This is a genomic window from Paenibacillus sp. J22R98 (assembly GCF_059383835.1).
Map to the genome: position 1 here is coordinate 1 of NZ_JBXENW010000013.1, position 57,671 is coordinate 57,671.

Here is a 57,671-nt window from a genome sequence, read left to right on the forward strand (position 1 = left end):
CTTAGCCGCGTTTACTGCGCCTTCAGCGAGCTTCTCGGTTGTTACCGATCCGTCCTCCAGCTTGCTGGATTGTACCGCGCCATCTGCAAGCTTAGCTGTGTTTACTGCGCCTTCAGCGAGCTTCTCGGTTGTTACCGATCCGTCCTCCAGCTTGCTGGATTGTACCGCGCCATCTGCAAGCTTAGCTGTGTTTACTGCGCCATTGGCGATGTGCCCTTCCTCGATGCAGTCATTTGACAAGGTTTGCTGAGTAGGTGCAAGCACTCCAGGTGCAAGCTTCTCGGCCGTAATTGACCCATCAGCGAGTGCTTCTGTGCCAACTGCGCCTACTGCCAGCTTTTCCGTGGTCACCGAACCGTTGCATAAAGCTGCACTTTCGATAGAGCCCGGGATAAGATGCGACGTGGTAATGGAACGTGCTGCAATCTTGCTTAGCGTAACCGAACCGGCTTGCAGCTGGTTCTCGCCTACTGCGCCGTTAGCCAGCTTGTTGCCGCTGACAGCTCCATCACTAAGCGCCTCGCTGCCAACGGAACCAACTGCATAATGCGCTGAGCCTATGGCTTTGTGCGCAATAATGTTCGAGGTTACGGCCCCGTGCTGCAGATGGCTTTCGCCCACTACGCCGAGTGCGAGCTTCGTGCTCGTTACGGAGCTGTCGCTAAGCGCGTCAGTGCCAACCGACCCGAGTGCCAGCTTCTCACTCGTTACCGCATGATCGCCGAGCGTTTCCGTAATGACTGCTCCGCCAGCCAGTTTCTCGCTTGTTACGGCTGCGTCGACGATGGTATTCGTGCCGACTGCTCCGGTTGCCAGCTTCTCACTCGTTACCGCGCTGTCGCTGAGTGCTTCCGTGCCGACCGCGCTGCTCGCCAGTTTCACACTTGTTACCGCGTGGTCGCTGAGTGCTTCCGAGCCAACGGCTCCGCTTGAGAGCTTCTCACTCGTTACCGCTCCGTCACACAGCACTTTCGTACTTACCGCTCCGCCTGCCAGCTTCGTGCTTGTTACTGCGTTATCGCTGAGTGCCGCTGTGCCGACCGAACCAAGCGCTAGCTTCGCACTTGTTACCGCGCTATCGATGAGCGCTTCCGTACCGACCGAGTCGATCGACAGCTTCGCGCTTGTCACCGCGTTATCGCTCAGCGCTTCTGTGCCGACTGCTCCGCTTACGAGCTTCTCGCTTGTTACCACGCTGTCGCCGAGTGCTGCCGTGCCGACTGCTCCGTTTGCCAGTTTCGCGCTCGTTACCGCGCTATCACCGAGTGCTGCCGTGCCGACCGATCCGCCGGACAGTTTCGCGCTTGTTACCGCGTTATCGCCGAGCGCATCTGTGCCAACTGCTCCGCTTGAGAGCTTCGCTTTTGTCACCGAACTATCGCTGAGTGATTCCGTGCCGACTGCTCCGCTTGCCAGTTTCGCACTGGTCACTGAGCTATCAATAAGCGCTGCCGTACCGACCGATTCGCTTGCCAGCTTTGCACTTGTTACCGCATTATCGCCAAGCGCTTCTGTGCCGACTGACCCACTTGACAGCTTCGCGCTGGTTACCGAACTGTTGCCCAGCGCTTCAGCACTTACGGCTCCTTTGGCCAGCTTCGCGCTGGTTACTGCGTTATCGGCGAGTACATCCGTGCCGACCGAACCGAGTGCCAACTTCGTGCTCGTTACCGCGTTGTCGCCCAGCGCATCTGCGCTTACAGCTCCGCTAGCCAGCTTCTCGCCGGTCACTGAGCCATCAATCAGTGCTTCCGTGCTAACCGATCCGAGCGCAAGCTTCGCACTTGTTACCGCTCCATCGCTGATCGCTTGCGTACTTACCGCACTTATTCCGAGCTTCTCGCTTGTCACTGCGCTATCGCTGAGCGCTTCCGTGCTCACTGCCCCCAGTGCCAATTTCGCGGTTGTAACCGCTCCGTCGCTTAGCACCTTCGTGCCAACTGCACCGTTCGCCAGCTTCACGCCTGTCACTGAGCTATCGCTAAGTGCTTCTGTGCTAACCGCTCCGCTCGACAGCTTCGCGCTTGTTACCACACCATCGCCGATCGCATCCGTGCCGACTGCTCCGCTCGAAAGCTTCGCGCTTGTTACCACGCCGTCACCGAGCGCTTTCGATCCTACAGCTCCGAGCGCCAGCTTCGCGCTTGTAATGACGCTGTTGCCAAGCGCATCCGTGTTCACTGCTCCATGCGCAAGCTTCACGCTTGTTATCGCTCCGTCGCTGATCGCTTTCGCGCCAACTGCTCCTTTAGCCAGCTTCTCGCTCGTAACCGAGTTGTCGCTCAGCGCTTCCGTACCAACCGCACCGTTAGCTAGGTGCGAGCTTTCGACCGCGCCTTCGCTTAACGCATCCGAGCCGACTGCGCCGTTTGCCAGCTTCGAGCTGATCACCGCGCCTTCGCCCAGCGCTTCGCTTCCGACAGCGCCTGCCGTCAGATGCGCACTGGCAATCGATTTCGGCGCAATTTTGCTAAGCGTTACCGCTCCCGGCTGCAAATGGCCTTCGCCGACTGCCGATGTGCCGATCGCTTCAGACCCAACCGCTCCGCTTGCGATCTTCGCGCTGCTGACAGCTCCATCGCTCAGCGTATCGTTGCTGATGGTACCGCGTTTGATTTTGATACCATGGATGATGCCATCCGGGGCTTTATCAAACGTGTAAAACTCCGATGCCAGATGCGCTTGGGAGATCGACCCTTTACGGATGTGATACCCTTGAATGACTTCTGCCTTCAAGTGTTTGCCCGCAATAGTCTCCAGCTGAATGTGATCGCCATGCACAGACAATGATGAAAGCTTCGAGCTTGTTACCGCTTCATCGCAAAGCTGATCCGTACCGACAGACTCCTCAGACATATGAAGCTGCAGGACGCTGTCGATTTTGAGATGCATGCTGCCAACCGAGGATTCTGCGATATGATTGGAATCAATCGCCGATGCCGCCACGTGCTGGCCATGAATCGCGGAAGGCTCAATTGCTCTGGAGCTTACCGCTTCATTTTGCAAATGATAGCCCGCAACACTGCCTTCGCTCAGCTTTGCTGCGGTTACCGAATCGTTGCTCAAATGAACATCACGAACGCTCTCCGGTGCAAGATGCGCGCCGTAAACGGATTGCTCTGCCAAATGCTTGCTGCTGACTGACTCGCTGCCAAGATGGCCGCCGTTAATGGATCCGAGCGAAAGCTTATCGCCCGTAACCGCACCTTGTGCAAGCGCATCGCTGCCTATAACACCAGCGGACAAATGACGTTCGCCGATAATGCCCTTCGCAAGATGCTCGGCATCGATTGCCCCTTTTGCCAGATGCTTACGCGTAACGGAGCCAAAAGCCAACTGATCTCCCGTAACCGAACCGTTTACCAGCTTTGCAGTCGTTACGCTGCTGTCCGCCAGCTTGCTCGATGTCACCGCGCAATCCGTCAGTTTATCCGTAGAAACACTTTCCGGCGAAAGCTTAAGGGAATTCACGATATGATCTGCCAAATGGTGAGAGTGAATCGAGCCCGCCGCCAAATGCCGCTCCGATACGGAGCCGGTCGCCAGCTTAATGGATTTCACTGCACCATCTTGAAGCGCGTTCGTTTCAATCGCGCCTTCGCTGATGTGATACGCTTCGATAAGCCCCGGCTGCAAATGCTGGGAGGAGACCGATTCCGGCGAGATCGCTTCTTCCGTTACCGTTCCCGGCGAGAGATGGAAGGCGCGAACCGCTTCCGGAGCGATTTTGTCAAACGTAATGGACTCATCCGCCAGATGTTTAGTCTGAATAGACAGCTCAGCCAGCTTAGCACTGCTTACGCTGCCATCGATAAGTTTCTGCTCGCTGACCGATGCATCTTGCAGCTGTACTTGACCGACAGCAGCAGCGCTGATATGAACCTGCTTCACCGACAGGGCCGCAAGCTTCTTATCTGTGACGGAACCGTTGGTCAGATGACCGGTAGCTACACTGTCATCAATCAACTGCTTCGAACCGACCGAGTTCTCCGCCAGGTGGCGTTCTTCGATCGTGTCGGATAACATTTTGTCGCCGCTGATGCTGAGTCTGCTGAGGTGTTTGCCGTGTACCGCATCGTCAGTCAGCTTACTTGCCGTAATGCTATGATCCGCGATCTTGGATGCTGTAACCGCATGATCGACGAGTTTAATCGTGGAAATCGACAGGTCCGCAATTTTGGGAGATGAGATTGCATAATCCTGCACATGCTCGGTGCCGATTTCAGCGGGAGCGATATGCTGCGACTTCACAGCGCCATCTTGCAGCTCCTTCGAGCTGACTGCTCCGTGGGCGATGGATTCAGACGTTACGGAACCAGCCTTCAGCTCTCTGGTGCCGACTGCGCCTTCGACCAAATGGGTAGCTGTAATTTCGCCCAGCGCCAAATGTTTCCCTAACAGCACGCGCGGGGCTACATGCTCCGCAAGCAACAGTCCGGGTTGAAGATGCGAGGAGTCGATCGCTCCAATGCTGATCTTCTCACCTGTGATCGAGCCATCGCGCAGCTTCGAGCGGGTTATGGAGCCTTCCGCGAGCTTGGAGGTCGAGACGGCTTCATTTGCAATATTTTCGGTGCGGATCGCAGCACTTTTGATTTTGCTGGATGTAATCGTTTGATCTTCTAGCAGCTCCGATGTAACGATGAGCGGCTTCAAATGTTTCGCTTCAATGGACCCTTCCGCAAGCTTATCGGCGCTAATTGTCCGGTCAGCCAGCTTCTCCGACGTAATGCTGTTGTCGCGCAGCTTATCGCCAGTTATGGAACGGTCGCGAATTTTAGTGCCTGAGATGGCATTCTTCGTCAAATGGTCGCCCGTGATGGATTCCGATGCGATTTTGGACGAAATGATGGCACCATTGGCAATTTTGATACTTTCCACCGCAAAATCGGCAATCGTGTTCGTAATGACCGCACTCTGTTTAATCCGATCGGAGTCAACAGAACCAAATGCCAATTTATTCGATGTAATGGCATTGTCTGCGATGTCATCGGTGTGTATGAAAGGAAGCGGTGAATCCGGCATACGCTTCTCAGCCACCAGCGCCTCTTTGCGCAAGAGCTCCTGTTTCAACAGCTCTTCCATTTGCTCCATATGAAGCCGCTCTGCTTCTTCGTTCTCGCGGGCCAGCCGCTCAATTTCTTCCGTCAAAGCCTGTAGTTCTTCTTCTGTTTGTGTATGTGGAATCTGTGCGACCGGCTCTTCCGAGGCAGCCACAATTAGCTCCGGTTGCGGCACTTGAAGTTCCACGACCTCCGAAGCTTCCTGCACGGCGGTAACTTCAACCTCTTGCTGAGGAGGCTGCTGCTCCGACTCCACCTGCTGTGTAACCTCTTCCGGAGATTCCAGCACAGGTGCTGCTGCATTCACTTGAACCATTTTCTCTTCCGTTTTCGCCGATGTCGGCTTTTTCTTCTTCAATTCCTCGAGCCATTTCAACTCCGACGCGTTCGGATTATCCACATAAAATAACGGCTTCCGCCCTTTGGGGCTTTTTCCTTTGCTGCTCTTCGCCATAGCCCTCTCCTTCTTCCACCTCAAATGTCATAGGTATCATATGCATTCACCCATGGGCTGGTCACATGGTCAAAGGTCAAATTATTTGTAAACGGTGGCCAATGCCTTGAAAACGTTCGGAATAATATGTTGTGTGAAAACGACAGGACCTGGTCGACAGCGAGGTGAAACATGTTCTCTTGCATAGATTGCAGGCGCGAAAAAGCTGCTCCCAAGAAGGAGCAGCCTTGTCCTAATCCTTTGCACTTTTTACATAACAACACCTATTGCTCGATTGCACTTATTCTGACTGCAAGATTACACCTACTGCACGCGATGAACACCGACCGTATGTTGCACATCGCCGGCAATCGTGATCGTCACATTCGATGTCTTGACTGTACCATTATTGTAGAAGGCTTTGAACGTGAATGTCAGCGGTCCATCATCTAGTTCCTCAAAGCTCTCCTCCCACATCTCTCCTGTCCAAGAGGTTTTCGCTGCATAGGCCGGATTAAGATTAACCGTTATCCCATTCATCGTAACCATCACTTGATTAGCATTCGTCGCGGTTCCGGTAGCAGTCGTTGCCCCAGACAACATAAATTTCTCCCCCGCCCAATACACCGAGTAGGCTCGTGGACTATTCGCGTTGCCGCTAACCGCCAGATTACTTTCCTGACGGCGTTCATCCCATAGTTCCGTATGCTTCACTTGCCCGCAAACCGACAGCGGCAGCACAGTGATAGTTTTACGAACGATGACCGGTGGGGCTTTCCCATCAGAAACGGTAAGCTGAGCAGTATAAACTCCTGGCAGTACACCTCTGAAGCTCGGACCTGAAGTGGAGTAAGGATGGTCTCCGTTGTAATTGTACGTCTGACTGCCTCCGGCCGGGTCCGTTATGGAGTACTGCACATCCAAATAATCCTTATCCGGATCTGCAATTACATGTGTCAGCGTAATAGCATCACCTTCATAGACGGGTTTAGGCAGCCAGTCAAAATCCGCGGTAGGCGGCTGGTTCGTTTCAATGTAGAAGTATTTAGGCGAGCTATAAGCACTCCAGTCATACCCGTCGAACACGCGGACGATCACGTACATATTTACCTTATCCGGTAAATCCGTATCAGTTGTCCAGTTTAGGAGCGCGCCGCTCTGAACCCCGGAATCTTTCTCTAAGATGCCACCATAACGATATATCTTGAGTTGGTACTTGGTCTGTGGATCGTCGTCCGGATCTCCATAATTCCATTTAAAGGTTGGGCGAACAACAGTAATCTTAGTCGGATTGTTTTGATCCGTACTGCTTGGAATATAAATATCCGCAACCGGCTTCCGATTGATAATCTGAACATCTTTACTTATTTGCGCTTCCTGTCCAAGAAAATCGGAGACGACTTGTCTGATACTGAATGTACCCAAGGTGTTGAATGTTTTGGTCCATGTCGTCCTTACCGTGCTCTGGAAGCTTTCGACTCCCGTGCTTTGACTCAAGATGTAATACTGATGAGGAAGATTTTCACGCCCTCCATCCTCTTTATCACTTGCTGTTGAGTCAACTGTGATCGCAACCCCGCGATAGGTAGTTACTGGTGTAGTGGTAAAGCCAGGTATCGGCGGGTCATTTGCTCCTGCGAGTTTAGTTATAGTGATGGTGACCACATAATAGGTACTCCACGCTTGATACTCGTCCCTCACACTCATACCCACTTCATATTTCCCTAGCTCCTGAGGTGCAACGAGTTTCTGATTGACCATAGTTCCACTTGGCGTAATGTAGTAAAAAGACTTTTCCATAACACCTTTGGTCACTTTATAGTCAATGCCTGTAGCCTCTGTAGAGTAGTTAGTTGCACTTAAATATCGGTCTGGATCGTAACTGGAGTCTGTCCACTTTATTGTTCCATCCGCATTGGTGGAAAGTGCAAAGTTTGAAATCGGTCTGCGATGAACAATGATTTGAGTGCTGTACGTGTTTGATTCCTTTCGATAATCATTGAATGTCATATCAGGGAATAAATGAGCAGCGTTAGGATCATCAAGCGTTGTATAGCTCACATCATAAAGGCCAATTTTATCAAACGGAGATTTAGGTGTAGTAAACGTTTTTCCTGATAAGTTCGAAGGACCGGACTTACCGTCACCTGCATCTAAGAACTTCTCAGCTACTTTGTTATACGTCCACTTCGTCTTAGCATCGATTAAAGGGTCATTCTCCGTATCGAAATTGGTTAGGGAGTAGAATACGTTATCTCCAACCAAAGCCGTATTGAGCATCAAGGACTTGTTAATGGTGATTTCCGTAAGCTCCATATCCTTAAATTCCGTTAATTCAGTATTACCATAGGGGCAATACATGCCTTCAGTAAATGTACGATCTTCTACATCGATTAATGGAGTACCGTTGACATAAATTTTAATGTTGTCGGCCAATGCTTTAACCGTAAATGCAGTGTACGTCCCCGATCGCATGATGAACGCAGCTTGCGATAAAACCGTTCTCGTTCCATCTTCGATTTTCACCAAACGCACGGTATCATTAGAAGCTTCAACCCGATACATATTATCTTTATCTACCATGCGGAATGAAAATCCAGATGATATATCGGTGTCTTGAAATTTGAAATTGTATTTCATCTTAAACCCTAATGAGAAATCATCCTCTTTTGGCAGCATATCGCTATAGAACTGCCCGTATGAATCATAATGTCTACCAAGTATTGTTGAAGATGCCAGAAGGTAATGACTTTTATACCCTGATTCAACGTCTAGTTGTCCATCCTTTAAAGTTGATAAAGAATAGATATACGCTCCCATAGTAGCAAGTGTCGTTAACTGACCGGATTCTAAATCTAATTGAAGAACCTGTGTATCATAGGTGCCATACATATATCCATTTGGCGTGACTTTAACATCGTTTATCCTTCCCGTTGTCGTCCATGCAAGTGACAGATCGCTAAATTTATATGCGCGAATCTCATTAGCAGCTTGAACAATAATGTAGTCTTTGTATGATCCAATAATGAAGTCAGTTGCAGTTAAAGCTTTGGAAAGAAGCAGGCTGCCATCGCTTGCCTTTCTAGTGATTAAGTTATGCGTACCGCTATAACGGACGATATAGCCAATCTTACTGCCATCGAAACTACTGGCTAGCTTTCCTCCAAAACTATAACCATTACTACGACTGTACCCCCCAAATTGAGAATCATACATTGTACCATCCTTAATGGTATAGATGGGTTTTCCTGTCTTGCCATCGAGTTTAGTCAATGCCAGCTCATAGAAAGTCATACTCGATGAAGATCCTTGCGATGGCGTTCTAGACCACTTATCGAAAGACTCATAGTAAACATTTCCGTTTGCATCATAACCTAATGGAGATATAGACACTCCCTCATGTGCTTTTCCCGTAGGAACATAAAACACCCCAGCCGGTAAATCTTCTGTGAAATTTGTTGTGGAGTTTAATGTATACGATGATGAGAATGGAAAATTTTCAGATGCATCTTGCCCACTAAAGGACATTTGCGGGAAGTTTCTGGTCGTGTATACCTTTTTGTAATCCAGGTTAAATTTAATGGGCTTGTTAGCCAACAAAGAATGGGTGCCAATAATGAAATGGTCACTTCCCGCAACACCCCAGCCAGAAGTAGGATTACTAATCTTTAGTTCTGGAGTCTGTCCTAGTGCCAACTGTGTAAAGGTATAAAGGTAATCGTAGCTCGCGTCTAAAACATAGACCAACTCTGAACTTCGATCGATTTCGGCTACACTTATTTGCGGATAGGTGCGCAGCAGAGTCGAACCTTTATAAATCTGTATATCGTGATCATATTTAGCGCTGTTTGGAACCACAACCATCTTGTAATCATCAAACAAGACTGTACTCTCACTTTGATCCACCATGGGACTAACCGTTATTCCTGTTTTTGAAGGCCCTCTCCAAAGGTTAAATCCGTATGAGACCACACTAGACAGCGAGTTTTCTTCACTATCCCAGATCCATCGCTTCACTGGACTTATATTCTTCCACGTTGAAGATACTAGATCACTTGGCCTTAATTTGTACGTCATCCCATACATAGGCGGAGAAGAATTTTCGCCTTTCATCTCAAACGAAACAAATGGAGCATCATTAAGAACGTCTATGATGATGGATTCACAGGCGCTTTTCCCCCAGTCTTCTGTTCCGCAGGCTTCAATTTGACGCTTCCCAACGGTTAAGTATTTAAGATCTATTTTCCCAGTCCCGTAGTTTATGGTGACAGGGGTTTCTTCAACAAAGTTACCATCATTGTCTTTATCGTAACGCTCTTTAATTTGCTTGGACACGATCGTGTCACCGTCGATACTGAATATATCGATTGAATAGTTGCCTGTGACGTTTCTAAGCAGCTTCAAAGGGCCGGTGATCGTCACATCTGGGGGCAAGTCAGGCTTTACTGTCAACGTGTGCTGGGCAGGAGCTAATGATTTCAATCCAATCGAATCATAAACGTGCAGTGAAATAATTTCAGTACCAGGCGTTGTGTAGATTGTCTTTTTGTTCGTCCACTCGTCTCTTGCATGGTCGATGGATCGGCCAGCAATGGGACTGTAACTATGAGTGGAACCAAATGGACTCGACAGCGGCCTTCCCTCTACAACCTCTAAAGGTCCATCGATGATCGGGACTGGATTTGGCGGCACGACTTGAATGGTTGTACAAGCTGTTGTCGTAGCCCCATGCTCGTCTCGCATCTGTGCGCACACACGGTGTGATCCGAGCTTGTCCATAGTCAATGTATGCTGGCCGTCATTAAATTCAACGCTCTTCGATGGAATCGACTGCACAAATGCATTTCCTGCAGCAAAATCGAAGCCCAAGAAAGTCAAAAGGTCACCATCTGGATCAAAGGGCGTTGGGATTGATGGATCATCAATATAGATGAGATCGAGCACCGTTCCCTCTAAGACTTGGGTCAGCGGTTTGGTTGGAGCATATGGATAAACAAATCCAATTTGAAATGTTGGTGGATTATTAGGGCCGGTATCCTTTGGTTTCTCATAAAAGAATGTTACATACGCTTCCGGCAGAGCAGAGGTTAAATTTACACTGATGCTCGAACCAGCTGTTACGGTGTTCGAATACGCAACATAAGAAAGATTCTTACCTTGAAGAATTCCGTATGTAGCTGAATTGTCGGAAACCACTTGAGAATGCGGCAAAGTCGTAACTGGAATCAGTTCATCGGTCTGCTGCACATAAGTTTCGGACGAACTGTTACGAACCATGTGCCGAACGTGGATCTTACCAGCACTGACTACATCATAGACATAGTACAAATATAGCGTTTTAAAGGATGAGCTATTGTAGGTTGGAATGCTGTATTCCCCTGCTGTCAGGCTGCTAAAATTCGTCGGCGGCGTGCCTGTTGTAGTTTTTACATAACCCTCATAGTCATACCCCGCTGCTGAAGGATGCGTTGGAGTAAAAGAATTGCCATTCGTTAAATCAATGGTTTTGTCAGGAAACACAGAACTGAGACTCTGGCCGGTAGTCGTGACATGGCGCACATGAGCTTTGCCATCTGACGTTTCTTGATCATAGTAAAGATTGAGATAGTATCGATCATATTTCCCATCGTATACAAAGGAAGGTGGGCTTCCAGTAATGATCGATCCCCCGCTTGGGGGGCTTAAGGTACTTTTCTTATAGCCGTTATACGTGTAGCCAGCTGCCGTTCCAGGATTGATAGACTGGCTTTGGCCTTGTGTCATGTTTTTCGTCTGATCGGTAAAGGCCGCATCGATATTCGTGCCAGACGTTGTGTAGTGATGAACTTCCAGTACGCCGTCGAGCTGGAATTCGAATAGAATCGGAAGATAATAGCGGTTGATTTTTGTGAGTAGTGTACAAGTTGGACAATAGGTATCATGAAATAAAAAATTCATGTCGTAAACATCTGCAGAGTTTAATGCCGCTGGAGCAGAAGCCGTAAAAGAAATGCTCGAAGTGCCTTTTCCCGTTTCATTGCTTTTGATGGGAGTTCCAATATTGGAACTTACGAATTTTGAGAATTCTGGGTAGTCCTCTGATCCTGCCCGAGACCGCTGATATAAATCCATATCCGTTGCAGATTTAAAGTTGTACACTTTTACATCGCGAACCTTTCTTCCAGTAAAGGAGAAGGTATATGGATGTGTAAACGTGACTGTTTTTCCAGGCGCATCGGGATCTGCCGAATCCCACGTTCCGTCGTTTTTACTCCATGTTTCATAATACATGAATCCAACAGCATAATACCGCGCTTCACCTGCAGTATTGCAATCAAGGACAGGCATAACACTCGCATTATCTCCAAGGGCGGCATTAGCTTTCTCTGGGGCTAGGTTAATAAACATGCTGAATATTAAAGTAACAATAAGGATGATACTCGTTATACGCTTCATGGTGTCTCCTTAGTTGAATGGATTTTTGACAACGATAGGAGCTGAATTCAATCCAACGGAGCTGCTAATTCCAATATATTGAGCATCTTTGAGCGTGAAATTCGCCCAATTTTTATCTCCTAGTGAATCAAGATCCGTTCTGGATTCAATAAAGTAATAGTGAATTCGAAACGCTCCAATAGACTCGCGGAAATTGAAAAGTTCTGGTCGGTTGCGGAATTTATTAACATCCGAGAGATAAAAGAGCCCTGTCCCCATCGAGCCACTTTGAGTGGTTGTTGATTTGATATAAGGGACACCGCTAGTGTCCTTCGTCAAATCCCACCGATAATAAATAGATTCATTCAAAATAAACGGAAAATCACTATATTCTAAAACATAGGCTTGCGTAGCCCGTTGTCCTGTCTGATAGACATCGAGATAAAGTTCTCTCCCCTTGTAATAGGGTAAAAACGGTTTAATATCCACTAGATCCGCTACATCCTCGACGTTCGGAATATCCTCATTCCCCACCCATACAAACTGTGCCACTGCATCCCATCGAACAGGAACATCTAGTCCCTCACTAATCACGCGAATCGGGACAAGCGTACGCCCATTCTCAACGATGGCCGGCTGTGCTAATGTTACGCTATTCCCATTAATAACCGCTTCGTTTGATCCGACCGTAAGCTTAATCGTCTTGCTTCCTTTCAAGACCTGAATCGTGCTGCCTTCTTGGGTAACAGTCGCTTGCAACTTCTCCGACACGTACCGAACAGGAATCAACACGGTACCATCAACCATCTTAGGTTTCACGTCGAATGCAATTTTACGGGCATTATATAGAACCTCAATGGATACATCCGGCTTCACGATCTTAACTTTCGAACGCGCATCTGCACTCACTGCACCCATAGGTACTAGCAACGATAAAGCTATTGCCGAACTAATTAGATTGTTTTTCATGTCACAACATCTCCCTTAATATTTTCATCAGATCACTAAATCCTATTAATCTTCCACCACATTATCTCCCGGTCTATCCACTCGCGGCGTGCCCGCTTTTTCATTACTAGCCTGCACAATCCCCATCACACCTAAAGAAATAACCATCAACATAATTACAACCACAAGCGAATAAAACATCTTCATTCCAAACACTCCTCTAAGTTGAATTTGACTACGCAGCTTTTATTGGAACTAACATATTCTACCACTTTTCGCTACAATTCGACGAGAGAAATCTATCATTTTCTACCATTTCATCCAACCAATCGCACAAAAAAAGCACCTACTCGCAAGCTGAATAATCAGCCGCAAGCAGGTGCTTCCTGCATGTCGTCTTAATAAAATTCGTACGCAACGTTATTCTTTGCTGCCTACTACATCTCTCTTTGGTTACTTCCTATCTTACTTTGGAGTTCGACATTTTTCAACCTTTATTTTACAGTTTTTATCTCTCATTCTAATCTTCTTCGCTCTTATCTTTTGCTCTTATCTTCTGCTCTTATCTTCTGCTCTTATCTTCCGCCCTTATCTTCCGCTCTTAACTATCTCGTCAATCAGTCCCCCGCACTCCCATCATCGGCTTCCACCTGTGCGTCTCGGAACAACTCCAGCCATCGCTCAGCCGAATGCTGCCATGTAAAGTGCTGCTCCACTCGCTCCCGGCTTTGTCGCCCCATCCGCATACGCAGCTGATCATCGCGCAGAAGCTCCAGCAAACGCTCCCGCATCTCATTCACCACATCGTCCGGGTTGACCAAATAACCGGTGACGCCGTCCTCGATAATTTCCTTCATACCGCCGGCACGCGTCGCGACGACAGGCAACCCACAGGACATCGCTTCCACATTCACTAGGCCGAACGCCTCCCGCTTCCCAGACGGCACCACAGCGACATCCGCTGCGAGGAACCAGCTCGGCACTTCGGAATATGGTACATAAGGCACGAACTGCACATGTCCCTTCAGCTTCCGACCAAGCTGCCGCAGCTGCCTCACATAAGCAGTTGTACGCTTGGAACCGTAGAACGCGCCGCCTACAATAACCAGAAGCGCCGAAGGATGCTGCTGCACAAGCTTAGGCATGAGCTTCAGCAAATGGTGGACCCCTTTGATTGCAAGAAGTCTGCCCATAAACAAGATCACGCTTCTGCCCGACCAACCGCGTTCAGTTCGCAGCTGAGCCCTGCGATAAGCCCCCGTCAAAGAGTACTGCGACTGAAAACGTTCCGTATCGACTCCGGGATACACGACATGCAGCTTGTCGGCACATTCCGGCACCCTAGCGGCTACGTCCTCTTTCAAATACTCGCTATTCACGATAATGCGATCAGCCGCTCGGAAACTCCGGGTAAGGAGCGCGCTGCTTATGGCTTGTTTGCGGATAAAAGTCGAGGAATGCAGATTCAGCCATATTTTACTCTGCGGCCGCAGCCTTCTTAGTTTCAAGGCATAATGAGGCCTATTCTCGATCTGGAGTAAATCCGGTTGGTGAGTCATAATGGATTGGCCCACCCGCTTCAAATATAACCGTTTATTGTGAGCCGGGTATCGAACCACGGACGCGCCGCCAAGCATCGTCCTATTATCCAGCGACCGGCTTGATCTCCCATATATATAGGCTTCCACACGAGGAACAAGCAGTGGCACAAGCTTCTCTACAACGCGCTCCACGGAGCTGCTGCTTTGAGAAGGCAGCACATACGTACCCGGTGTCACAAATGCGATTTTGGCTCTAGCTCTAGCCATGAACGAAGCCCGCCTCTCTTTCAACAGCTTGCTTCTCCTATCATACGTACAAGGTTCGCTCGCTGACTCCGACAGAGGCCCCATTCCAACGATTCCGCTGCATCCAACTTACCGGTGTCTGCTCCACAATTGCTGCAGTAGCATACATAATCCATACGGTCCCAGATAAGCGCCGCTCCCCAGAAAAATCGGACTCAGCAGCACCTCATGCACCTGTGTCATAAAAACGGTATCGTCGAGCAATGTCCTCGCCACACTGTTCGCTGCAATACTGAAGAACCCCAGATAGGCCAGAACCGCCAGCCCATCAATGATTTTTCGAAGACTATCGTACTTGACCCGAAGCACCGCCAAAATAAAGCCCCCAACAATCGCTCCAATGAGCATTAAGCCTGTCATTCGATCACCTCATATGACAGTATTTGCATACATATTCCGCCCTTAAACGTGCTTCCAGGGAACTCTATTGATAAATGAGTCGCGATATGTCAAACTAGTCGGAGACCACCACGATAAACCCCCGTTTAATCCAGAGAGGACGTGAACTACCGGCATGACCAAATGGCTGCTCCGATCCATGACTGAGCTTAGCTCGCGCAAATGGATTTCGCGAATAACCGGTCGATTTGCCCAGTCGCCCGCTAGCCGGCGCTTTATTCCAAGATTCGCTCGTATGTACGGGATCGCTATAGAGGAAGCCGAGAAACAGCTGCATGACTATTCTACATTGAATGAGTTTTTCACAAGGCGCTTGAAGCCCGGCGCACGTTTGGTTGATGCAGACCCCGCTGCGCTTGTCAGCCCGGTTGATGCACTCATTACAGGCTGCGGTCCGATAGAGCAAGGCACGATTCTTAATGTCAAAGGCCAGGATTACACCATCGAAGAGCTGCTCAATCGCTCTCCCCGCATGGAGAATTACAAGAATGGCTACTATATGGTGCTGTACCTTAGCCCGACCGACTATCACCGCATACATACGCCGATTGCAGGCACGATTGTGGAACGCGAGCATGTACTTGGCAAAGTTTATCCTGTCAACGATTTCGGCCTCCGGCATATGCGCCGCGTGCTGAGCCGCAATGAAAGGCTCATCACCTACATGCGACATGCAAACGCAGAGACCGCCATCGTTAAGGTTGGCGCAATGAATGTCAGCAGTATCAAATATGTACTGCCCCTTCAGGAACGCATGGACAAAGGTGCAGATCTTGCATACTTCGAGTTTGGTTCAACCGTTGTACTGCTAACCGAGGATGACAGCTTCTCCCCGCGTCCGGATTTGAAGACAGGACTTAAAGTACGCATGGGCGAGAAACTCGGCACCCTTTCCAACACATAGCGAATAAAGCTGTCCAAAAGTCTCACTTCCGACTTTTGAGACAGCTTTTTTGTTTGTGTACTTGAAACAAGGTACCGCTCACTCCGCCCCGTCCCCAAACAACGACACTGCTATCGCTTCAATCCGCTCTGCTCCAGCCTTGATCAGTTCCTCTGTCAGATGAGAGAAGCCAAACAATACCGAATTGTATGGCTCTTCCCCTTCCCAGGACGAATCACCGACAGACCAAAGTATGCCAGCCGCCTCACACGCATCCTTAAGACGGGCATAGCTTGCCCTATCGCCTCGCCACTCGGCATACACATGAAGTCCCGCATCCGCAGGAACAAACCTGAACCACCTCATTAGACGCGGCTCGAAGTGTTCGCGAAACGCAAGCAGCCGCCGACCGATGACCCGCTTCATTCGCCGCAAATGACGGGAGTAACAGCCGCTCATGATGAAATGTGCCAGCGTACGCTGTTCAACAAGCGCGGAAGGATGCGGCTCCAGCAGCGCTTTCGCAAGGCGAAACGGCTGTGCCAAGGACGCAGGCAGCACCACATAACCAATGCGCAATTCAACGAACATCGTCTTCGAGAAGGTTCCCATGTAGACGACTCGATCCTCCCGATCGAGCGCCTTCAGCGGCTCTACCGGCCTGCCTCCCCAGCGCAGCTCGCTGTCGTAATCATCCTCAATAATGACGGCTCCTTGTCTCCCCGCCCACTTGAGCAGCTCCACTCTCCGTTTTGCCGATAACACTGCACCTGTAGGAAATTGACGCGTAGGCGTCACTACAAGCAGCTTAGACGGCCAGTCCTGCGGCACTATGCCGTCATTGTCCACAGGTGCTGAAAGAATCTCACCTCCAGTGGCAGCAACCGCTCTGCGAATTCCATTAAAGCTCGGATTTTCAACCACCACGGGCAATTCCGGACGTACGAGCAGCATGGACAACAGCGCGATCGCATGCATGGAGCCGTTTGTAATGTAAATATGCGATGCATCCGCGCGTATCCCCCGTTCACGTCGCAGATCCTTCGCAATGGCTTCCCGAAGTGGCAGGTAGCCTTCGACTTCACTGCTAATAGCGGGGAAAGCAGCCATCATCTCGCGAATCTCGGCATGCATCGCGGCTTTCCACTCCTCCACCGGAAATTGCGAGGAATCTACATGTCCAATCCTGAAGCTGACCACCGCCGAGCCGCCTGCTTCCATGACAGGATGACTCTCGATGGTCGTGAACAACTTCCTGGATGCGGTAAGCTGCTCCGCCCAAGCTGATAACGTGATATCCGCACTGGCACCGGTTGCTGCCCCAACCGCACCATTCCCAATCGCTTCCCCGGTTGAAGCTGCACTTACAAAAGTTCCACTCCCGCCCTCAGCCCACGCAAACCCTTCCGCAATCAACATATCGTACGCTTGATTCACGGAACCGCGCGACACACCATACAGCTCAGCCAGCTTCCGGCTGGAAGGCAGCCGCGTCCCTCCCGCTAACGTTCCGCTCATGATTCCTTCGCGCAGCGCATGAAAAAGCGCCTCTGTCTTGCGTCCGAGTTCCTCATAGTACCGCTCATAGGGAATGCGAAAATCCATATCCATAAAACCCACCTGCCCCATCTAAATGCTCATCCGATAATTGGTCTAGTGAAAATAGACTAAATTGGATCTTTTTAATTGTCAATAATCGCAGTATGCTCATACCTATTAAGTCCGGCGCGCGGGCACTATTTCACAAAGTAATGGGGGGATTCACGATGCGCAGGAAAGAATTCGCGATGAATGAAGAAGAGGATTACGAGGAAATCGAAAGCTTCCTGGGCGAGATGAGCTTCGGGTTTCTGGGGACCGTTTCAGAAAGCGGCGAGCCAAACATGACTCCGCTGAATTTCGTCTATGTGAACGGGAGCATTTATTTCCACGGAAGCAGAGCCGGGGAGAAAATGACGCAGCTCAAAGCGAACGAGCGCGTCAGCTTCATGGTCGCCAAAGAATATGCGATCATTCCTTCGTACTTCACCGATCCGCTTATGGCTTGTCCGGCTACGGCTTTCTTCAAATCGGTCCGCATAGATGGCTGCGCTGCCGTTGTCGATGATCCGAATGAGAAAGCGGAAGCGCTCGAAGCGCTCATGCGCAAGCTGCAGCCGGAAGGCGGCTACAAAACAATCGATGCAAGCGACCCCGACTATATTCCGCGTCTGAAGGGGGTAGCTGTAGTACGGATTGATGCCGACCGAATGACAGGGAAGTTTAAATTCGGACAGAACCTAAAGACAGCTGAGAAAGCAACGATCACAGATCAGCTCGCTAAGCGCGACCTTCCGATGGATGCAGAGACCATTGCCCTCATGCAGCGCTACTGTCCTCATGCGAAAGCCATAGGAGACTAATGCCAATGTGTTAGCACAGCAGAACAAGGCAGCCCTCAGACTGCCTTGCTGCGATGCCTGCATCCTACTTCTTCTGAGCTGTTGAGCATTGAATCGTCGCGCCTTGAATCGTTTTTCTGAGGACGCTTCGGAAGACTGCTGCGGCCACGTTATTATAGTTGCTATAGAAGTCCGATAGATCATCATTATAGAATTGGACGACAAAAACTTTAAACACCGGATATACGGATACTAGGCCGAAATTATTCCTTACTGCAACAAATTTGAACAGCCGATTCGTGCAAAATGCCCGGCGGAAGAGGATTGCGATGGTCCGCGGAGTAAGGCTTCGTGTAATCGGCATTACCAGCTTGCCTTGGCTGTCTCGCACCTGCACCAGTATCCGATAACTTCCCAAATTGTTGTTCAGCACGAGAAGTGTAGCGAGTGCTTTCGCTTTCAATGTCCCTTTTACGCGCAGCGTAACCAAATAATTGCCGCTTGCCAATCTACGCAAAGGATCAACTTGCACAAGCGGGTCATTCCCTACAGAATACTTGATTTCATTAAAGTACGTGAATTCAGGCGCCGATAATGAAATACGGGCTTTCTTAGCTGACTCGGCCATATTTTCGCCTCTCTCCGCTCATTCAGACTATGCTGTATTCTATATTATTTAGCCTGAAGCTACTGAGGAACTGCCTGTACCTATAACGAACAAAAAAAGAGCCTATCGGATTTCCGACGGGCTCTTTCCTGTATACTGCTTAAACTGCCTGCTGAAGAAAAAAATATCGCGATACCCCAGCGCATCGGCGACTTCCGTCACATTCATGCCGGCATGCATGAGCAAATGCTGCGCCCGATCGATACGCGTGCGAATCATGTAGTTCTGCACCGATGAACCGATCAGTTCCTTGAACTTGATCGAGAAATATCTCGGCGACAGTTGGGCGCGCTGTGCCAAATCTTCCACTCGATGCGCGATCCCGGGGTTTTGCCGAATATAGTTGGCCACCTCATGAATGGCTTCCGTCAATTGGTTGCTGACCTTTCGCTCTACCGGACCTTCCAGATCCTCGCGCAGCAAGTAAATCATGAGCTGCTTTAAGATCAATTGCGCCTCTTCCTCCGCGGCGAAGGTCTTCACAAGAAACAATCGTACATAACGGGACAACAGATGCTCGAAATCTACCGTTTCCTTGAGCATCCGATAAGATTGCGGCACGATGCCTACCTTCTCCGAAACGTCAAAATGAATATAAGTCAGTACAAGCGGCTTCTGCGGGTTATGAGTCGCACTCGTATAATCCCCCGGCTTAAATAGAAAACAGCTCCCTTTACTGACAGAAAAAGGCACGCCGTTTAATTTAACTTCTCCGCTGCCGCTCCATACATAGAATAAGTCGTAATTCGCCAGCGGTTTTTCGCGCTTTTGCCACTTCCAGCCCGGCTCGCAGACGATTTTGGCTAGCGCGGGTTTTAATTGAAAAGATGTCGGCGCACAGTGCAGCATCTCAGCTTCCTCCGTTTGCAAAAACAATATCGTTGTCATCATACAATACTGCGATTCCTTTGCCAATATGGACACCCTGCTGGATGGACGGCCCCCATGAAATAATTGTTACAAAAATGTGATTGTAACATGGCCTTCCACTCCCAATAAGTGATATAATATCTCCTAAACGGTTTCCAATGGAAACCAAACGAGAATGAAACGCCGGAAGGATGAATGAAGTCGATGAACCCACTTGCCCAGCAATTGAACGCGACGATTGAGCGAGAGAATGGTCATGTATTCGCCATGTTGTCAACACTCGGTAAAGCTATTTATTTCCCGAAGGAAGGCATTTTGAGCCAATCAGCCGAAGCAAAAGCGAAGGCGAAGAAGTACAATGCAACAATTGGTATTGCCATTGAGAACGGCCAGCCTATGCATTTGAAGGTCATTCAAGACACGCTCTCCGCTTATAATCCGAAGGATCTCTATGAATATGCACCACCGGCAGGAAAGCCGGAGCTGCGTGCCGCATGGCGCAGCAAAATGCTGAAGGAGAACCCTTCGCTTGCAAATAAAAACTACGGCAATCCTGTCGTTACGAACGCTTTGACACATGGCCTCAGCATTGTAGCGGATCTCTTCGCGGATGCAGAGGACGCCGTTATTATTCCGAACAAGAACTGGGAAAATTACGAGCTGACCTTCGGCATTCGCCGCGGAGCTGAAATCGTGCAATACCCGCTCTATAACAACGAGAACCGCTTCAACAGCGACGGACTTCGCGAAGCCCTGCTTGCTCAGAAGAGCAAAGGCAAAGCGATCGTCGTACTCAACTTCCCGAATAACCCGACCGGTTACACACCGGGCGCGCAAGAAGGCGTTGAAATCGTTGGGGTAATCCGCGATGCGGCAGAAGCCGGCATCAACGTTGTAGTCGTGACCGACGATGCGTACTTCGGTCTGTTCTTCGAAGGCTCCATGCACGAATCGCTGTTTGGTCAATTGTCCGATCTTCACCCTCGCGTGCTGCCGATCAAAGTCGACGGCGCGACGAAGGAAGAATACGTATGGGGCTTCCGCGTAGGTTTCATTACGTATGCGAGTGCATCCGATGCCGTGCTTGCTGCACTTGAGCAGAAGACACTTGGCATCATCCGTGCGACGATTTCCAGCGGCCCGCATCCTTCCCAAACCTTCGTGCTTCATGCGCTGCAATCGAAGGACTTCGAACCGCAGAAGGAAGAGAAGTACGCGATTATGAAAGGCCGCGCCAACCGCGTGAAAGAGCTGCTCGACAGCGGCCGCTACGGCGATGTTTGGTCCTACTATCCGTTCAACTCCGGCTACTTCATGTGCCTCAAGCTGAACAACGTAGAAGCTGAAACCGTCCGTACCCGTTTGCTCGACGCTTACGAAATCGGTACAATCGCGCTTGGCGAAACCGACCTTCGTGTAGCCTTCTCTTGCATTGAAGAAGAGAACCTCGAGGAGCTGTTCGATACGATCTACAAAGCCGTTCAAGATGTCGCGGTTGCCAGCAAATAAATCGAAGCTTCTGCTAAGTTTCCACAAAGCAGAAAAGGGCAGTGAGCGAAGGTCATGATTACGACCTATCCTCACTGCCCTATTTATATTCCGCCGCACCAAGTCCCTTTAAGCATACCTCTCTGCTGACGTCATACGGACGTCTTTATCCAGGATCACATGGTCCACGAATCCATCCGCATCAATAATGCTGTTAGACATGACTACGCTATCGCGGACGACCGCTCCTTTGCGTACATGAACCCCTTCAAACAGGATGCTGTTCAACACGGTCCCTTCAATGATGCAGCCGTTGGCGATAATCGAATTGCTTGCCCTTGAGCCTTCGACATACCGTGCAGGCGGCTCGTCGTTCAGCTTCGTTAGGATGCTTCCCTGTTGAGCAAACAACCCTTTACGAATACCGGGACGCAGCAGCTGCATGCTGTTCTCGTAATAACTCGCTAACGTATTGACCACGCCTAAACAGCCCTCATGCAAATAGCTCTGAATATGAAGCTGATCAACCCCGCCCATGATGGCATGCTCCACGAGATGATCCTGCCCTTGCGCCAAAGAGGTATCGACCAAATCAAGCAGCAGCTCCATGCGCATGATATACATTTCCATAGAAATCAGATCATTGTCCGACTCGTCCGCCATCTTCTCGATGGAGGTGATGCGGCCGCTAGGATCCGTCTTGACCTTCCGTGCTTTGCCGCCCAGCAAGTTATTCATCTGCTTGCAGATGATCGTAATATCCGCCCCGCTAGCCTGATGAGACGCAATTACCGGTTTAAAATCCACGTTACAGATCATATAACCGCGTGTAATCACAACATACTCGCAAGAATGATGCATAAAGTAATCGCGATTCTGATAAAAGTGATACAGGTCGCCGCGTTTCGTTTCATGCGCATGTTCCGTAATGAACGGCGGAATAATGGATAACCCGCTATCCCGCTGCTGAAGATCCCAGTGTTTGCCCGAGTCAAGATGATCCATCAAAGCGCGATATTTCGTATGGGCGAATATGCCGACCTTCGTAATGCCGGAGTTTGCCATACTCGATAGTGCAAAATCGATCAGCCGATATTGGCCGCCGAAAGGAACAGAAGCTAAGCAACGACTCGCCGTAAGAGACCCCATTTCATCCGGTGCATGGATGAGATTGATTATGCCGAGAATATTTGCTTGCACAGCTGCTCTACCTCCGTTATGGAATGATGATTCACTACCGTAACCTCACTGAATTCCGGGCTGCCAATCGTAGCCCCGTCCGGGATAACGGTTCCCTCTGCGATAATTGCCTTGTAGATGCTGGCTCCCTTGCCAATTCGCACCCCCGGCATAATAACCGAATCCTGGATTCGACTGTCCGGCCCCACTTGAACATCGCAGAAGAGCACCGAACCTACAACAGTCCCCTCCACAATGCAGCCTTCCGTGACTAACGAATTCGATAGCTTTGCCCCAGCTCCCGCAAAATGCGCCGGACGATTCGGTTGAACCGAATAAATCGGCCAATGATTATCATTCAGATTAAGGGAAGGCGTCTTCGCGAGCAGATCCATGTTCGCTTCCCATAAGCTCTCCAGTGTGCCGACATCCTTCCAATACCCGTCAAACGTATAGGAATCCAGCTTCATCCCATCATCGAGCATAGCCGGAATAACGTCTTTACCAAAATCATTACCCGAAAGTTCATTGGCTTCATCACGAATCAAATATTTCTTAAGTGCCGACCACGAGAAGATATAAACACCCATTGAGGCCAGGTTGCTCGTTGGTACCTTCGGCTTCTCAACAAAGGACGTAATGGCGCCAGTATCGTCGACATGCATAATGCCAAACCGACTTGCTTCTTTCAAGTCTACTTGCAAACAAGCGATCGTTACATCGGCTCCGCGCGCCTCATGCTGCTCCAGCATCCGATTGTAATCCATTTTATAGATATGATCGCCGGAGATGACTAGCACATATTCGGGCTCGAACTGCTCGATAAAACCGATATTTTGATAGATCGCATTCGCCGTGCCTTTATACCATTTACCGCCTTTTTGTTTCATATACGGAGGTAGAATGGACATCCCGCCATCGCGTCTATCCAGCCCCCAAGGGCTGCCGTTGCCCAAATAACTGTTCAGTACAAGAGGCTGGTATTGCGTCAGCACACCGACCGTATCAATGCCCGAATGTACACAGTTGCTTAACGTGAAGTCAATGATTCTATACTTCCCTCCGAAATGCACTGCAGGCTTCGCCAACTCCTGTGTAAGTACGCCTAATCGCTTTCCTTCGCCTCCAGCAAGAAGCATAGCCACCATTCTTTTTTTGCTCATCAACAACATCTTCTCCTTCTCTGATCGAGCTTACGTACCACCAAAACTGCCGCCACATGGTTCAGATTCAACTACAATATATATCCTTATTTACATATACTATTTTCCATTTATTTGAAAATGAAAAACAGCATTAAAATCCAGCTTTAAATTATTAAACTAGGTCTAATTGGTTAGTTGATAGGTTTGAGAAATGCCCTCAATTCGTTATTCAGTATACCTTCCAGCCATAAAGTTTGAATCCTACTTCCAGCACATTCGTGCCCTACGTTTCGACAGTCCCGCTTCGTATGCATGTCGAAATGAACTAGTTACCATTCTTGCAATGGATAAAATAATCTATGTACGAACGCATTATTTATGCTTTTCTCTCCAATTTTTCACAGAACGTCCATAAAAATTGTTGTTTCTTTTTCTTCCTGCATAAAACTGTCATTTTCCATGAAAACCCTTCAGGCATGTACGTTGTCGAAAAGAATTTGCATTATTGCACCTCTATTTTGCTTGAACGCATGGATGAAGCGCTGCCACAAATACTAGTCTCCTTTTAACGACGATTTCTTGACGGATTGTCGTTAATTTTCATAGAAAAAGAAGCAACCTTAGTCCTATTGATAACGGACTGAGATTGCTTCCTAAATGGCAAGGTTGTCTAAAGCAAATATCTAATATAGATATACGCGCTGGATAGGGCGATGGATAGAAGCATAAGGGGAAACGCCATTTTGAAATAAGCGAGAAACCGAATGGGATGCCCTTCCTTGGCAGACAGGCCGGCTGCAATAAGATTGGCACTTGCACCGATTAAGGTTCCGTTTCCTCCCAGGCATGCACCGAGCGCGAGACTCCACCATAAGGGCTCCACGTTTCCCACTCCCATCGCTCCCATTTCTTGAATCATCGGAATCATCGTAGCCACGAAAGGAATATTGTCCAAGAATGCAGAGGCAATCGCGCTAAGCCATAGGATGAGCATAGAGCTGGCTGCGACATTGCCTTCCGTTAACGAAATCGCCTTTGCGGCAAGCTCTGCGATGACTCCCGTTTCGACCAGACCGGATACGAGGACGAAGAGACCGACAAAGAAGAAGATCGTGGTCCATTCCACTTTACGAATGGCTTCTTCCATCCGATGTTCGCCTGTAAGTGACAGCAGCACGAACGCTCCGGCAAGGGCAACAGTCGCTGATTCCACATGCAATGCCTGATGCAGGAAGAAGAACACAATCGTCGCAGCTAATACCGACATGCTTGTGATAAGCAGCTTACGGTCCGTAATAAACTTCGTTGCATCAAGCGCCATTAAGCGTTGCTTGCGTTCATCCGTCGTATGAAGCTTCTTTCGGTACAGAACGATAAACAGCGGGATATAGAGCGCCATGATCAGTGCAGCAATCGGAGCCATATTTTCGATAAAAGCAATAAAAGTCAGCTCCTTCACGGCGCTTCCGATCATAATATTCGGTGGATCTCCAATCAACGTCGCTGTCCCGCCTACATTTGAAGAAATAATCTGCGTCACAATAAACGGCATCGACGCAACGCGCAGCTGCTTTGTGATGCTAAACGTTACCGGGACGATCAATAGAATGGTCGTTACATTATCCAGGAAAGCGGAGCCGACCGCTGTGATGAGTGATAGGGCAATCAATATACGAATCGGTTCCCCTTTCGCAACCTTAGCCGCTCTTATCGCTACGAAAGTAAAAATACCCGTTTCAGCCGTTACCGACACGATGATCATCATGCCGACCAGCAATCCCAGTGTGTTGAAATCAATGTGATGCAGCGCCGTAGATTGATCTACGATACCAAACAGCACCACTGCGATGCCGCCTAACATGGCGATGATCGTCCGATGTATTTTCTCTGATAGAATGAGCGCGTATGCCACTAAGAAAATCATAATTGCCCAAATGGCTTGTTGTTCCATAATTTCTTCCTCCAATTCGATAATGATCTGACCTGTAAAATTTTACTAATTAAAGACAACAAAAAGAAGCCTGTCAGTGACAGGCTCCTCCGGTAAATCGACGTCTTCAATTAGTATCTATCATACACTTCAAACTGGTTTTATGCAAAAATTTAATCCTCATCCGGATCAGACACGAGCTTGCGTTTCACTCTTCCCGGCCTGAGCGCCAGGACGTAGAGCAGCGACAACACAAGCGCGGTCAATGCCTGTACCGAGTATCCGTGAGCCGGCATCAGCAGGATCTGCGGAAGCCAAATTAGTATGGCACATAGGAGAGCAGCTAGCCGATCGACGCGCACTACCGCATCATGGCGAGTCTGCTCCGGCAGCGGATAGACATGCCGCCAGACCGAATGGCGATGCGCTTGCGTGAGCACGCTCAACTGAATCCCGCTCAACCACACGAACAAAATGCAGACGCCGGCCGATCCCCAGCCTGACCACAGGCCGGAATAGGCAGATAAGCAGCCCGTAAACACGCCGAGTCCGGTTAAACGCAGCAATATGCCGCCGAGCTCGGTACGAATCAGTGTAAACGTATAAAGATAAACAAATGCATGTTCTCTCCGGTATCGAATTCGCCTTGCCATCCATGACGCATAAGGCCGTGATTTGACCGCTGCCGATTCAGTCGGTACATCGGTGAACGCCCCGAAGAAAACATCGTACCTGCGCCGAGTGCGCTTCTCTTCCTCAATGAGCAGCAGCCACGGAATCGGATAACGCGGCATCCGTAAGTATAGAAGTCCGAAGAGACAACCAACAACGGCGAGATAAATCGCTGTCTTCCATATCTCGGTATGCAGCAGCGCGCCGACGCCTACCGCCGTTGCGCACCAACGAAGCAGTCTTATGCTGCGCCTGCTTCCAGCATGGACAAGCTGACGCTCGCGCCAAGCCGCCCCCATGTGCAGCAGCTTTAGCAGCAGCGCTGCAACTATGATGAATATGGAGCTTGTCTGGCCATGCGCCGCGATGTAGAGCGGAATATAAATGCCGCACATCAGCAGAACTGCAGCCGTAATCCCCATCCCGTTATAACGAAACGACCGTCTCAGATAGGACGGCAGCTGCGCTTCACGCGGCACCAGAAACACTACATCTGCCTCGCGCAGCCATGTCCTCAGAGGGCTCCAGCAAATGAACGGCGTCAGCACGGCCACGCCAACAAGCGTGATCGGGAAGGAAGCCGGCATATTTCGCAGCAGCATCCCGTAACCGGCTAAACCGGCCAGCAGCAGCATGATCGTTACACCCGGCAACCCGCTCTGAACAATATAGCGAAAATAAGGCAGTGCTCCGCGCCAGAATGTGCTTGAGCGCGTGCGCCATAAGGAATCAACCGATCGCTCCATTGGACCCTCCACCTGCCACAAGCCGGTAGAAGGCTTCTTCAAGCGAACCGGCTCTGCTCTCGCGCGGCATTCCGGCTGCCTCGCACACATCCTGCAGCGTGCCTTGCGAAACAACTGCGCCTTGATGCAGCACGATAAACCGACTGCAATACGATTCTACCGTCGATAAGATATGGGAGCTCATAAACACGGAGGAGCCTTCCTTCGTTACCTCGACCAGTTTATCCAGCAGGGAACGAATACCGAGCGGATCAAGACCGAGGAACGGCTCATCAATGACATACAGCGCGGGTCTTGCGAGCAGCGCATTCATGATCATGACCTTTTGCCGCATGCCTTTGGACAAGTGAGCCGCGAAAGCGCTTCTCTTCGGCGTCATATAGAACTCTTCCAGCAAGCTCTCTGTTCGCTGCTTATATAAGGATTCATCTACATTGTAGGCCATGCCCGTCAATGCCAGATGCTCCTCAACCGTCAGCTCATCGAAGAGCAGCGGCGACTCCGGCACATAAGCCAGCGAGCTGCGATACGCCTCCGAATTCTCCGCCAGCGTATGACCGCTAATGCGGATCTCCCCGCTATGCGGCTGCATCAGCCCGAGAATATGCTTGATCGCCGTACTTTTGCCTGCACCGTTCAGCCCAATGAGTCCAACCATTTCGCCCGCACCGACTTCGAAGGACAAGTCATGGAGCACCGGCCTGCGGGGGCTGTAACCGCCTGTTAACCCTTTTACCTCTAAGACTGGCTTCATCCTGATCACCTCTACATTCTCACCCTGATACTACCAAATTTTCGGCTAAATGAAAAATCGCAAGCAAAAAGGCCCCATGCCTGCAGCAATGCAGGACATGGGGCCTTCTACGTGCTCGTATATTATACGACTTTGATGGAATAAACGAGGTTATTAAGGACAGTTAGTTCCACTGCACGACCGGCTACGAGCAAGGATGCGTCGCCAACAATCGCTACGTCAGGAGCCGTGTTAAACACATACGCTTGTGTAGTGCCGTTTTCTGTACGCGTGATCGAAATCGTCGCGATTTTACCTTGTGCATTCAAGGAATAGGAGTTGAACAAGCCAACTTGAGTTGTAACAGCAGGCTGCTCAGCAGCAAGCTTCGTTACTTCGATGAAAACAACTTTGTTTTGGTACGTGCGAACAAGAACCTCGTCGCCTGCTTTCAGTGCCGATACGGCAACCTTCACGTTATTGCGGAAGATGAAGACATTCGGGTCAAGCGCAAGTGCAACTTCGGTGTTGTTCGGTTTCACAACTACGATTGCGTTGCTTGCTGGATCAGCTTTCAGCTTACCTGTGATAGCTTGAGCGTCTTGATCCGGAAGCTGCTCATCCGTACGGTCAAGCAGAGCCGCAAGCTCGGCGCGTGTTACTTGTTGGTTCGGACGGAACGAGTTGTCCTCGTAGCCTGTGATCAAGCCTTTCTCGATCGCTACTTGAACATAACCGACAGATCCTGCAGGGATTTTATCCGCATCGCGGAATGTCAGATCCGAGTTCACTTTCGCTTTCGCTTCTGCTTCCAGGCCCAATGCTTTCACAAGCAGCGTTGCCGCGAAAAGGCGAGTTGCCGGCTTGTCCGGTTGAATGGCATCGTCCGTCTCGCTGAACAAGTCTTTCTCAAGCGCTACAGCCACGTATCCGACTGCCCATGGGTATTTTTTTGCAAGCACGTCTGCGTCTTTAAAGTGAAGCTTAGTGCTCATTTCAGCTTGCGATTCCGCTTGGTCTTTCAAACCCATCAAACGAACAGCTGCAACGATGGATTCGATGCGCGTAATCTTCTGTTGCGGTTTGAACGTACCGTCATCATAGCCGTTGAACACGCCTTTGGAAGCCAGACGGATAATGTACTCAAGCGCCCATTTCAGTTCTTTCTCATCCTTGAACTGAAGGTTGATGCTGTGTTTGTCATTATCTTTTTTGTTATCGTTCTTTCCGTTGTTGCTTTGGTGATTGCCTTTATCGTCATGTCCTTTGTCGTTACCGTGAGCAAACGCGCTGCCTGCGCCACCTGCCAGGGTTAGTAACGCCACTGATGTAATTGCCGCCTTTTTCAAAATGGCTTTTTTCATGGTGCTGCCACTCTCCTCGCGAATGCGGTCCGTGCCGCTTTTTTTACTTTCGCTCATATCGTTCGGGGAGTGGCACGACATTTAAGGGGGTCATGGTCAAAATAAAGTTCGTCCGTTCGTCAAAAACCGAGGTTTGACGCGGAAAAATCAGCCTTATTTTTCTTCGGAAGCCGAGTATGCCAATGGGAAATATTGATTGTCGTACAGGTCGCCTTCCTTCGGACGAGGACCTAGCAGACGAATGTTATCGACGTTCTGGATCTTCTTATAAGCCGTTCCTTGCGGGATATAATGCGCAACGATGCTAAGACGCGGATCGTTGGAATAATTTTGTCTGGATCCGTGGATCGTATACGAATGGTGGAAGCTGACTTGACCGGCTTTCAGAATAAGCGGCTCTTCGCGCCATGGCTTCTCATCGACTTCCATTTGTTTCTTCACGGCCTCCAGCTCCGTATTGAAGAAGCCGTCAGAGTTCAGCAATCCCCATTTGTGCGAGCCTGGGATCACTTGCATGCAGCCGTTGGAGAGATCTGTATCCTGCAGGGCAATCCAAGCCGTTACTAGGTTTGTTGTGTTGGTGCATTGCCAGTACACGTAATCCTGGTGCCAGCCTACATTGCCTACGGATGTTTCTTGGCCTTTGCCGGTACCCGGCTTGTAGATCGCTTGGTCATACCAGACGCGAACTTCGCTCGTATTCATCAAGTTTGCCGCCAATTTGCCGAGTTTGCGAGCGGTTACCGTTTTGTACACCTCGTCGTTGATCCACCAAGCATTGTCGATCTTGCGCAAACGCGTCGGGTTGTCACTTGGGAACCATTCCGTAAGCGGGTATGCGTCACCGTCGAAATCTTGATTCCAAATGCGATCATGCGCTTTGCGCAGCGCTTCTACCTCTTCAGCATCAAAGACAACCGGACTAATCCAGTAGCCGTTTTCCTCGTAAAATTGTTGATCTAGCTTCGCTTGTTCCGCAGTGATTGGTTTCATTGTTATCGCCGTCCCCTCTAATCGATCAATTTGTATATCCATACCTAGAATATACAGTCGGAAACACGTAATGTATTGTATGTCTACTTCTTCATTTGTATAATTGTAAGATGAAATGGAGGGGTTCGCATGCATGCTGACAACCAGCCTCGCATCGGTGTAGAGGCGCTGATCAAGTCGGTGGATCAGAACTGGAACCATATTCGTATCCATTCCTGCGGATTCTGGGAGAACTTAGGCTGGGATGGTCCGGGCAGATGGTTCGAGCTCAATTACTTGTCCGGCGGAAGCCAGCTGGTTATCCAAGACGGTCAGCCCGTCCAGTTGAAGCAAAGTGATCTCCTTGCTGTACAAGATACGCTTCGGAATAGCTCCTGCGCAGGCGGGCAGTTTCGGCTTTATTATATCGGCTTCTATTCGGACAAAGCGGAGATCAATAGGGCTTTCCGCGAGCTGTTCGCCAAACTCAAACTGGATACGCGGCCAATGGCCGTCCAAGGCTTGCAGCAGGACTACCAGGCGATTATGGCTGAGCTGAATTTAGGACGCCAGGATTCGGTCCTGGTGAAGCAGCACTTTCTGCATCTGCTCGTGCGTATCTATCATGGCGTGTCGCAAACCTCACAAAGTCCGCATCATAAGCTCATTCATGCGGTCATGAACGATTTGCACGAACGAGTTTATAACGCCGGCGAGCGGCTGCTGCTGCGCGAAATTGCAGCGCGATATTCGCTGAATGAGCGATATCTTAATCAGCTGTTCAAGCAAGAAACCGGCGTCACGATCGGCATTTATATGAACGCGATTCGCCTCGAGCAAGCCAAACGGCTGCTCGAAACGACATCGATGCCGATCACGGCCATCGCGCACGCCGCCGGATTCTACGACGGCGCGCATTTCAGCCGCACGTTCAAGGGCAAGGAAGGCGTCTCGCCCCAAGAATATCGGGCGATGCAGCGGGGGGCTTTAGATTAGTATGTAAAAAACTGTACCTCAGATTCTCGGGTACAGTTTTTTTGCGTATTCTCCACTCTTCGTACGTATGTGACGCGCTAACGAACCATGAGGACCTTATTTACACGAAAATAGCCTCCTCAAAAATCTAACGAACCCTAGGGGCGCTAGTATAGGAATACGGAGTGAAAAAGTCCCTTTTTATACCAAATAAAGCCAGTAGGGTTCGTTAGGGCATTGGCTCAAAAAAAGGCCGTCTCAGAAACAGCATCGCGCTGCTTTTGAGACGGCCCTGCTTTCATCTATTGCTGCTCGCCGTCACGCTTGGCTTTCAACCATTTCGGCGCGCCTTTGTTCTTGCGTTCGCGCTCTTGATCGCGCTTGGACTTCGTCGGCTTCACCGGCTGCATCGCTGCTGTCTTAGCAGCTGCTTGCGGTCGGCCCGCCGATGCGCCGACTCTCGCGCCGCCGGTGCCGCTTGCCTCCGCGCTTCCGCGTTCGCTCGCCGCTGCCGGACGCGAATCGCTCGGTGCAGCCGGGCGCACCGGCCGAGCTGCGCCGGCTCTACCCGCGCCTGCACCACCGCCGCGCGCCGCGCCGCCGAAGCCTGCTCCGCGCTCACCCGCTCCGCCTTGCCCACCGCGAGAAGCATCGCGACTATAAGAATCGCGACTGCCCTGTTCCTCACCGGGATTCCACAGCTTCCCGTGAGACATCGTTTTCTCTTGCAGCTCAATACCGAGCTGCTTGCGGAATTTATCCATAATGAACAGTTGTTGGCGCGTCACAATGGAGATAACCGTGCCCGGCTTGCCCATCCGCCCGGTTCGGCCGGAGCGATGGACATAATGATCCGCATCCAATGCCGGATCGAGATGTACAACCAAGGGCAAATCCACAATATCGAGTCCGCGAGCCGCAACATCCGTGGCTACCAGCAATTGAAGTCGCCCTTCACGGAAACGAGTCAGCGTCGATGCGCGCTTCTGTTTATCCGCATCGCCATACAACGTCTCCACGCTAAACCCTTCATAGCTCAGCTTCGCTTCATAATTGGCAATCTCATCGGTTTCGTTGATGAACAGCAGCGCTGCGGCTGGCTTCAGCATCCGAATGAGCTTCCTCGCCGTGTCTGCTTTATCCCGACGTTCACACACCACAAAATAATGCTTCACCTGTTTGCCGGCGTTCTGATCTGCCGTCACGTCCACGCGCTGCGGGTCCTGCATCCAGCGTGCTTCCACATCGACCATCGCCTGCGGCCTTGTCGCCGAGAAGAACGCAATCTGCCGATCGCGTACCATGCCCCGCAGCAGCGTTTCAACCTCGACCGTCGAGCCCAGATTAAACACTTGATCCGCTTCATCGATAATCACGAGCCTTATATGATGCAGCTTCAGCTTACCGGACTTCACTAGTTCATGGATCCGTCCCGGTGTACCAACGACAACATGCGGATGCTGCCTCAGCTTCTCGACTTGACGCTGCATCGAAGCGCCTCCGATGAGCTGCTGCGTCTTCACGCCGATCGCTTCACCGTAGATTTCCGCAACGCGAAAAATCTGCATCGCCAGCTCCTGCGTTGGCGCAAGCACCATAACCTGCACGTCCTGTTTAACCGTATCCACACGCTGAAGCGCGGGCAGCATGTACGCAAGCGTTTTACCTGTACCCGTCTGCGATTTGGCAGATACATCATGCCCCGCTAACAATACGGGAATCGTCGCCGATTGCACCGGGGTCGGTTTTTCAATTTGATTCAAAAGCAGTGTTTCTACTAGCTGCGGATGCAGCTGCAATGTTTCCCATGTCACGTTCATCAAACTCCTCATCTGCTTGCTTCCTATTTCCGATTCAGCCAGCGCCCTGCGAGCCTGTCTGCCAAACGCGGAAATAATCCATAAATCCGAATGCCGATGGATGCCGACCGCGGCAAATCCACTTCCGGCTTTCTCCGTTTCATCACTTGCACAATCACTTCCGCCACACGCGCCGGCTTCAGCATAAAGCCTTGTACTTTACTCGCATACTGGCCTTGCGGGTCTGCTATATGTAGAAAGGGGGTATCGATAGGCCCCGGATTAATCGCCGATACATAAATATTCATGGAAGCAAATTCCGATCGCATCGCATTGGTTAGCCCAAGAACGGCATGCTTGGTTGCCGCATAACCTGATGACTTCGATGTGCTAAGCTTCCCGGCCATGGAGGCAACATTAATAATATGGCCCCCGCCTTGCTTTTGCATAATAGGCAGCACCGCTTTGGTACACCGAATGATACCCATATAGTTCGTATCCATCATTTCTTGGAATCGCTCGATCGGAGCATCCGCGAACAGCTCAAATACCCCATAACCCGCATTGTTCAGCAATATATCGATCCGGCCAAAATCCTTCGCGATTTGCTGCACGACGCTCTCAACCTGTTCATTGTTGGTCACATCCATCCTATAGCAGCCATTCGTGCCTCCGATAGCAGCCGCAACCTCACGAAGCTTATCCAGCCTTCGTCCGGTAAGGATCGGAATCGCCCCGGCAGCCGCCAGCAATTTGGCCGTTTCCGCGCCAATCCCGCTCGCCGCACCGGTTATAAGTACAATTTTCCCACGCAACATCGTGATCACCTGACTTTCAGTTTACTGCAACAGGTACAAATAGGCAAAATAGGACGCTACTTATGGCCCTAAACACGAAAAAAAGCTCCACTGGGAGCTCGAATCGTGTTACGATGCAATTAGTACCTGGATGTCCAGCTCTCCGATTCCATCCATAATCAGCGGAATGGTTAACGCTTTCGTAGCTTTAAAATCAGTCGCCTGCGATGAAAGTACCAGCTTCGGAGGAGTAATGTCGACGCGCACGCCTTGATTAAAGAGCATCGTGCTGGCATTTCCGCTAATCATATTGCCAAGCTCCGATATCGCGCTTTTGCCCATCTCATCCATTTCCGAAATGATATATCCGCCCATCATAGCCGACACCATTTTCAATGCTACTTCTTCACTTAATCCAAATACAATATCACCGTTCATCTGACCGTTTATTCCGATTTGTATCCAAATATAATCTTGGGTAAACTTAACTTCTTTCACGCCGAGCTGACCAGTTGAAGGCCGAATTTGGATGACTTGTTCGATGACTATTTTAGCGGACTCTAAGAAGGGATTAATATATTCAGCCTTCATCGTGAGGTAGCGCCCCTTTTCGACTTAATTCGATGGCATTCATCTTTACCAATGATTATACAAGAATAGTTAGGTCAAGTATACTACTCAATTAGAGCTGAAGTTTAAAGATTTGTAGAAATGCGTCGAACAAGAGTCTCTGGGAGGATAACCGTGCCGAATGTATGGACCCATTTTCTATTTGGGCAGCAATGCCTGCAAGTGATTGGTGAACAGCATTTAATTGCTGCACCGCACCGAAAAAATATGTTTAATATGGGCTGTCAGGGCCCGGATTTTCTATTCTATCATCGCTTCCTGCCTTGGCAGAAAGGGAAAACGATGACCCAGCTCGGGAGCGAAATGCATCAATTCCACTGCGGCCCCGTTCTTCTGGACCTATTGGATGCTCTGGATAGCACATCCGAAGCAGATTCTGCAGCGGGAGGCGATGCGCTCGTCTACACGCTGGGATTTGTGCTGCATCATTTATTGGATCGTGTTATGCATCCTTACGTATTCAGCCGCTCCGGCTCTCGCAAATGGGATCATCAACGTTTTGAGGTCATTATGGATACACTCATTGTTCGTAAGCTGCTTGGTACGGAGACGTGGAAGACTGAGGTATGGCGCGAAATTAACAATAAAGGGGAACTGCCCGCTTCCGTCGTGGATGCGTTCGAGCAAATTGCCGCTGTTCATTACCCGCAGCTCGCTCCGCTGATTCGCCGTGAGCACTGGACCGGCGCCATGCGAGATATGATTGCGGCGCAGCGTTTATTCTATGATCCTACGGGGATCAGACGCCTGCTTACTTTTGGCCAAATCGAACCATTCGTCTATAAACGCGATTCGCTTCAACTAGATATATTAAACGAGTCCCATGCGCCTTGGCTCGATCCGGTCGATGGACATACGCTGCATACGGAAAGTGTGTGGGAATTGTGGGACATGGCTATGGCGGATGCAACAACAATCATAAGCGCTATTCTGGTATGGCTTCGGGAGAAAGACCCGCTGCAGCCGATTCTAGGCAGCAATGAACTTCCTTCCCCCTCCAAACATCAGCTCCGCGAAGCGGTCGCTCAATTGATCGGCAACCGCTCCTACGAGACGGGACTTTCTTGCGACTGCGGGGCATCCATTCAATTCGAAGATCCGATCTGGACGACGGTATGACCTTAGGATACTTGATTGATCTTCATCCGGCGATAGCGTAGACGAATCAGTCTTAACCGATCGTAGATCAAATCAAGCGATTTCCCCTTCCCCTGCGCAGCTTCTTCACCATACACGCGCTGCAGCACCGGCTTCAGATAACGGTCGCCAACGGCAAGCAGTGCATCCCATACAAGCTGCTGCTCCGACTCCGGCATCGATTCCAGCTCTCTCTCAATCAGAGGTTCAATATCGTACCCTTCCGTCTCCAGCTTCTCGATACGCTCCATGAGATCTCTGCGAGGAAGTTCGATCTGAGCCAGCAGCCCTTCTATAGAGTTGCCTTCGGCTATTCCGCGAAGCAGCTTCTGCTTCTCCTGTTGACGATCCATCTGCGACTTATACTTATTTTCCTTCTGCTTATACACCCACTTGATGTAAACCTTAGGATCGATTGCGGTAGACACCCAGTCCAGCGGAAAGCTCCGTTCGCGTTGATAGGTGCGCGTAATTGCAAGTACTTCTTCCGCATACGCCGCTTGCTTCGTCTCGCCCCAACCTGGAATTTGCAGAAGCTCCTCAGGCTGATGCGGCACAAAGCTGCTAATCATCCAGAGCATCCGATTGGAGGCGATAAGATAAGCCGACTTCTTCCCCTCCACCGCTTTCGTCCGGCGCCATTCGCGCAGGGCTTCAAACAGAATAGGATCGGTGTTCATTTCACCATAACACTGAATCATCGAATACAAACTGCCGAGCCCTTCTTGGCCGCGGCGCTCCTCCAGCATGCCATCGATCAGCGGCGTATAGCCTTCGCCCATCTGAACGGCGATGCCATGACGGAAAGCCGTCATCATCTCTTCCCAGGAACCGCCCTCAAACCAAACCGCTTGCTGCTCATCCTGCCCGTTTAGATAAGATTCCGTCCAAATAACCGACCATACACCGTTTTGCTCGCAGATGGACAGCTGCGCTTGTTCGGCACGGCTGTCTTGTCCTACCTTCTCAAATGTGTTCAAAAATACGACCTGCATGCAGGCCCACCTCCACCCGATAAATTAGTTTGATCAAACTTCGAAGCGGCGCAAGCAAGGTGAAATATAAGGTGGTATAAGGTGAAACTTACACTTTCTTATATTCACAAAAAAAAACACCTCTAACGCCATAGATATGGCGTTAGAGGTGCTTCCTCACGATGCAACGATTTGATTGCTCACATCATAGCATAGCCGCCTAAGCGTGACAAGAGTCAATTTTCCAATTCATGGCTTTACGCCCGATTGCCCCGCCGCAGAAAGGAATGCTATGATAGATGCAGAATAAAGGAGGAACTCGAAATGCTGCTGCCTGATTATGATTTTATGTCCGATACGACGGAGCAAACGACAACCCGCTTCGTCACTTTTATAACGCCCAACCTTAAGCGTTTCGATCTCGCCATTATGACGACAAACCGTTTCTACGGCAAGAAGCTGATTACCGACCTGCAAAGCGGTCGCACCGCGATTGTCGGTCAAGACGATTTGGACGAAGAAGGCTACCTGGAATTCACGTATAAACTGACGGAAGAGGAAGCCGCCGATCTTAAACAATTTTTAGAATTTGTGGTGGGAACGGTGCATTTTACCGACTGAGCTCGGGTACACTGTAACGGTCATGAAGAAACGGCTTCCGCCCCCTTAGGTGGCGAAGTTAGCGTCTTCCTCAGAAATATAAGCAGAGTATAAAGAACAACTTATACTTTCTTATATTTAAACCATTAGCCGCCGCAGGAGGAATCTGCATGTTTATGGAAGAAAACCGTCAGCCCTACACAGATGTGAAGTCGGTCGAATCGCAGCGGAACGATCTCAATGCACAAGAGTTTCCCGATGGACCGTATGGTTCCAGGATCGTGTCCGAATCGCTTAGCAAAAGCAAACCGTGGCGAGTCGATCAGCGGCCGCCGAATCGATTTGATTACGAGAACCGCGAGCTGCATGCAGGTATATACCGTGATTACCCCGGTGAGGACGTTTATCCGGATGCAATGGATGAGCCTTAATCACCATCCAACAGAAAACCCGCCAGAGAAGGAAGCACGCTCCTTCTCTGGCGGGTTTCTTCACATCCACATTCAATCCTCTTCCATTAGTGACGCCTCAGCAATCGTTCCTTCGCGAGCCGAAACACGGAGGGTCTTCACTTCAAATGGCCCAAGCGCAATCGTGCAAGCGATGCCTAGCATAGGGATCTCCACTTCCGTTTCCCGTGCATTTCCGGTTGGCTCAAACAGGCGAAGCACGTAATCATCGCTGCGTTCCATTTGCTTGAATGCGCCTAATTGAACGACTTCATCCTTTAGAATAACAAGCGGCTTCACTTTCTCTCCGCGGCCGGATGGGAAGAAGGACAACGCGTAAGGTACTTCATTACGCTGAACGGCTTCACGGTCGACGGCGCTAAGCCGTTCCTCCGCTGCACCGCCATTCAGCCAATACGTAAACTCGCGTTCCCCTTGATCAATGCGCGGCGAGAATCGGTCCTGCACGATAAGCGGCCGATCCATAATCGGATGCGTCGTATAACCGGGACTGCGCAGCAGCGTCGGGCGGATAGCGCCGTCTTGAAAGTCCGATCCATAAGTGCCGTTATTAATTAAAGTCAAAGCGGCTTGCTGCTGAGCCGAATGAGCTGCTGTCCACTTCTGCGCCACAGCTTCTTGCCCTGTCGTATCCAGCGTCTGTACACCGTACACCGTTTGCCCGATATACGATGCATCCGTAAACGTCGTTGGAATGGACAGCTTCAGCATTTTGTCCTTCTCATTCCAAAACACCCGCACATGCACTTCGAGCTCACTGCCCTGCTTAGGAAGTTTGTATGTAAGAACCAGCTTGGAGTTCTGATAGGCAAGAACAGCCTCAACTACGGTTCGCACTGCGCCGTCTTCGATCACCCGAACGGAAGGCAGCAGCGCATGACGCAATCCGGAGAAATCAGAGCCTGCCCCCTTGTCCATCAGCTGGAACGATCCAATATCCGGCTCGAAACGATTCGTGTCCATCCGCCACGGATCCTCATTATCGGCCACGACAACCGGCAGGAATGCTCGCTCCTCCACATAGGAAACACCATCCACCTGATAAGCATCCAGCAAACCTGTACGGGTATTTATAACGGCTTCCATACGGCCGTTCGAGAAACGTATCGCTTGCTGATCGACCTCAAGCTGCGGCTGCGGTTTGGCAGGGAGCATCTCAATGCGGCAGTCAAATCGATTCATCGAAGAAGGCGCGAGCTCCGCATAGAACACGGCGCGTTTGCGCCAATCCAGATTAATATTGCTATGCTCCTTCTCAGGCTGAGAAGGAATTCGCTTCCCGTCCTGATAAACGACAGGCATCGAGAATTCGTCCTTCCAGTTCTGATCCGCCAGCATGAATTCACATGCGAACACGCCGGATACCGGGAACGGATGCGGGTTATAAATCAGGATCGGATATTCGCCTTCCGCTGCTTTGGGTTGTCCGGACGCTAAGGCGAAGAAGGCTCTTGCCTTCAGTCTTGAGACGATCTCGAGTCCGTGTCCGAGCAGCCGCAAGGACGCATCCTCGGCAGGCTGTACAGACGAGCCTGGCAATATATCATGGAATTGAGCAGTGAGCAGATCATAAGTTGCTTGCTGCATTTCTTCTCTTGGGTAAGCGAGTTTACCGGCAATAGCGGCTGCAGAGAGCATTTTCTCGGTTACATACAGTTCATTCTCTAGCAAGCGATGCTTCTGCTTGATTCGAATGACGGACGTATAACAGCCGACAAACCGCGGATTCAAATCGTTGGCATGTCCCGCTAATTCCGCCGCCTGCGAAGCCAGCTCTGCAAAATACTGCTCCGGAGAAGAATGTACGATTTGAACATCGCTGCGCGCTTCCATCAGCTTGCCGATTTCATCTAAATCTACACGGGATGGACCGCCGCCATGATTGCCGACCCCCCATAACATGAGACCAAGCGGCTTGCCCTCGTGGCTGCTAAGCCAGTTCTCGATCGACTTACGGGCTTGGCCCATAAGTGTATTATACGAATAAGTCTGGTGAGCCATCACCTCGGACCCGTCAAAGCCAATCCATCGAAACTCGCGCTCCGGTCCTACAGTATGATCATCGGGTCGCATGAACAAATATGAATCATAGCCGGCTTTGCGCATAAGCTGCACTAACCCGCGGGAATGTCCGAACGAATCGAAGTTGATCGCTGTAGTCGGCCTTGCGCCAAACTTTTCCGAGAAATAGGCTCTGCCATGCAGCATCTGCCTGACGATCGATTCCCCTGACGGCATGTTGCAGTCCGGCTGCAGGTACCAACCACCCATGATGTTCCACTTGCCCAGTCGCACGAGCTCCTGAATTTCCTCGAACAATTCAGGCTCATACTCTTCAATCCATTTGTAGAGAATAACTTCATTGTGATTGAATACATACCCGTCATACTCCCTGCAAAATTCAGCGGCGGCGCGGAACGTAGAAACCGCTGCGGCGGCTCCTTCTTCCCACTCCCACTGCCATACGGGATCCAAATGCGCGTTGCTTAGCAAGTGAAGCTTGGCCATCTGTTCATCCTCCCAGATCGATCATACCTATGTTTGTTAGAAACATATAATGTTCCTTTCAAACTTAACATACCTTACTAAGGCGAAGTTGTATATAGTAAAAAAGCAATCCTACCGCTAAAATCAGCTAGTTAAGATTGCTTGTCCTTCATCGTATATGCTATCGCGAATTATTTCTCAGCGGGCTTCACTGTTTTAAGATAATTCACATAATCTTTGCTGCTTTGAACCAATCGTTCATTCGTCACGTCGGAGGTATCGTTCAACGTGAAATGAGGTAAATAAATGGCACTGATAAACTCGGTAAGCGCCTCTATTGGTCGCAGTATTTCTTGCAACGTAAACCGATTGAACCCCGTTGGTTGAAACGACTCCGCAGTGCCATAAGTCGAGATGGCTACGCCAATTTCTTTACCTGTCGTTTTGGTTGCATTTGGTCCATAGGCCCAGTTATAAAGCAATACCTTATCGAACCATTTCTTAAGTAACGGTGGCGAGCTGTACCAATACAAGGGATATTGAAAAATAATCCGATCATGCGCTTCTACCAGCTTCTGCTCTCTGGCAACGTCGATGATTTCATCAGGGTATTCCTTATATAACTCATGAATCGTAATACCGCCTTCGTCTCGAACGGCATTCAGCCAAGCTTTATTCCAGTTGGAAGCGTCAATGTTCGGATGCGTGACAATGATTAAGGTTTTCTTCATGATTGGCTCATCTCCTAGTTGCATTATTTCTATCTATTAAATGGTAGTCAAACAAAGTAACGAAAAATATAACATCTAAAACTCCCACTTAACCCTATCCATAAATACCGAATTCCTGCGCGACACTCAAGTATTTCCTGAATATTCTCTGCAGTATTTTGGGCTGCCGTTTGTTCTTGTTGCCATTCTATCTTTTAGTAGATAGTCTGTCAACATCCAAATCCTCTCATTCCGCGGTCACGATACAGCAAAAAAAGCAATCCACTCGGCTGACTTAGCCCAAGCAGGATTGCTTCGCTTCACCTACGTTATGTTCGATAAAGCCGTGTTTCGTCTTTCTTCTCCGTCAGCCATACTTTCATTTGCCCGGCATCCCGGTTATCCCATGCATAGTAGGGAATTGCTTTGAAGCTTTGATCGCCGCTCGGCTCCTCCGCATAGACAGCAACAACACCCTGCAGCAGCTCCGGCTCGTAGACGGTGCGGAATCGAGTAGCAGCCGTTACATTTTGCAGGCCATAGCTTGCATTATCGATCTCTTCCATACAATAGACGAGCGGTCCGCGTTGCAGCGCAACCTTCCCCTCATTAGCCAACACTAATGGATGCGAATAAACACGCTCTACCTGCATGGTCAGCTCAAGTGTAATGACATCGCCAGGTTTCCATGTACGCTCCAAACGAACATAACCTTTATCCGTTTGCGCATCGGCGATTTCCAGCTCGCCAACCGACACGCGGTACGATTTGCACCAAGCCGGGATACGCAATCGGATGCCGTATTCTGCTGCTTCCCCTTCTTCAACACGCAGCGTAATTCGACCGTCCCATGGATACTCCGTCACTTGGCGCAGCGTAATTTCACCGGTCGGTAAACGCAGTTTGCCGGTTCCCTCTACAAATTGGTTAACGATGATGTCGTTGCCTCTTGTAGCATAGACATAGCTCCCGATAGACGGAATGAAGCGCGCCACCTGCGTAGGACAGCATGAGCAGTCATACCAAGGTACTCGGTGATGCGTCCCGTCTGATTCCAGCGGATTGACGTAGAAGAACTTGTCGCCGGACAAGGAGACTCCCGCAATGGAACCGTTGTACATCGCCCGCTCAACGATATCCGCGTACTTCGAATCACCATGCAGCAAATTCATCCGATGATTCCACAACACCATTCCAACAGAAGCGCAGGTCTCGCAATAAGCACTGTCGTTAGGCAAATCATAATCTGCGGTGAAACCTTCGTTATGACGAGAAGGGCCAATACCGCCCGTTACATACATATTCCGGTCGACGACGTTAGACCAAATACGATCCAGCGCATCGATATAACCTTGATCGCCGTTTAGCATGGCAGCGTCCGTCATGCCGGCATACATGTACATGGCACGTACAGCATGACCAGTGACACTGGATATATCTCGTACCGGTACGTCATCCTGCGAATACGCCGCACCCCAATCCGAACGGTCCCAGCTATAGCCAACGCCATGACCGTGGCCGCGTTCCTCCAGCAGCCAAAACGCCAGCTTCCAATAGCGCTCTTCTCCCGTTTCTGTGTAAAGCTTCACAAGGGCCAGCTCAATTTCCTGATGACCCGGAACCCAGTGGCGCTTGCCCGGTCCGAACAAGGAATCGATATGATCAGCTACACGAATGGCAACATCGAGAAACAATCGTTTGCCGGTCGCTTGTTTGTAAGCAATCGCGGCTTCGATCATGTGGCCGGCACAGTATTCCTCATGCTTGTTCATGTCCGTCCATTTCTTGTCCGGCTCCGCCAGCGTGAAGTAGGTTTGCAAATAACCATCCTCTTGCTGCGCCGCCGCAATCAGATCGATAATCCGGTCAGCCTGCGCTTCCATCTCCTCATCGGGCTCAATCAACAGGGAATAAGCGATTCCTTCCAACACTTTATAAACATCGGAATCATTATAGAAAATACCTTCAAAGCCGCCTTCTTGCAGTCCTCCGGCTTTGGCAAAATTCGAAATTCTGCCTGTAGCCTCGCACTGCGCCAGGCATGCTGCAATCGTCGATTTCTGTGTCGCTTTAATCCGATTGCTCCAGAAACGATCCTCGATGGAAACGTTCGTGAACGGAATTGCTGTTAACGTTTGGTACGGTAATGTTAACTCTTTCAGTACTGTCATACCGGCTACGACTCCTTCGATTCAGGTAGTGGATTGGGTTAGCGATTCGGTTCATACCGGCTTTTCAATTAGCCTTTCATCCCCGTCAGTGAGATCCCTTGCACAAAGTAGCGCTGCGTAAATAGGAAAACGAGCAGCACCGGAAAAATAACAAGCAGCGACGCACCCATTTGAAGCGGCCAATTTGTCGTATATTGGTTGCGGAATACAGACAACCCAACCTCGAGCGTACGCATCTCCACCGTATTCGTGACGAGCATGGGCCATAAGAAATCGGTCCAAACCCCCATGAATGTAAAGACCGACAAGGTGGCAATCGCCGGCTGCGATAAGGGGAGAATAATGTTCCAGTAAATCCGGAACTCGCTGCAGCCATCGATTCGCGCCGCATCCTCGGTTTCTTTGGGCAGGCTGTGGAAGAACTGCTTGAGCAGGAAGATCCCATACGCGCTGCTGAGGAAAGGAATGATCTGAGCTGCATAGGTATCCAGCCAGTGGAATTTATAAATCATGACGTAAGTCGGGATCGTCGTGACCTGCGAGGGAATCATCATGGTCGCGAGGAACAGAACGAAGATGGCGTTGCTTCCTTTAAACGGCAGCCTTGCGAAGGCGTATGCGGCGAGCGAACAGAATATTACCTGTCCGATAACGACACTCATCGTCACGAACACGGTATTGTATAGAAACCGCAAGAACGGAGCTGCTTTGAATATGCTCATGTAGTTCTCGAACAGCCAGCTGCTCGGAATGAATTTCGGCGGAAATTCGAACACGGAATATTCCGGCTTCAGCGACGTGGATATCATCCACAGAAACGGAACAAGCATGGTCAGACTGACGATTCCCAGTACAACGTACGTGAAGATGTCTGCGAACAGCTGCCCTGGTTTTGCTATTTTGCTGCTAGTGCCTGTGCTTGTCATCGTGGCCATCGGTTTTCCTCCCTCCCGGCTTAATGCTCATAATTGAATTTCTTCATAAATTTCACTTGAATAATCGTAATGACGAAAATAATCGAGAACAGAAGCCAGGATTGCGCGGAAGCATAGCCCATATTGAACACCCGGAAAGCCTGCTCATAAATGTGATAGACGACCACATCCGTCGAGCCGACCGGCCCGCCTTCTGTCAGCATGTAGATTACCGTAAACGCTTGGAACGAGCCGATAATGGTCGTTACCGTGAGGAAGAAGACCGTCGGCATGAGCAGCGGAAGCGTGATCGACCAGAAAATGCGCCATTTATTCGCTCCGTCGATACGTGCCGCTTCATATAAGTGCTCCGGAATGCCCTGCAGTCCCGCCAGGAAGATGATCATTTGATAGCCGATCCCTTTCCAGACGGTTACAATAATGACCGCGATCATCGCCCATTTGGGATCCATCAGCCACTTGGGACCTTCGATGCCTATCTTGCCTAGCAAATAATTTAACAGCCCGAATTCCGGCTGTAATATCCATTGCCATACCATCGCGATTGCTACCGTCGAGGACACAACCGGCAGGAAGAAAAACGATCGAAACCAATACACGCCCTTCATTTTGCGATTTAGCACAAGCGCTACGAGCAGGGAGACTGCAATTCCCGTAGGGACGCTCCCGAATACAAAATAAAACGTGTTGACCATCGCATGCCAGAAGTCGGTATCATGGTACATCTTGATATAGTTTTTCAGCCCGACGAACGGCTTCGCCGGTTTCAGAATGCTCCACTTATGGAAGCTGAGATAGAGAGAAAAGAGAATCGGAATTAACGTAAATACGGCGAGATGAATAAAAGCAGGCAAGATGAACAAATAACCGATCGGTTTGTCGTCGCCTACTGCCTGTCCCCTCAGTTTCTTCCAAAAGCTAGGTTTAGCAAGCTTCTCAGACGGCACGTACGATTGGGAGGCCGATTCCACTGCTGTTTCCTCCTTCTTAGCCGCATAACAGAAATCGGGGGAGCGGAATTTCTCCAATCCCCCGACCTGCGCAGCTTATAAGTTATTCGTCTTTAATGATGGCATCAATCTTCGGTACAGCGGAATCCATTGCTTCTTTCACGGAGATGCCGTTTACGACAACCTGCTCAAGCGCTTTATCGATTTGGGTTTCGATTTCCGCCCATTTCGGATGGATCGAGCCCCAAGGCTGACGCGCATATTGCACTTCGTTTACGAATACTTGCTCAATCGGCTTGTCTTTGGCATATTCCTCTTGCACCGATTTCACCGCAGACAATTCCAGACCCGATTCTACGCGGCCCTTCTGGCCTTCAACCGATTCGGACATGAACTTCGCAAGCTTATAAGCTGCTTCTTGATGCTTAGTAGAAGAAGCTACGCCCCAGCCTGCTTCATACATAACGGATACCCGTTCTTTATTGCGAGGCAAGCCGACTACTCCAAGCTTGCTGATATCAAACTTGCCGGATTCCACCGTGTCGTTGATACCGAGAAGCGTCCAGTGACCGGAAACTTGCATCGCAACTTTGCCGGATTGGAACCACAGATCTCCAAATGCTTTCTTCACCGAAGGCGTTGGGGAAACTTGCTGCTTCACGAGATCCGTGTACATCTGCCAAGCTTCAACCGTAGCCGGGCTGTTCAAATACCCATCGGCTGTCGTACCGTCTTTATCGAGTACGTCAGAGCCATTTTGCCATACGAATGGAACGGATTTGTAGAAGTAAGGGTCGGCGGACATGCCGTAAATATCGGTTTTGCCATCGCCGTCCTCATCCTTAGTCAGCTTCTTAGCCGTATCAAGGAAGTCCTGCCAAGTCCAGTTATCCTTCGGATAAGCTACACCTGCTTTATCAAACACATCTTTGTTGTAGTACACAACCATTGGTGTGAAGCCGCGCGGGAACTCGTACAGCTTATCGCCGCGGACGCCGATGTTATACACGTTCTCGAACCAGACGTCTTTGTTGAATGCCGTATCGTTTTTCGTAAATGGAGCCAGGTCAAGCAATGCATTATTGTCGATAAATTGCGGCAGTAATACAGAGTCAATCAGGAATACGTCCGGCGCATTGCCGGCTGCGATGGAAGACAACAGCTTCTGCGTTGCGTCATCGCCTGGAATCGGTTCATATTTGACGGTAATATTGGGATTTTGCTTCATAAAAGCATCGATCGCCGCTTGCTCGGCTTTGGCTTCTTCTACAGCCGCACCGGATGAAACACGAAGCTCGAATTTCTCTTGTGAATCTGCATTCGTTGCATTTGCGTTCGTTGCGTTTGCATTCGTTGTTGCTGCATTCGAATCTGTGCTGGACGTATTTGCGTTCTCAGCATTGTTGCTGCCACAGCCTGCAAGCAGCGTCGTAGCCCCTACTACCGATGCCAACATATAACCTTTCCACTTCTCCATCTACTTTCACTCCCCTTGTATAATGTAATTCTGTTTTATACAAACACGATCTCGTCGAACAGAACCGTAAAGTTCCCTCCGCAAGAAGCGATCTGTAGCTCAAGTTGGCTGTACTCATTCAGGTCGGGATGTCCTGCTTCGCTTTGCACCCATCCGGTTTGCTCCCCGCTCAGCGGGATCCGGATGTTGGACCAGCCGCATCTGGCTTCGGAAGCAATCTGCGTCCATTCAAAGAGCGGACGAGCGGAAACCCACTGTACATAACGGCTGTCATCCTGCTTCAGCCTTACGGTAAATGCGGATGACGGGAAGCCGCCCCAGGTTTCATGCGAGAACTTGATCCAGAAGCTAAGCTCGCTGCCGGGCTTCGTCAGCGCTTGCGCGGCCGTCTCGGCCGGAATCGGAAGCCGGAGCTTCACAAGCGACGATGATGCTTGCAGCTGCAAAGCTTGTCCCTTGCTGGCGAGGGTCTGATCGCCGTTCACCGTGATAACGGCCGAATGATTCGGAACCGCTACGGCCAGCGACGCTTGGTTCATATCTACGCGATGCTTGATTTGTTCTGTCGCATGCAGCACATTCAGGTCGATCCAGGCCAGATCCGCAGTACCGTTTGTTCCGATGACGGTCAAGCCTACACGGTAGAAGCCCGCCTGCTCATAGATGTGCTCCACCTTCGCTGTTTCTCTAATCGTGCCGTCTCCCATATCCCAGCGATAGTTCAATTGGCTGTCGCCGGAAGCATCCCGGCTTGCGGAAGCATCGAATTGGACGGCATAACGTGCGCGCGGCCGATCCGTTAGAAGAGCTGCCTTGGCAATTGGAGGCTCTCCGTCTGCTTCAGCTACGATCACATCCGACACGTTGATGTCTTGATAAATGTCTCCGCTGCCATTTCCGGTGATACGGTTTCCGGCAATGTACAGCTGCTTCGCATGCTTCATATAGATGCCGTAGGTGTCGTTGTCGGTAATTTCATTTTGCTCGATAATCCAGTGACTGGCCTCGTAGCCTTCTTTATATCCGATAGCAAGGCCAACGCTCTTATTGTGGTGAATGCGATTGCGCCGCATCGTGAAATGACTGCTGGAGCCATTCACGACTGCAATACCTGCATTACCGAATTTCTCAGGCGCATTTGCGATTCGCAGACCGTTATAAGCTGCCTCATTCTCGATGAGTACCGCATGGCAGGAGCCGCCAAGCCAGAATCCGTAGCTGGAGTGATTGCCTAAATTGCGGACAAATGTGTTGCCCGGATCCCATACTTCCCAAGCGTTGTTGTGGGCATAGGAAGCGTCATTGCCTTCAAAATAGTTGCCCGTGCTGACAAAGCCGTTCAAGGAACGGATGAATACTCCGTCGCCGCCATTTGTAAAGTCATTGTTCATAATCCGATTATCATTGGAGCCGCTTTCAATCAGTACCGAGGTCGAGTCTCGTGCATGTACTTCACCGGGGGCGATACGAATACCGTAGCTCATCACATTGCCGTCAATTTCATTGCTGGACGAGCCCCACAGCTTCAGGCAAACGTTCGTGCAATGCGAGAAATTGTTGCCTGTAATCCGGTTGCGATCGGCATACTTTAAATCCAAACCGTTCCACACGCGGTTGCCTGAATTTCCGGCAATTCGGCTGTCTGAGACACGCTCCAGCAGCAATGCACCGACAGATTCTCCATCACCCCAGCCATAGTCAGGATCCGTGTAATTATCGGAGAGGTCATTGTTCTCGACTACCCAGCCGGAGCCGTTCGTCACCTTCATACCGGTCTTGAATCCATGGAGTGCCAAGCCTTTGACTGTTACCCCGTCATACCCATTGGAGTAAAGCCCCGTACCATCGTAGGAATGGATGTTGCCGATCTTTCCGCGTCCGCGAATGATTGCTCCGTTGCCGTCAACCGTGATGCCGTTTGCGGCGATAATCAAGCCTTTGCTGGTAGGAAAGCTATATTCACCCGGCTCGAAAACAACATCTTCGGTAATGATCATGCCAGCATATGGCTGAATTACTTTCGCCATCTTGTAATTTACGCCCCCGTTTCTGGAGTGAAATAAACGCTATTGCATCGCATCGATCGAATATCTCCCGCTACCCCTTAAGAGGTGCCGTCGTTTCTCGCTCGATGACGTTTCCTCTTACAAGCTGCTTCGCCGTTTTCCCATCCGGCATATGGCCGGTCGTGATCATCTGGCAAAGCACCTTGCCTGCAATGAATCCCACTTCGAACATTGGCAGCGAAATGGTAGTCAGTCTCGGCCTCGCATATCTTGCAATCGTCCGATCATCGTAGCCCATAACCGAAACATCTTCCGGAACGCGAAGACCACATTCTCTTGCGGCATCGATGATGCCGATCGCCATCATGTCGTTTGCGGCAAATACGGCTGTTGGCGGATCTTCGGAGCGAAACAGCTCAAGCGCGAGTCGATACCCGCTGTCTTCGAACCAATCGCCATGCTTTATGTACTCGGAGCGGAACGGGATCTGATTCTGCTTCAGCGCTTCCGCATACCCATTCAAACGGCGGATACTGGAATACCAATCCTCAGGACCGTTAATATAAGCGATCTTGCGATGATTCAAGTTGATTAAGTAGTCGGTCGCATCATGTCCACCAGCAAAATCGTCTGTACATACGATGCTGACCGGCTCCTCGGCACTGCTGTACCGGTTAATTAGCACGAAGGGCAGCTTCGTTGTGGGGACTTCGGCAAGTGCATCCAGCGTGGAATCCGCCAGAATAACGCCATCCATCTGCATATCCGCAAAATAATCAATGGCTGATTGTTCATTCTCCGGATCATGATGCACGTTCCAGACCAGCATGCTAAATCCGCTTTCGCGCAGCGCCTGTTCAACGCCCTTCGCAATCATGCCGCTCAATTCGTCGGATACATCATCCGTAATCAACCCGATCATCGAGGAGGACTTCTGTCTGAAATTACGTGCCAGCAAATTCGGACGATAGCCCATCTCCTCGGCAATCCGCTGAATGCGATCGCGGGAGCTGCGGCTTATCTTGTCATTGTCGGCAAGTGCCCGCGAGACCGTAGCCGCGGACATCCCTGCCGCTTTGGCAATATCGTATATGCTTACCACCGGCTTCACCCCTCTCTCGATTTCATTTTCCCAATTCTTTGCAATCGATTGCAAAAGCTCGCAAGTTCACCTGCAAACCGTTACACTTCCTATTCTTGAAGTTATTGTAATCGATTGCATTGATTCCTGCAACGGTTTTTTTGCAATCGATTGCAAAGTAAATTGAAGATCAAGATTATTCCTCTTCTACTCGAACGGGACTGCCTGTTCGGATGGATTGACGAATGGCTTCCAGCGTAGCGATCGTTTTGAAACCGTCCTCGGCATCCGGCATGGCACGCGTTCCCTGGTTCAAGCACCTTGCAAAATGCTCCGTATAATTAACAAACTCACCGGCATGATGATTGACGCCTTCAAACTGAAAATAGTGATAAATATCCTCAAAGTAGTGCTCTGTCCGTTCCTTTTCGCCTTCATACTTGATCTGCGCTTCCAACTGAGGATATTTGCCGATAAAGGTGCCCTTCGTTCCGTACAAGGCGACCTCAATCCAAGGACGCGTCTGGTGCAAATGCTCCAAACCGTAAAGGCCCAGCACGCGGCCAATTTTGCCGCTTTTGAATTTCAAATTGATGACGAACGTGTCATGACCATCGAACCCGTTCGCTACCGCAATATCGGATTGGCTGCTATAGGCCGAAACCTCATCCACGTCTCCCATATACCAGCGAATGAGATCTACCGGGTGTGAGCAGCATGCAAACAGAAGATCAAAGCCGCCTTCTCGTGCCCATGCCCGTTCATTGTAAAACCACCGCATGTCGTGTACATATTGTGTTTCAGCAAAACTGAGCGTACCTAATTTGCCCGCTTCATAAGCCTCGCGCTGATGCTGCATAGACCCGAAGAAACGCGAGCTTTGTCCCACCATGAGCTGGCGCTCGGGATTTGACCGCACATAAGCAAGCACTTCTCGCGCTTCATCGAGCGTATTGACGAGCGGCTTCGTGCAAAGCACATGCTTGCCCGCTTCAAACGATTGGCGAATATGGGTGAAGTGCATCTGATCCGGCGTATAAATCGCCACGAAATCAATATCCTCTCGAGCCAGCATAGCCTCAAGCGAACTGTAAAAGGAAGGAACGGCAAATTGCCGTGCAATCGATTCTGCCAGCTGTTCGTTCGAATCACATACGGCGACTACTTTCAATTCCGAATGACCGGCCAATCCTTTTACGAGTCCTTTGCCTTCGCCGAGACCGACAATACCGATGCCGTATCTGCGGCCGATTGCTGTAAATCGTCCATGTCCTTCCATGCTGCACGCCCTCCTATTCGGGATATTAGTTCATCGGAAGCAGGTCATTCAGGATGCAATCAAGCAAGTAGAGACCCGCCGGATTACGTGCAAGACCATTAGGCTGGCTGCCTAAACCGCCTTCCAGACGCAGCGTGGTCGAAATTCGAATGCCTTCTCCAATACGCTCCTCGATCATGTAGCGGTCAAGCTCAAATATTCTGGCATCCAAGCGGTCCATAATCGGCCTATGTTCGCCAAGCTTCAAACGATCGAATACCAGATCGGTAGCCAGTCCAAACAACAGCATCGAAGTATGATTCTGATGCGGAAAACCATTCATCATGGCATGCGGGTGGAACAGCTGCAGCGATTCCCGCCAGAATGGAGCATGCTTAACAGCAAGCGGACCATATCCTCGCTCTATGTACAGCGCCTTGCCTCCTGCCGCAACGAAGCGGTCCATTTTCGCTGTCCACCTTGTCGTAAGCAGCACCTGGACATTGTCATTATTGTTCTCGCCGCTTTCCGACCAGGCACGAATACCGGGATGCAGACCTGCCCATTCTCGGAACAATCCGTTTGCATCATCGACTGCAATTGCGGCCAGCTGAGACTCAGCTCGTTCTGCCTTCGGCAGCACCCAGATCGGCCACGAGTTGGTCGCGACAATCTGCCCTTCCGACTCCAGCTCCGCTTGCAGCACCACTTGAATCGGTGTTTGCGTTTCGGGAAGCATCCATTCGGCCACAGCCATTTCCTTGAAGTCCCCTACTTGAAGCACTTCAGCCTCGCGCGTACCTTCGTTTGCAGCATATCCGTCAACCGTCCATGTCCAGCGTAGCGTAGCCGCGTGAATCGATTCCGCTCCATAATGCGATACCGCCAGATGAGGTCTGATCGGCTCGCCGGAGGCGTAATTGTTCGGGTCCCATGTCGTCAAACGGTCGCCGCCATTGATCCAATTTCTGCGCGCATCCCATGTTACCGTGATCATAGTTGCACCATTAATTTGCCTGAATCGCTCCGGCGGCTGCTTCCACTCGCCGAAATCATCAAATACGGCGCTTGATGCAAGGCCGGAATCCTGAATCGACGTCAACGTATAGCCATTGATGTGCGGGTAAGCTCGAACTTGCTCCAGCACTGCCTTGCGGTAGACATATGCGCTTTCGCGCGCGTTTGCAGTCAGCTCCTCTTCCGTAAACGGCAGTGGAAGCAACGCTAATTTCTCATCCTGGCGATGATATTGCCAGCGCGCATCTCGTGCTACCGGGTTGACGGTGGGATCAGATTTCAACCACCAAGGCCTTTCTCCTTTTCGCGCTATCACCTGTCCAAGCGGCCTGAATTCATCGTAGTCGCAGAATTCCCCGAATACCCATGGCTTCTTCTCCCGCCAAGGCGAAGCGAACCGGCTCAGCAGATCCGGGTAGAAATGAACGTCCGTGTAGAAATGGTAATCGTAGAAGTCGGCATATTCCTTCAGCAAGCCTCCATAGCATTCGCCTGAGCCGCTGTTATCGCGTATGATTGCGCCATTGGTCAATCGTTTCGCCTGCTCGTACAAGTCTTTCAGAAAGTCAGCGTCTGCCTCATGGTTCAGCTCACAGCCAAGTGTCCATACCCCAATCGATGTGAAGCTGCGAATCTCCTTAATGATCGCCTCGTACTGCGAAAACGCGCGCGCTTTAAACTCTTCGTTTACCTCCGGCAGCCACATCGGCAGCTCCTGCCAGATGACGAAACCAAGCTCGTCGGCTAACTCGAAATAATCGCGAACCGGTACGTATAAGCAATGCTTCACCATGTTAAAGCCGCCGTCCTTAAGACGGAGCAATTCAGATCGGATGGCCTCACGATCCGGGATCGGCGCGACTAGATCTCCATACCAGCCCCAGTGCAAAATACCTCTCAGATGAATGCGCTGCCCGTTTAACAGCAGCTGCTCACCGGCGATGGACCAGTACTTCATCCCGAAACGATGCTCATAACCATCTACCGCTTGCCCGTTCCGTTCGAGCGTCAATGTCAGCTTATACAGCTGCGGATTCTCCGGGGACCACAACTTGATGTCTGCTCCGGCCGGAATCTCCATGACGCCGGTGTCATCCGCGGTGACGACTGAAATCGGAAGGGTAATTTCGGTGGAGATCGATCCATCCGGCGCTAGAAGAACAGCATGAATCGTCCATGCGCCTTCGCCTGAATCGCCTTCTAAGCGATAGTTGACGGTCACCGCTTCCGTACCCGGCAATGTTTGCACGAATACATCCGCAAGCTCGCCTACCGGAATCACGCCAAGCCGAACCGGCTTCCATATCCCGCCGAAGATGACGCCTACGTCCGGTAGAAACCCTGCCAGACATTGTCGCAGCGGATACTTGTCGCCTTGCTTGTACACGCGAAGAACCAACTCATTCGTTCCGCCCGCGATCAAAGCTTCACCCGGCTCGATACGAAAGCCGCTCCAACCTCCCTCATGCTCGCCGATCCGTTGCCCGTTCAGCCATAACTCGCAGAAGTAGTTGACCCCTTCAAAGTCAAAAGCCGTTCTTTGGCCATTCCAGCCGGAAGGAGCATCAAACGACAGCCTATACCATACGGCTCCATCGGACAGCTTGTTATCCGTCAGCACATCCCAGCAGCCGGGCACTTGCGCTCCCTGCCATTCGCCTGCGGCCAGCGCATCCGCGGGACTTTCATAGCGATGGTCAAAATCAAATAACAGCTTCCAGTTTTCCGTCAATCTTACCGATTGCTGCAGCATGTCTCACTCATCCTTTCGACCTCGATGATCCTACGTAAGTTAAGAAATGGTTCCAATCTCGTTGTACTCCAGTCCTCCTTCGTATACATGACTGACTCCATGTTGGTAGCGGTTACAGACTAGCATGGGAGATTTTTGTCTGTCAAGCAGGCATTTCTGCTCTGATCGCACGCAAAAAAGCCGCAGAGCGTCAAAATTGCTGACACTCCGCGGCTTCCATAGTCATGACTATACCGAAAATAAATCCAAATTGAAGGTCGGATGACCCTCTAATATTTTAACCAGACCACCAAACTCTAGCTCTTCAAATTTACGTGTTGCAGCTTCCAATTGGATCTGCCAAGTGCAAGCCGACAGGTCGCAGCGTACCGGCGCATTCAAGCGAATAGTCGCCAAATCTCGTGACAGGTGAAGCATATCGAGATCCGCTTCGATCTTCGTGCGCACGCCTTTAGGCAGCTTATCCAGGTTAAGCAGAACACCTTCGATGGATTGATATTCGAGAATCAGCTTGAGTGCTGTTTTCTCGCCAATGCCTTTAACCCCAGGGTAATTATCGCTCGTGTCGCCCATGAAGCCCTTCAGGTCAATAACCTGGCTAGGCGATAATTGCTTCTCTTCCAGAAGCAATGCCAAATCATAGACAGCATAATTCAGCTTGCCTTTCTTCATGATGACCACTTTCACCGTTTCACTTACCAGCTGCAGCATATCGTGGTCGCCGGTCAGGACGTAAACCTCTGCTTCTCCGCTAAGCTGTGTCGCTAGCGTGCCAATGCAATCATCCGCTTCGAAGCCGACGACACCAACGTTTTGAATGCCCATTTGCTCAACGACATCTTTTACCAAATCAAATTGGGGAATAAGCTCAAGCGGTGCCTCGCCCCGATTTCCCTTGTAATCGGCAAACTGCTCGGTACGAAACGTCTTGCTGCCCATATCCCAACAACAAATAACATGAGTCGGTTTAAACGTGTTGATCGCATCAAAAAAATATTGGATAAAGCCATATACCGCATTCGTCGGCAAACCGGCGCTTGTTTTACGAATATAGCCTGTATAAGAAGTGGCATAGAACGCTCTAAACAAAATAGCCATTCCATCGACGAGCAGCACTCTTCGGTTGTTCGTTTCTTGCATCCCCATATCTCTCCCCTATAACATCTTAACTGTCGGTCAACGACTCGCCTCTGATGAATCTCCCGATACGCTCGGCAGCCTCGATAAGTCGCTCTTCCTTCTCTACTAAAGCAATTCGGACATAACCTTCCCCTTGTTCGCCGAAGGCGTCTCCTGGAATAACAGCCACTCCTGTGCGTTCGAGCATTTCCCGGGAAATGCGACGCGATGTCCAAGGCTCCGACAATTCCCATTTCATAGGAGGCAGCTTCGCCCAAATAAACATCGTAGCTTTGGGTGATGGAATCTCCCAACCTTGCTCACGAAGTGCCTCAACAAATCGGTCACGCCTCGTTTCATAGAGAGCTCCAACCGAGGGTTGATCCCCCAGCATATCCTGCTGTAAAGCAACAATTCCCGCTTCTTGAACAGGCAGAAATACGCCGTAATCGATATTGGCTTTCAGCTCGCGCAGCGCAGCTATCGCCTTCGGATTGCCTGCCAGGAAACCGATTCTGCAGCCCGCCATATTGAAACTTTTAGATAACGAATGAAACTCTACCGCTACTTCACTTGCTTCTGACACTTGCAAGATGCTGGGAGGTTTATACCCGTCGAAAGCCATCTCCGAATAAGCCAAATCATGTACGATCAATACACCATGACGTTTGGCATAGGAAACAGCCCGCTCGAAGAATGGAATATCCGCAACCGCCGAAACAGGGTTACTCGGATAGTTGAGCAGCATAAACTTGGCTCTCTTCCATACTTCTTCAGGAATCGCATCAAAGTCAGGCAAGAACTGATTCTCTGCAAGCAGCGGCATCCGATAAGGCTCCACGCCTGCAACTGCGAGACCAGCCATGTAGACCGGATAACCCGGATCAGGAACTAGTGCGATATCGCCCGGATTGCACAGCGACAGCGCCAAATGTCCAAGTCCATCCTGCGACCCCATCAACGAGAGCAGCTCATGGTCCGGATCGACTTCGATGCCGAATCGATATGCCAGCCAATCGGCCGCCTGACGGAGAAACTTCACGCTTCCCTTGGAGCCCGGATAGCCATAGACATCCTCTCGCAGCACGGCCTCGCTTAACGCTTGCCGGATCGGCAGCGAAGGCGGCAAATCCGGGCTGCCGATGCTCAGATCAATGACGTTCCTCCCAAGGCGCACGGCCTCCCGCTTCCACTCTGCTACCTCGGCAAATATAGACGAGCCAAGCTCGGACAATCGATCCGCACGCCATTCTTTCGTAATTGTCACCTGACGAGTACCTCCTTAGTTCTCTGCGCTAGTTGCCCCAAACCCGATCGTATTCCTCATCCTTGAACCCTACCGTAACCGTACTGCCGTTCGTAACAACAGGCCGCTTGATCAATCTGCCGTTTGAGGCGAGCAGCTCAATCTTCTCCTGCTCCGTCATTCCGGGCAGCTTATCCTTCAGTCCAAGTTCCTTGTAAACTTCGCCTGAGGTGTTAAAAAACTTCTTCACTTCCAAGCCGCTATTGGCAATGATCGTTTGCAGCGTTTCTACGGAAGGCGCTGTTTCAAAGACATTGTGCGACTCCAGTTCATAGCCCATTCCTTTGAGCGTCTTGATAGCGCTGCGGCAGGTGCCGCATTTCGGATATTCATAGATTGTCAGCTTCTTCATGGCGTATCTCTATCTCCAGTTCATGATTGTTATCGTAATTTTACAGCTTCCGAAGCTCTGCCTCCAGCTGTCGCAAATCCTCCGGCAGCGCCGCCTCGAACGTCATCCGCTCCTTCGTAATCGGATGCGTAAACGACAAAATCGCGGCATGCAGCGCTTGCCGCTGCAGCAATGCTTCCAGCGAAGCCGACACCTCCGGCGCGCCAGCTTCTTTGCCTTCACCTGCAAACCCGTACAGCTTGTCCCCAAGCAGCGGACAGCCAAGATGCTTCATATGCACCCGAATTTGGTGCGTGCGGCCTGTTTCCAGCTTAATATTCAGCTTCGTCGCAGCACCATTGCCGTATATCGACTCCACCTCGTAATGCGTGATCGAGTCATAGCCATCAGGCGTTACGACGCGCAAATGAGGATTGACCGTATCCCGGTCAATCGGTTCATTAACCGTTCCCGCAGTCTCGGCCGGACTGCCGTACACATAAGTTCGGTACCGTTTATCCACTTCGCCGGCCTGAAGCTGATCAGAGAGCTGCTGGTGAATGTAAGGCGTCTTCGCGATCGCGACAAGACCTGATGTTTCCTCATCCAAGCGATGAATCGGGCGAAACCGTACGCGCTCCCCTTGCTGCTTCCAATGATAAACGACCCCATTGGCCAGCGTTCCGGTGTAGTGCCCCTGCGTGGGGTGCACCACAATGCCGGGCGGCTTATTCACGATCAACAAGTCCCGATCCTCAAAGACAATATCGAGTTCCATCGGCTGCGGCAAAATATCATTCGACTCTTCCTGCTCCATGCGAAGCTCCAACAAATCACCGCTAGTAACGCGGTCATTTGTATAGACACGTTCTCCGTTAATCATAATTCCATGCTCGGTCTGCTTCAGGCGTGAAAGGAGTTTTCGCGAAACGCCAAGACGGCGCTCCAGCACCTTGCGAACGATCTTGCCATTGTCCTCTTCTTCTATAACTAGGGTGAGCGGTTCATAATAGACGGAACTAGTCATTGCTCTTGGTGCGAAACACGTCCGCGCTCCTAATATATTCGGTATCCGGTACACCAAGCTTCACATTCGCGAAACGCGCGGCCGCGAAGAAATAGTCGGACAACCGGTTCATATACGTACTTACCGGCGGGTGCACCGGCACTTCTGCAGCCAATGTCACGATGCGCCGCTCAGCTCTTCGGCATACCGTTCTGCATACATGAAGCAGAGCAGACACTTCACTGCCCCCAGGCAAAATAAATCGCTTAATCTCCGGCGACGCCGCCGTATGCGCATCGATCCAGCTTTCCAAACGCGTTGCTGACGCATCGGTCAGCTTCAAATCGCGTCCGCTCGGGTCTGCGAAGGCTAAGTCTGAGCCGCAGTCAAACAGCTCCTGCTGAATTTCAGTCAGCTCCGCAGCAAGCTCGTTCAACCCATCACGAACGGCAATCGCTGCCGCCTGACCGACAAAGCTGTTCAGTTCATCGACCGTGCCATAAGCTTCAACTCGGCTGTCATCCTTGCGAACTCGGCCGCCTTTGACC

42 protein-coding genes (1 of these 42 running past the window's edge) are annotated in these 57,671 nt (G+C 50.4%); 7 read left to right on the forward strand and 35 right to left on the reverse strand.

Going from position 1 to position 57,671, the window contains the following annotated elements; translation table 11 throughout:
* The 6 genes from AC50Y3_RS27240 to AC50Y3_RS27265 form a co-directional block, all read right to left on the reverse strand.
* A partial coding sequence (locus AC50Y3_RS27240) for a hypothetical protein (RefSeq protein ID WP_494821857.1) occupies nt 1-5,517 on the reverse strand: 5,517 nt, incomplete at its 3' end.
* Nucleotides 5,518-5,820: 303 nt separating this feature from the next.
* Nucleotides 5,821-11,931 carry a glycoside hydrolase family 78 protein gene (locus AC50Y3_RS27245; protein ID WP_494821858.1) on the reverse strand — a complete coding sequence of 2,037 codons (6,111 nt, stop codon included), beginning with the start codon at nt 11,929-11,931 and terminating at the stop codon, nt 5,821-5,823.
* 9 nt (nt 11,932-11,940) lie between these two features.
* Complete coding sequence (locus AC50Y3_RS27250) at nt 11,941-12,879, reverse strand: stalk domain-containing protein (RefSeq protein ID WP_494821859.1); 939 nt, start codon at nt 12,877-12,879, stop codon at nt 11,941-11,943.
* Between the two features lie 45 nt (nt 12,880-12,924).
* Nucleotides 12,925-13,065 (reverse strand): hypothetical protein, encoded by a 141-nt coding sequence (locus tag AC50Y3_RS27255; protein ID WP_494821860.1) that lies wholly within the window; start codon nt 13,063-13,065, stop codon nt 12,925-12,927.
* A gap of 410 nt (nt 13,066-13,475) precedes the next feature.
* Nucleotides 13,476-14,666 (reverse strand): glycosyltransferase family 4 protein, encoded by a 1,191-nt coding sequence (locus AC50Y3_RS27260; protein WP_494821861.1) that lies wholly within the window; start codon nt 14,664-14,666, stop codon nt 13,476-13,478.
* A gap of 108 nt (nt 14,667-14,774) precedes the next feature.
* Complete coding sequence (locus AC50Y3_RS27265) at nt 14,775-15,065, reverse strand: transposase (RefSeq protein WP_494821862.1); 291 nt, start codon at nt 15,063-15,065, stop codon at nt 14,775-14,777.
* 154 nt (nt 15,066-15,219) lie between these two features.
* Between AC50Y3_RS27265 and asd the strand changes: the two genes are divergently transcribed.
* A complete protein-coding gene (gene asd, locus AC50Y3_RS27270; RefSeq protein WP_494821863.1) occupies nt 15,220-16,008 on the forward strand; it encodes an archaetidylserine decarboxylase in 789 nt (262 codons plus the stop codon).
* A gap of 78 nt (nt 16,009-16,086) precedes the next feature.
* On the opposite strand, the gene pdxR is transcribed toward asd, so the two are convergent.
* Complete coding sequence (gene pdxR / locus AC50Y3_RS27275) at nt 16,087-17,592, reverse strand: MocR-like pyridoxine biosynthesis transcription factor PdxR (RefSeq protein WP_494821864.1); 1,506 nt, start codon at nt 17,590-17,592, stop codon at nt 16,087-16,089.
* Between the two features lie 161 nt (nt 17,593-17,753).
* Between pdxR and AC50Y3_RS27280 the strand changes: the two genes are divergently transcribed.
* Entirely contained in the window at nt 17,754-18,389 is a 636-nt protein-coding gene (locus AC50Y3_RS27280) for a pyridoxamine 5'-phosphate oxidase family protein (RefSeq protein WP_494821865.1), read from the forward strand.
* A 64-nt stretch (nt 18,390-18,453) separates the two neighbouring features.
* Here the strand turns inward: AC50Y3_RS27280 and AC50Y3_RS27285 are convergent, their stop codons facing one another.
* Together AC50Y3_RS27285 and AC50Y3_RS27290 are read right to left on the reverse strand one after the other, a co-directional pair.
* Nucleotides 18,454-18,996, reverse strand: coding sequence for a hypothetical protein (locus AC50Y3_RS27285; protein WP_494821866.1), 543 nt, complete (start codon nt 18,994-18,996; stop codon nt 18,454-18,456).
* A gap of 102 nt (nt 18,997-19,098) precedes the next feature.
* Nucleotides 19,099-19,884, reverse strand: coding sequence for a helix-turn-helix domain-containing protein (locus AC50Y3_RS27290; protein ID WP_494821934.1), 786 nt, complete (start codon nt 19,882-19,884; stop codon nt 19,099-19,101).
* A gap of 225 nt (nt 19,885-20,109) precedes the next feature.
* Between AC50Y3_RS27290 and AC50Y3_RS27295 the strand changes: the two genes are divergently transcribed.
* Nucleotides 20,110-21,414 carry an aminotransferase class I/II-fold pyridoxal phosphate-dependent enzyme gene (locus AC50Y3_RS27295; RefSeq protein WP_494821867.1) on the forward strand — a complete coding sequence of 435 codons (1,305 nt, stop codon included), beginning with the start codon at nt 20,110-20,112 and terminating at the stop codon, nt 21,412-21,414.
* 108 nt (nt 21,415-21,522) lie between these two features.
* On the opposite strand, the gene glgD is transcribed toward AC50Y3_RS27295, so the two are convergent.
* The 7 genes from glgD to AC50Y3_RS27330 all read right to left on the reverse strand — a co-directional run bounded on the left by glgD (nt 21,523) and on the right by AC50Y3_RS27330 (nt 30,155).
* A complete protein-coding gene (gene glgD / locus AC50Y3_RS27300) occupies nt 21,523-22,593 on the reverse strand; it encodes a glucose-1-phosphate adenylyltransferase subunit GlgD (protein ID WP_494821868.1) in 1,071 nt (356 codons plus the stop codon).
* Nucleotides 22,569-23,735 (reverse strand): glucose-1-phosphate adenylyltransferase, encoded by a 1,167-nt coding sequence (locus AC50Y3_RS27305; RefSeq protein WP_494821869.1) that lies wholly within the window; start codon nt 23,733-23,735, stop codon nt 22,569-22,571. Before AC50Y3_RS27305 ends, glgD begins: the two co-directional genes overlap by 25 nt.
* Nucleotides 23,736-24,387: 652 nt before the next feature.
* Nucleotides 24,388-25,668 (reverse strand): ArsB/NhaD family transporter, encoded by a 1,281-nt coding sequence (locus AC50Y3_RS27310; protein ID WP_494821870.1) that lies wholly within the window; start codon nt 25,666-25,668, stop codon nt 24,388-24,390.
* Between the two features lie 152 nt (nt 25,669-25,820).
* On the reverse strand, nt 25,821-27,065 hold the full coding sequence (locus AC50Y3_RS27315) for an ABC transporter permease (RefSeq protein ID WP_494821871.1): 1,245 nt from the start codon (nt 27,063-27,065) through the stop codon (nt 25,821-25,823).
* The gene (locus AC50Y3_RS27320) at nt 27,049-27,819 is read right to left on the reverse strand and encodes an ABC transporter ATP-binding protein (protein ID WP_494821872.1); all 771 of its coding nucleotides are present in this window, start codon (nt 27,817-27,819) and stop codon (nt 27,049-27,051) included. Before AC50Y3_RS27320 ends, AC50Y3_RS27315 begins: the two co-directional genes overlap by 17 nt.
* A gap of 122 nt (nt 27,820-27,941) precedes the next feature.
* A complete protein-coding gene (locus tag AC50Y3_RS27325; RefSeq protein WP_494821873.1) occupies nt 27,942-29,162 on the reverse strand; it encodes an S-layer homology domain-containing protein in 1,221 nt (406 codons plus the stop codon).
* A gap of 153 nt (nt 29,163-29,315) precedes the next feature.
* Complete coding sequence (locus tag AC50Y3_RS27330; RefSeq protein ID WP_494821874.1) at nt 29,316-30,155, reverse strand: phytanoyl-CoA dioxygenase family protein; 840 nt, start codon at nt 30,153-30,155, stop codon at nt 29,316-29,318.
* Between the two features lie 129 nt (nt 30,156-30,284).
* On the opposite strand from AC50Y3_RS27330, the gene AC50Y3_RS27335 reads away from it, so the two are divergent.
* Nucleotides 30,285-31,130 carry a helix-turn-helix domain-containing protein gene (locus AC50Y3_RS27335; RefSeq protein WP_494821875.1) on the forward strand — a complete coding sequence of 282 codons (846 nt, stop codon included), beginning with the start codon at nt 30,285-30,287 and terminating at the stop codon, nt 31,128-31,130.
* A gap of 281 nt (nt 31,131-31,411) precedes the next feature.
* Here the strand turns inward: AC50Y3_RS27335 and AC50Y3_RS27340 are convergent, their stop codons facing one another.
* The 3 genes from AC50Y3_RS27340 to AC50Y3_RS27350 form a co-directional block, all read right to left on the reverse strand.
* A complete protein-coding gene (locus AC50Y3_RS27340) occupies nt 31,412-32,929 on the reverse strand; it encodes a DEAD/DEAH box helicase (protein WP_494821876.1) in 1,518 nt (505 codons plus the stop codon).
* Between the two features lie 23 nt (nt 32,930-32,952).
* Nucleotides 32,953-33,726, reverse strand: a complete 774-nt coding sequence (locus tag AC50Y3_RS27345) for an SDR family NAD(P)-dependent oxidoreductase (protein ID WP_494821877.1) — start codon at nt 33,724-33,726, stop codon at nt 32,953-32,955.
* A gap of 108 nt (nt 33,727-33,834) precedes the next feature.
* On the reverse strand, nt 33,835-34,296 hold the full coding sequence (locus AC50Y3_RS27350) for a chemotaxis protein CheX (RefSeq protein ID WP_494821878.1): 462 nt from the start codon (nt 34,294-34,296) through the stop codon (nt 33,835-33,837).
* 153 nt (nt 34,297-34,449) lie between these two features.
* Here AC50Y3_RS27350 and AC50Y3_RS27355 point away from each other — a divergent pair, with 153 nt between their 5' ends.
* Nucleotides 34,450-35,454, forward strand: coding sequence for a zinc dependent phospholipase C family protein (locus tag AC50Y3_RS27355; protein WP_494821879.1), 1,005 nt, complete (start codon nt 34,450-34,452; stop codon nt 35,452-35,454).
* Nucleotides 35,455-35,456: 2 nt separating this feature from the next.
* Here AC50Y3_RS27355 and AC50Y3_RS27360 read toward each other — a convergent pair whose 3' ends face one another.
* Complete coding sequence (locus tag AC50Y3_RS27360; protein ID WP_494821880.1) at nt 35,457-36,467, reverse strand: HRDC domain-containing protein; 1,011 nt, start codon at nt 36,465-36,467, stop codon at nt 35,457-35,459.
* A 303-nt stretch (nt 36,468-36,770) separates the two neighbouring features.
* Here AC50Y3_RS27360 and AC50Y3_RS27365 point away from each other — a divergent pair, with 303 nt between their 5' ends.
* Both AC50Y3_RS27365 and AC50Y3_RS27370 read left to right on the forward strand, forming a co-directional pair.
* On the forward strand, nt 36,771-37,067 hold the full coding sequence (locus AC50Y3_RS27365) for a DUF3055 domain-containing protein (protein ID WP_494821881.1): 297 nt from the start codon (nt 36,771-36,773) through the stop codon (nt 37,065-37,067).
* Between the two features lie 149 nt (nt 37,068-37,216).
* Complete coding sequence (locus AC50Y3_RS27370; RefSeq protein ID WP_494821882.1) at nt 37,217-37,477, forward strand: hypothetical protein; 261 nt, start codon at nt 37,217-37,219, stop codon at nt 37,475-37,477.
* A 72-nt stretch (nt 37,478-37,549) separates the two neighbouring features.
* On the opposite strand, the gene AC50Y3_RS27375 is transcribed toward AC50Y3_RS27370, so the two are convergent.
* From AC50Y3_RS27375 to AC50Y3_RS27445, 15 genes are all read right to left on the reverse strand, one after another.
* Nucleotides 37,550-40,024, reverse strand: a complete 2,475-nt coding sequence (locus AC50Y3_RS27375) for a glycoside hydrolase family 38 N-terminal domain-containing protein (protein WP_494821883.1) — start codon at nt 40,022-40,024, stop codon at nt 37,550-37,552.
* A gap of 170 nt (nt 40,025-40,194) precedes the next feature.
* Nucleotides 40,195-40,734, reverse strand: coding sequence for an NAD(P)H-dependent oxidoreductase (locus AC50Y3_RS27380; protein WP_494821884.1), 540 nt, complete (start codon nt 40,732-40,734; stop codon nt 40,195-40,197).
* Nucleotides 40,735-41,042: 308 nt separating this feature from the next.
* Nucleotides 41,043-42,884: a glycoside hydrolase family 127 protein gene (locus AC50Y3_RS27385; RefSeq protein WP_494821885.1), complete on the reverse strand. Its 1,842-nt coding sequence runs from the start codon at nt 42,882-42,884 to the stop codon at nt 41,043-41,045.
* A 68-nt stretch (nt 42,885-42,952) separates the two neighbouring features.
* The gene (locus AC50Y3_RS27390; RefSeq protein WP_494821886.1) at nt 42,953-43,819 is read right to left on the reverse strand and encodes a carbohydrate ABC transporter permease; all 867 of its coding nucleotides are present in this window, start codon (nt 43,817-43,819) and stop codon (nt 42,953-42,955) included.
* Between the two features lie 20 nt (nt 43,820-43,839).
* Complete coding sequence (locus AC50Y3_RS27395; RefSeq protein WP_494821887.1) at nt 43,840-44,790, reverse strand: carbohydrate ABC transporter permease; 951 nt, start codon at nt 44,788-44,790, stop codon at nt 43,840-43,842.
* A gap of 82 nt (nt 44,791-44,872) precedes the next feature.
* Nucleotides 44,873-46,246 carry an ABC transporter substrate-binding protein gene (locus tag AC50Y3_RS27400; protein ID WP_494821888.1) on the reverse strand — a complete coding sequence of 458 codons (1,374 nt, stop codon included), beginning with the start codon at nt 46,244-46,246 and terminating at the stop codon, nt 44,873-44,875.
* Between the two features lie 35 nt (nt 46,247-46,281).
* Nucleotides 46,282-48,273 (reverse strand): right-handed parallel beta-helix repeat-containing protein, encoded by a 1,992-nt coding sequence (locus tag AC50Y3_RS27405; protein ID WP_494821889.1) that lies wholly within the window; start codon nt 48,271-48,273, stop codon nt 46,282-46,284.
* Nucleotides 48,274-48,343: 70 nt separating this feature from the next.
* Nucleotides 48,344-49,354, reverse strand: a complete 1,011-nt coding sequence (locus AC50Y3_RS27410; RefSeq protein WP_494821890.1) for a LacI family DNA-binding transcriptional regulator — start codon at nt 49,352-49,354, stop codon at nt 48,344-48,346.
* Between the two features lie 175 nt (nt 49,355-49,529).
* On the reverse strand, nt 49,530-50,612 hold the full coding sequence (locus AC50Y3_RS27415) for a Gfo/Idh/MocA family protein (RefSeq protein ID WP_494821891.1): 1,083 nt from the start codon (nt 50,610-50,612) through the stop codon (nt 49,530-49,532).
* Nucleotides 50,613-50,637: 25 nt separating this feature from the next.
* Entirely contained in the window at nt 50,638-53,361 is a 2,724-nt protein-coding gene (locus tag AC50Y3_RS27420) for a glycoside hydrolase family 2 protein (protein WP_494821892.1), read from the reverse strand.
* A gap of 228 nt (nt 53,362-53,589) precedes the next feature.
* The gene (locus AC50Y3_RS27425; RefSeq protein WP_494821893.1) at nt 53,590-54,501 is read right to left on the reverse strand and encodes a 5'-3' exonuclease; all 912 of its coding nucleotides are present in this window, start codon (nt 54,499-54,501) and stop codon (nt 53,590-53,592) included.
* Between the two features lie 25 nt (nt 54,502-54,526).
* Nucleotides 54,527-55,741 carry an aminotransferase class I/II-fold pyridoxal phosphate-dependent enzyme gene (locus tag AC50Y3_RS27430; protein WP_494821935.1) on the reverse strand — a complete coding sequence of 405 codons (1,215 nt, stop codon included), beginning with the start codon at nt 55,739-55,741 and terminating at the stop codon, nt 54,527-54,529.
* A 34-nt stretch (nt 55,742-55,775) separates the two neighbouring features.
* On the reverse strand, nt 55,776-56,138 hold the full coding sequence (locus tag AC50Y3_RS27435; protein WP_494821894.1) for an arsenate reductase family protein: 363 nt from the start codon (nt 56,136-56,138) through the stop codon (nt 55,776-55,778).
* 40 nt (nt 56,139-56,178) lie between these two features.
* On the reverse strand, nt 56,179-57,144 hold the full coding sequence (locus tag AC50Y3_RS27440) for an RluA family pseudouridine synthase (RefSeq protein ID WP_494821895.1): 966 nt from the start codon (nt 57,142-57,144) through the stop codon (nt 56,179-56,181).
* A protein-coding gene (locus AC50Y3_RS27445) for a cob(I)yrinic acid a,c-diamide adenosyltransferase (RefSeq protein ID WP_494821896.1) crosses the window boundary here: on the reverse strand, nt 57,137-57,671 show its 3' portion. It continues 41 nt past the right edge of the window; only the last 535 of its 576 coding nucleotides appear in the window; the start codon falls outside the window, past its right edge; the stop codon is at nt 57,137-57,139. Before AC50Y3_RS27445 ends, AC50Y3_RS27440 begins: the two co-directional genes overlap by 8 nt.

What these genes read in the sequence shown, in the direction of transcription:
- AC50Y3_RS27245 (WP_494821858.1), bottom strand. Translation starts at nt 11,931, where the DNA reads ATGAAGCGTATAACGAGTATCATCCTTATTGTTACTTTAATATTCAGC.
- AC50Y3_RS27250 (WP_494821859.1), bottom strand. Translation starts at nt 12,879, where the DNA reads ATGAAAAACAATCTAATTAGTTCGGCAATAGCTTTATCGTTGCTAGTA.
- AC50Y3_RS27255 (WP_494821860.1), bottom strand. Translation starts at nt 13,065, where the DNA reads ATGAAGATGTTTTATTCGCTTGTGGTTGTAATTATGTTGATGGTTATT.
- AC50Y3_RS27260 (WP_494821861.1), bottom strand. Translation starts at nt 14,666, where the DNA reads ATGGCTAGAGCTAGAGCCAAAATCGCATTTGTGACACCGGGTACGTAT.
- AC50Y3_RS27265 (WP_494821862.1), bottom strand. Translation starts at nt 15,065, where the DNA reads ATGACAGGCTTAATGCTCATTGGAGCGATTGTTGGGGGCTTTATTTTG.
- asd (WP_494821863.1), top strand. Translation starts at nt 15,220, where the DNA reads ATGACCAAATGGCTGCTCCGATCCATGACTGAGCTTAGCTCGCGCAAA.
- pdxR (WP_494821864.1), bottom strand. Translation starts at nt 17,592, where the DNA reads ATGGATTTTCGCATTCCCTATGAGCGGTACTATGAGGAACTCGGACGC.
- AC50Y3_RS27280 (WP_494821865.1), top strand. Translation starts at nt 17,754, where the DNA reads ATGCGCAGGAAAGAATTCGCGATGAATGAAGAAGAGGATTACGAGGAA.
- AC50Y3_RS27285 (WP_494821866.1), bottom strand. Translation starts at nt 18,996, where the DNA reads ATGGCCGAGTCAGCTAAGAAAGCCCGTATTTCATTATCGGCGCCTGAA.
- AC50Y3_RS27290 (WP_494821934.1), bottom strand. Translation starts at nt 19,884, where the DNA reads ATGCTGCACTGTGCGCCGACATCTTTTCAATTAAAACCCGCGCTAGCC.
- AC50Y3_RS27295 (WP_494821867.1), top strand. Translation starts at nt 20,110, where the DNA reads ATGAACCCACTTGCCCAGCAATTGAACGCGACGATTGAGCGAGAGAAT.
- AC50Y3_RS27305 (WP_494821869.1), bottom strand. Translation starts at nt 23,735, where the DNA reads ATGAGCAAAAAAAGAATGGTGGCTATGCTTCTTGCTGGAGGCGAAGGA.
- AC50Y3_RS27310 (WP_494821870.1), bottom strand. Translation starts at nt 25,668, where the DNA reads ATGGAACAACAAGCCATTTGGGCAATTATGATTTTCTTAGTGGCATAC.
- AC50Y3_RS27315 (WP_494821871.1), bottom strand. Translation starts at nt 27,065, where the DNA reads ATGGAGCGATCGGTTGATTCCTTATGGCGCACGCGCTCAAGCACATTC.
- AC50Y3_RS27320 (WP_494821872.1), bottom strand. Translation starts at nt 27,819, where the DNA reads ATGAAGCCAGTCTTAGAGGTAAAAGGGTTAACAGGCGGTTACAGCCCC.
- AC50Y3_RS27325 (WP_494821873.1), bottom strand. Translation starts at nt 29,162, where the DNA reads ATGAAAAAAGCCATTTTGAAAAAGGCGGCAATTACATCAGTGGCGTTA.
- AC50Y3_RS27330 (WP_494821874.1), bottom strand. Translation starts at nt 30,155, where the DNA reads ATGAAACCAATCACTGCGGAACAAGCGAAGCTAGATCAACAATTTTAC.
- AC50Y3_RS27335 (WP_494821875.1), top strand. Translation starts at nt 30,285, where the DNA reads ATGCATGCTGACAACCAGCCTCGCATCGGTGTAGAGGCGCTGATCAAG.
- AC50Y3_RS27340 (WP_494821876.1), bottom strand. Translation starts at nt 32,929, where the DNA reads ATGAACGTGACATGGGAAACATTGCAGCTGCATCCGCAGCTAGTAGAA.
- AC50Y3_RS27345 (WP_494821877.1), bottom strand. Translation starts at nt 33,726, where the DNA reads ATGTTGCGTGGGAAAATTGTACTTATAACCGGTGCGGCGAGCGGGATT.
- AC50Y3_RS27350 (WP_494821878.1), bottom strand. Translation starts at nt 34,296, where the DNA reads ATGAAGGCTGAATATATTAATCCCTTCTTAGAGTCCGCTAAAATAGTC.
- AC50Y3_RS27360 (WP_494821880.1), bottom strand. Translation starts at nt 36,467, where the DNA reads ATGCAGGTCGTATTTTTGAACACATTTGAGAAGGTAGGACAAGACAGC.
- AC50Y3_RS27365 (WP_494821881.1), top strand. Translation starts at nt 36,771, where the DNA reads ATGCTGCTGCCTGATTATGATTTTATGTCCGATACGACGGAGCAAACG.
- AC50Y3_RS27370 (WP_494821882.1), top strand. Translation starts at nt 37,217, where the DNA reads ATGTTTATGGAAGAAAACCGTCAGCCCTACACAGATGTGAAGTCGGTC.
- AC50Y3_RS27375 (WP_494821883.1), bottom strand. Translation starts at nt 40,024, where the DNA reads ATGGCCAAGCTTCACTTGCTAAGCAACGCGCATTTGGATCCCGTATGG.
- AC50Y3_RS27380 (WP_494821884.1), bottom strand. Translation starts at nt 40,734, where the DNA reads ATGAAGAAAACCTTAATCATTGTCACGCATCCGAACATTGACGCTTCC.
- AC50Y3_RS27385 (WP_494821885.1), bottom strand. Translation starts at nt 42,884, where the DNA reads ATGACAGTACTGAAAGAGTTAACATTACCGTACCAAACGTTAACAGCA.
- AC50Y3_RS27390 (WP_494821886.1), bottom strand. Translation starts at nt 43,819, where the DNA reads ATGGCCACGATGACAAGCACAGGCACTAGCAGCAAAATAGCAAAACCA.
- AC50Y3_RS27400 (WP_494821888.1), bottom strand. Translation starts at nt 46,246, where the DNA reads ATGGAGAAGTGGAAAGGTTATATGTTGGCATCGGTAGTAGGGGCTACG.
- AC50Y3_RS27405 (WP_494821889.1), bottom strand. Translation starts at nt 48,273, where the DNA reads ATGGCGAAAGTAATTCAGCCATATGCTGGCATGATCATTACCGAAGAT.
- AC50Y3_RS27415 (WP_494821891.1), bottom strand. Translation starts at nt 50,612, where the DNA reads ATGGAAGGACATGGACGATTTACAGCAATCGGCCGCAGATACGGCATC.
- AC50Y3_RS27420 (WP_494821892.1), bottom strand. Translation starts at nt 53,361, where the DNA reads ATGCTGCAGCAATCGGTAAGATTGACGGAAAACTGGAAGCTGTTATTT.
- AC50Y3_RS27425 (WP_494821893.1), bottom strand. Translation starts at nt 54,501, where the DNA reads ATGCAAGAAACGAACAACCGAAGAGTGCTGCTCGTCGATGGAATGGCT.
- AC50Y3_RS27435 (WP_494821894.1), bottom strand. Translation starts at nt 56,138, where the DNA reads ATGAAGAAGCTGACAATCTATGAATATCCGAAATGCGGCACCTGCCGC.
- AC50Y3_RS27440 (WP_494821895.1), bottom strand. Translation starts at nt 57,144, where the DNA reads ATGACTAGTTCCGTCTATTATGAACCGCTCACCCTAGTTATAGAAGAA.